The following is a 57,671-nucleotide window of genomic DNA, read 5'->3' on the forward strand; positions in this document are numbered from 1 at the left end:
CAAAAAGTTGATGTGGAACTTGTACCATGTTTTACAACACATCTTTAAGGAAGAATAGGTGTAGTTGATTCTGCCAAATAAGAGCTTAAAACATCCCTTTAGTTATAGAGAGATGCAAAGTTATATCCGATAGCAGCAGGTGTTAAATGCATCTATGCTTTATCCAAATGATACCTGAGCGCCATCCGTATGCAAATCATTAGTTCTTTTTGGGGTAGAGGTTGGTCAACAGGCAGCATAATTGCGCGCTTGCCATCAAAGTTTAGTTCATTACCAAAACGTGACCGGTACGAATCTAACAGGGAAGTATTGCAGCTTACATACATTCCAATAGAATCCGGGTTTTTGGCTTTCCAGTCTATGCGTATGGTGGTGCCGCTTTTGGTTTTTGAAGGGAGGTAAGCCGGCTCGCTCCATTTCAGGGTTTCCTCCAGATCTCCGACGCCTTCTGTACTTGCAGCCACTTCATAAATAAGCTCACGCAGCTGCTCCATCTTTGGTTTGATGTGATCGGGGTAGGAATCAAATTTTTGCTGGACGGAGGGAGACATGAGATATAATTTGAGTCAATTGTTCTTAGCCGGTTGGCCGAATGATCGCGAAGCAGTGGTCTTATCAAAGTAAATCAATACATCAAAATAATCGGCAAGGGATATATTTTTGTAAGGATCATCTCTTGCTACGGAACCAATACTTTTCACAGGCTTTTCTTCTTCTAACCAGCTTCCCAAAGCATTTTCCTTAATCTGCCTAAGGTTCAATGCGAAGGCGGGTAGTTCCAAAGTTCTTAGCGCATATTCGACAGATCCCTTCTTTGGCGATGGGGCCGGATAGGAAGCTACTGGTTGACCGGGTCCCAGAACGGCTGAATAGTGTCCATCCCCGAATGAAAAGACTACAGGAACATAACTCTTGCCATACTTCTCAGACAGTTCTCCCCCAAACCAATAGGGAGAACGTGCAATATGATCATTATGAGCCCAGAGCAATAATGGTGTATTTCTATCAATGCTTTTATTGAAATAGATCCAGTTTATATTTTCAGCCATGCTTTCATCTCTTGTTTTACCACCGGGAGTAAATCTGCCCATCGCTTGCTCCACAATTCTCGCATATTGTATAGCCCATTCCACCGTTTCCGGATTAACGTATTGAATATATTTGATACGGTTTTCAGAAAGAGTTTTATATACGTCCTGAGTTAACTGGTGTATCTCAATGATATTTTCATCATCTATTCTATTAAGTTCGGAAGGATTTGCGGGGAATTGATAATCCTGTTGCAGCGTATCAAATAAAACCGGATCAACCTGTTCCAAAAAGGTAAGAACACTGTCGGCTGCCCGCGATGGAAAGGCCATATCAAATCCATAAACCTCAATTTTACCTTTTCCGGAGGTGTTGTAATTTTTCATCCATTCCATAAAAGCAAGCATTTCTTCCGTATTCCAGACCCAGTAGCCAAGATCAGCCAGAGCTTCTTTTGCATCTCCTTTCCCTGTTAGAATATAGTTGTTGATTTCCCTTACTTCGGGCATGTTGGCTTCAATGGCAACCAATAACGTGTCGTGTTCTTGAGCGAACCATTTTACAAACCGGTGTTTCATCCTAAAAAACTCTCTGGTACCGTGGGTAGCTTCTCCCAAACCAATAATGCTTGCGTTTTGAAACAGTGGGGTTAAGTGATCTAAGTCTGAAAAATCATTTTCAGGTTCAACAGAATGAAGAGCTATCGCTTGATTGCTAAGAAAAGTGAGCTCAGCTGGATCTAAGCTCCAGAAAATTTGATTGCCCGGATCATATTTCTCACCTTCTGTAAATAACTCTATGTCATCAAACCAAACACTTCCTTTTCCATTATGAAAGAGGTCCAGGTAGATCAATTGGGCCTGCTTATCAATGGAAACAGAAGCGGAATATTGCTGCCATCTATCAGTTTCAGGTAATCCCTTTTCAGGGCCTCTTGTGGATGAAAGAACTTCAGACTCATCGTCAAAGGCAATCAATCTAAAAAAAGCAGTGCCGTTTTGTATCTGATCACTACGCATCCAAAGTTTGACTTCCAGGTTTTTCCCAGCAGCAATATCCGCAGGGATACTTTGACGGCTTATTGCATAACCGGAATCATGGCCTGGCAAGGCTGTACTTTTAAGACTATATTTTCCCGACTTAGCCACCAGAGAATCAAGAGAGAGTTCAAACCCATCCCAACGGGTAGACCAGCCTGTGGGTTGGTTCGGGTGTACTATGCCAGCTTTTTCGAAATTTAGATTTTGGATGTGTTGGCTATAAGCTAAATCAAAACCATCCAGCAATAGAGCAAGAATAAATATTAATAGTCTTTTCATTTGTACCCCTTTTAGTCGATCAAAATTACTGATGACTATCTCAAAAAAATTTGCACCAAAAATCAATTGAACCAATTTATACCATTTAGATTTTCAGGACAAGTCAACTCCTCTACAACTTCAAATACGAGCTCAGCAGTTCTCCCCATTCACCGATAAAAGCGGTGTAATCCTCAGTAGTAAAATCCTTAATAAACGCTTTTCCTTTTTCACTGAGAGCAATGTACTCATAGGTTACTTCTACTTTGGTATCCGATTCTGACAGTGAGGTGCAATGCACTTTTATGAAACCCACCTTTTCTTCTGGCTCTACTTTGTAGAACTCAACAAGATAATCCTCCGGTTGATAGTTTTTCACAATCCATATGGCTGATGTTGCCGCGTGGTCATGGTTCGTAGTCAGGAAGACGTAATTTTCACGTAACTCCGTAGTGCCCATGATATTTTCATAATCCCAACCCGGCACCCATAGTTTTTCGCCCTCGGCACTAAACAGGGGAAAGAGTTTGTCGGCCGGGTATTTTATTCGAAAATCTGCTGTGTGAGCTATACGATTCATTAAAGTCACCGATTATAAAAAGAGTATAGAATAATTTTTAAAAGAAATACCGGAATTAATGGTATTAACACAAATAAAATCTCCATTTCCCGACCTCAACTAAATCCTTTCCTTGGCAAGAAGAGGACTTTTAGGGGGGCTTTTAATTTTACTTTATGATTGAATGCTTTTCAGGGAGCTTTTCTCCTTGCTGAAGTAGTAGACAGAGGAGGTCAAAATCGTGGTGTCAAGGACAAAACTATTTACCTAAAGCAGGAACCTTGTATCTCTACAGGTTCCCTAAAAATTATAACTAACACCAACCCGGATAGATGATTCAATAATTTGCTGCTGGTATGAACCATCCTGGGAGAAAGTCAGAAGCGAATGGGTTTTGATATATGGATTTATGAATAAGCTACCTCCAAAGTCAAAATCATATTTGGCTCCAATTCCTGTTATCCCGCCGAAGCCCGTTTGATCATCTATGGAATTAGAACCACTAATATCTATATCAAACAAAAGTCCGGCATGGGCATATAAATACTTCAGGAAACTGGCCCGAAGCTGAACCGGAATCTCTAACAATTGTACATGGGTAGTGTAAGAAGGGTAATCAATATTCGGATTAGGAGAAGGACGTTCCTTGAATTTGAAGTCTGAATACTCAATACCTGTTTCCAGTTCCAGCCAATTGTTTAATGGAGAAATGTAGTTGATGCCTATAGAATAGAAAGATTGGCCAATAAAGCTTGATGCACCAACTATATCTTCAGAATAAATAATATCGGATTCTCCGATGGTGGAGATATGGAATCCGATTTTATGAGCTGGTGAATCTTGATATTGAGATTGTCCGTGGGCCGAAGAAAAGGCACACAGGATTAAAGTAATAGAGGCAAAAAATATATTTTTCATTTTTCCCGGGTAAGATATCTTGACATTTTTATCTCTTACCCGGAAATCTATCATTTTAATTATTAATTCGCTCAGCAATCATCGAGGAAAAATAGCTAACGCCTACTCTTATAGCTTCCTCATCCACTGCAAAATTTGGAGCATGGGGCATAGAGATGATTCCTTTCTCAAAATTTGATCCTCCTAACAGAAAATAGACTCCTGGTACTTTTTGCTGAAAGTATGCAAAATCATCACCACGGCCATCGGGAATAGCGCCATAGAGAGGTAGTGCACTGGGCGCTTCGTAGATCTCTGAAATGGTTTGAATGGTCTGCTGGGCCAGTTGCTTATCATTATCGATATTGCCTCTGTCCGGTGAGTAAGTCAGTTGATTTGAAGCAAAGGAAAGATCAAGGAACAGGTTTGCATAAGGAGATTGCTTGATCTGACGTGTGATGCGCTGGGGGATGGACTTCATGAGTTGCTGGTTGCTGGTGCTTAAAATAGCACGGATGGTTAATCGGCCCTCATTTTCTTCCACCCTAAATTGATCACTTACCGTGATGTAATCCTGAAAAATGGTGTTTGGGTTACCAATGCCAATTTGCGGGTCCATTAGGTTGCGGGTATCCCAAAACTTACTATCCTTTGCCACTGTCTGCAGGTTATATACGATGCGCTTTGAAAAAGCAATGATGGAATCACTTTGAGCATTTTCTTTAAAAGTGATATTGAGTTGTTTGTAATCGGCATACAGGTAGCCCGGTTTGGTGGCTACCAGTCCGGCAGGCATAGGAGAGATATGCACGGCATACATTTCATCAGGGGTGATAAGCTCAAAAACGCCATCTGAAATCATGGCTTTAGCGCCCTTGAAGTCCTCTTCTGAAGGTTGAAAAACAAAATAGACCGTTCCCTTAAGATCCTCTTTTTGCAAGCTCAGTACCGATGCCATCCCAAGGGCAATGGCGGTATGCACATCGTGCCCGCAAATATGACGTACGCCTTCATGCTTGGAAGCAAATTCCACATTTTCGGTGTGATGAGTAGGCAAGGCATCAATATCAGCCCGCCAGGCTATTCTCTTACCGGGTTTATCGCCGTTCAAAATGCCAACCACTCCATACCCGCCAATGTTAGTATGAACTTCCAAACCGAGTCCTTCCAGGTATTCTTCAATCAAAGCGGAGGTCCGTTTTTCCTCTCCGCCAATTTCAGGGTACTGATGCAGGTCACGTCGTATCTTTACCAATTCCTCAAATAGTTCATCTGTATCTTGCTGAATGGTTTTATGCAGGGGAGAGGCATCCTCTTTCACCTGTGCCCAGCCGAACTGCCAAGATACCAGCAGAGCGCTAAAGCAAAGGATTCTAATGATTGCAGGAAGGGTAATTTTTGTCAGGTAATTCATCTTATCGTAGTAAGTACATTTCTGTTGTTATTTATCCTGTTGCCAACTTAGGTGAAATGCATTCCATCTCCTGTCACATATGTGACAAAATCATCGTTGGGCTATTCTTTTCCGAATACGGCTCAGGGATTGCCGTTCAATTCCCAGAAAAGAAGACAAGTGCGTTAAGCTGATCCGGTTCATCAGATCCTCGTTTTCCTCAAGAAATTGCAAATATCTCTCTTCGGCCGTATTGAATAAAAAACCTTCCACGCGATCACTTAAAATGGTTAATACTTTTTCGGCGATAAGCCGTCCCTGCATCTCGCTGTTTTTGAATTTTCTGTAGCTTTCCTGAATACTTTCGTACGACTGATTTACCAGTATGCAAGGTTCCAGGCACTGTATGTAATACTTGGTGGGTTTTTGCCGGATGAAAGCCGGGTAGTCGGTCACGAATTCCCGCTCTTTGGTGAAGCCCGTTGTTATCTCACTGCCTTTCTCATTGATATAGAAGCGCCTTAACAGACCGGAACAGACAAAACTCATATGGGTTTGAACTCCGCCGCTTTCCAGATAATAATCTCCTTTATCCATTTCCTGCAGGCTTAGCTTGGTACGAATAAACGCCAGTTCTTCCGGAGTTGAATGCTGAAACTGTTTTAGATAGGCTTGATAGTAGGCTTCCTGCTTATTCTTCATCTTTATGGATCTATGCCCCGATACCATAAAGGACCGGAAATGTTTAATTACAAACGGCTTGGATTTTAAAAAAAGTAAGCTTGTCAACCAAGCAAAGTTTCAGTCCCGGGGACTTCATCCATAAATTAAAAATTAGAGGTAGTATATATAATACGTTAAAATAATGGCTGACATGTTATAAATGCCATGCGCAACTATGGATGCCGTTAGTCTTTTGGTGTACAGGAAAAGGGCCGTGTAAGCAATAGTTGGCACTAAGATATCGAACCAGCCTAATGCATCAGACGGCAAATGCCCGGCAGCAAAAAAGACGATGGATAAAACAGCTGCCACCCAAACTCCGGTGTTAGGGTTCTCGAAAAGATCTTTCAGCACATTGATGAAGTAGCCCCTATTGAAATTTTCTTCCGTAATCCCTCCGCCAATCACCCCTAAAGCAATAAAAGAGAAGAGACCTAAAAAGGAACCATCATACATGGAAACCATCTGAGTAATATCAGCACGTTCGGCACCTCCGGTATTTGGAATGATTACTCCGAATTGCAAAGCCGTCCAGCCCAAGCCGGTGATTATCCCCAACAGACTGTCTGCCTGCCAGTGCTTCTTCGAAAGTCCGATATACAGGAAATCTTTATTTAAAATTTTGAGAGAATAATACAGCAGGATTCCAACAGTGGTGAGCTGAACCAGAGCAATGATTAATAGATTTATTCCTGTAAGGCCTCCGTTAATTTTCGTAATGCCAAAAAACAGATTGGGCAGTGCAAATAAGATAAATCCAGCTATTATTGTTGGTATAAAAACCAGAAGAGTTTTCTTCTTGCTAACGCCGTTTTTGCCTTTGTGTGTCATATGTTGGAGGATTAAGTGAAGGATGGAAACAAGGCAACTACGGAAGAATAGCTTAAGTTGTTACTTAGTTTTATGCACTCGCTTCTATAAAAGTCAGGCGATCCATACATGCTCATTCTACCTTTATTAAGTTATCCATCCTTACCAGGTCGGGTCGGGTTCCATAAGGATCAATGCTCACAAACTGTGGCAAGCTGTCAACTTTAAAGGATAGCTGCTGCTTGCCATCTCGAATGGTTCTGGACTCCAATAAGATAATCTGCTCCCTGGAAGCCTCTGAAGGATGTTCGGTAAACAGTCCAATCGGTATTGGCTCCTGCATAGAAACCGGTAATTCAACTCCGTTCACCGCTTCAAATTTTGCGGCATTAATGGTGATTTGTAACTTATAGCGGCCATCAGCAAGTTGCTCGTACTCCACATTATTCACCGAAAGATCGTAAGTAATGATTTTCTTAAACCAGTCATCAACCAGGGAATGATGCTTTTCAGGGGTTATCTTGTACAATTCATCCAGGAATTCCCGGGAAGTCACCGTGGCATCGGTTTCGTGTTGATGATGTGTTACCAACGTTTTTAATACTTGATTTAGGGACTTTTCGCCTATCAATTCTTTGAGGGCGAGCATCACCATATAGCTTTTGCCATACAGCATGTAATGCTCGCCTTGCTCCAGGTACAGCGGTTGCTCCGGCGTTGAGGCGTAAGAGCGTCCGTTGAAATAGGTGTGATTGGCAGATTTACCCAGCTGGAATAATGAAGACATTCCGTAGTGTTTTTCCATCACCACGGCTTCGGTGTACTTGGCAAATCCTTCCACAAAAATAGCTCCTCCACTGATGCTTTGGGTACTCAGCATATGTCCCCACCACTGATGTGCCACTTCATGGATAGTCCGTTTTGTCACCAGGTTGAAGACCTCCGGTGCCCGTTCATCCACCAGGTAAAAATTATCTTCTACCATGCTGATGGTACCGGCGGCAGCATATCCCCCAAATCTCCAATACGAAGGAATTTCTACAACGCGCAGGTGATCGAGCCGATATTTTCCAAACTCCTGTTGTGCATAATCCAGGGTTTGCCTCATGCTTTCCATAGTGGTTTGATTATTGAATGTATGCTTGGCATGGTAATAATGCTCTAAGTTGATGCCTTTGTAATTTTCATGCTCTATGGCATACTCAGCGGAGTGATAGGTGATAGCAGGGGCAACCGGTTTTTGGGCTTTATAGTGATAGTAATGGCGGCCGTTTTCAGTCCATTGCTCTTCAAGATGGCCGATTGAGATGCCGGTTTGGGAGTCAGGGACTGACAAGATGGTTTCAAAATCAACCCGGCCAAAACCGGATTCCATCACATCAAAGTCAGCTGCCGAAGGTTGCTCAAAGGCACGTTTTGGGAGTCCTCGTTTTTCACGTTCGGTATTATCGCTGATTTCCAGATCGTCGGTGTAGCCCAAATAGGGACTGAAATCGCGCATATGCACAAAGCTTCCGTTATCCACCAGGTCTCTTCCGGATTGCAGGCCTTTATGGCTACCATCCGCGGTAAACGCAAGCGTAACCGTATCACCAGGCAAAACCGGGCTCTCAAATCTAAACTCAAAAAGCCCAAGGTCGGAGTTCTGTGCAATTAGTTGGGCCTTTTCAAGCCTAAGATTGGTCATAGGTTTTTTTTGGATGATGAGCGCCCTGGAAACCACGGAGTCACTTTTATTTTTAAGTACATAAGTGGCATCCACAGCATAGCTTCTTTCTTCGGGATAAAGTGCCACATCGGTTTTGATGGAAACGGGGTAAAGCCACGGTTCCTCGTCATAATGTTTATACTTTTTCTCATAGTCCGCCCACCGGTCCAGCCTTTCTTCAGAATACAGATACTCGGTTTCAATGTTGGTTTTGTAGAAGATCATCCCGGAGGTGCCAAGAAATCCCAATCCAAGTACTACAAGCACTGTTGTTTTCTTTACCGTCCAGCCTCTGAAAAGCTGTTTAAGATGAATGCCAAAGCTTTCCGTAATCCCTCTTCGCCAGACGTGTAATGCAAGCAGAGAAAGTATCAACCCTAAAAAGAGCCAGTGAGTGGATAAAAGGTAAAAACTGGATGCGCTGTTGCTTACGCCCGACATATCAGAAAAAGTAACCGATGGCATTGCCCCAATTTGCAGCAATTGGTGTTCAATACCGAGTTTACCCGAGAGAGGCGTCCCAAATACCGCGACCACTAATCCGGTGATTGCCATCCCCAGGTACTTACCGGACGACAGGGATTGTATGAACAATCCAAGCAAGAGATAGAAAACGAGCGGAATTCCCTGGAAGTAATACAGGGAAAGATAGGTTCCCGGATCAATTCGGGGATAGTCCAACAGCATCTGGAAGGCTATGGCGATGATAATCTCCAGACTGATAAACAAAAAAGGGATACATAAAAGTACCGACACTTTGGACCAGAAGAAGGAGGCATTGGAAGAAGGAGTAGCATCTAAAATCAGATGAAATTGCTCACTGCGTTCTTTCCATGCCCATTCGCCGCTGTAAAATACAATCAGCAACAACCCGAAGATAAAGATAGCGGTGTTATTCATTCCTGCTAAAAGGGAGGTGACCGGGTAGAGGCTTTCCGAATAACTACCTCCACCCATAAGCGTTGTGTAAAACTCTGAGCTGATGATAAAAGCCACCAACACCATCATCGCCTGAAAGGGCAAACTTTTTAGCAGTTGCTTGAGGCCCATGTTAGTTTGTGAGAGAAATCCCTGCCAAAAAATTCTACCGGAATGTGTAGATGGAACTACGGGTTGATAGGCTGCATTGGGCGATACGTCTTTCCTCAGAGTTTCTTTATCTGAAAAAGATTTTTGGTTCCTTTGCTGTAAGGCTCGGAATGAAAATAATCGGTAGGCAATTCCGAGCATAACAAACGACAGAGTGATCCAAAGCAGGCGATTAAGCAGGAAATTACCGGTGAGTGATACCAGTACTTCGTTTTTTTGAAGAGGCTTGAGGTACTGGCTTTGCTCCATAAAGGCTGAGATTCCAAAAGGATCACCCAGGGCCGCCAGCCTCATATTGTCCGTATGAGTGGGAGCTGAATCAGCCAGGATGGGGGAGTTGAAGAAAAAGGAACACACGAAATAGAGCACATACACCATCACCGCGGAGGAATAAACCGCCATCCTGTTTTTGGTGAGCAATCCCACGGAAAAGATAAAGGCCGAACAGATCAGGACATTAGGAAATACGAATACCAGCCAGTTCCAGAAGTAGGGAAAGAGGCTGAATGTAGCCAGGCGTTCGGGGTCCAAATCGAAAAGAAGGTGCCCGGCCATCATCCCCAAAACCAACGGACTTACGGCCAGCAGGCTAAACAAAAATACGCCGCCAAAACGGCTGATAAAGAACTGATGCTTTTGAACGCCGGTGCTGAATACAATTTCCTCCATGTGGTGATCCCGGTCCCGCAAAATCCCGTTGATCACAAAAAACATGATGGCAAACACATCGCCCAGCGTAAAAATGGAGATGTAATAGCTGATCTGATAAGGGGCGTTAAAGTCGACCATATCAGGCGCAAAAGCCTGTCCGCCTACCTGCAAACCAGTCAGGAAAAACAGGATCATTGCGGCGGGTAAGGCCCAAAGTTTTCGCTGGTACTGGATTTCGAATTTGAGTAAGGCAGTAATCATGATACCCCCATAGTTTGTGGTTCGGAAGTAGAGACCATGGAGAAATAGAAGTCTTCCAGGTTGGGAGTTACGGCTTCAAAATCGTTGCCTGGTGCGTGATCTGCTTTAATGTGGATTTGTGTGTTGCCCGCGGCAAGCCGGGTGGAAATGACCTGGTGATTTTCACGGTAATGATTCAATTCATCGGTGGATATAGTCTTCTTCCACACCTTACCATCCAGTGTTTTAACGAGATCGGAGGGATTGCCGTGAACCAGAATCCTGCCCCGGTCAAGGATGGCCATATTGGAACAGAGATTATACACATCCGCCACAATATGGGTGGAAAGAATGACGATGATATCTTCCCCGATTTTGCTAAGCAGGTTCAGGAAGCGATGCCGTTCTTCCGGGTCAAGTCCGGCTGTAGGTTCATCCACAATAATGATGCGGGGATTTCCAAGCAGCGCCTGGGCAATGCCAAACCGCCGGCGCATGCCCCCTGAATAGGTTTGAACATGTTTCTTCCGGTGCTCCCACAAATTAGTTTGATGGAGCAGGTTTTCAATTTGACGTTCCCGTTCTTTCTTGTCTAAAAGTCCCTTTAATACGGCAATATGATGTAGCAGCTCAATGGCGGAAGTTTTGGGATATACACCAAACTCCTGCGGCAGGTAGCCAAGTCCGTTGCGCACCACATTGGGTTTGGTCTGTATATCTTCCCCGTTGAAAAGAATCCTTCCTGAAGAAGGCGACTGCAGCGTGGCAATGGTTCGCATCAGGGTTGATTTGCCGGCGCCGTTGGCTCCCAGCAATCCATACATGCCGTTTTGTATGGTGAGGGATACTTGGTCCAGGGCTTGTACTCCGTTGGGATAGGTTTTCGAAAGTTGTTGTATGTCCAGCGTGTTCATAAAGGCGCATTTTAAGTTGAATTTGAGCGAAACTACGAGCACTTGATTACGTTGTTTAGAGCGGATGACAGACAAACCTCTTTTTAATACAGACCCCATGAAATTGCATATGAAGCTTATTGATACGGAAAAGCACTGGGTTCATCCCAAAAATGATAGTGTTCGTCCAGGGGCAGAGAATGAAAGCCTGATTTCCTCTATTTTTGCGTCATGAAAAATGCTTTAATGAAATATCGAGCCTTTGGGATTGGACCGGCTGTCACTTTCGGGATGATCCTCTTGATGGAGTTTATCGACCTGATCCGGATTCCTGAAGATGAATGGATTACCAATACTATTCTATTCAGCTTTTATGCTTTTTTCACATCCCTGGCCATCCATAAATACCTCCAAAAGGGAGGCACAGTGATTAGGGTTGTGGCCGGTTTTATCATGCTGGCTATAGTGATTTTCAGTATTGGCTATTTTACCGGTCACCTGGTGGATAATCCCCTGATGATTTTGCTGATGATCTCCTTTTGGCTGATCCTCTTTTACTTTATTCTGCCTGATTTTTTCAGCAAGTACCGGTTGCTCATTATGGGTTTATACGGGGGATCAGCGCTTTTCTTTTTATATGCCCGTTTGTTTACCGGCAGCTTTGAACTATACGAAAGCACTTACAAGTTTTGGGCCTTAAGCCTGTTCTTACTCCCTGTTCCCATCCTGATGGGGCTTTGGTTTTATGAACAATGGAAATGGTTCCGTACTCTGAAAGCAGAGAAAGCCCGGGCAGAACTGGCCCTCTTGCGAAGCCAGATCAACCCGCATTTTTTCTTCAATACCCTGAACAATCTCTATTCGCTGGTGGTCAATCAATCCGATCAGGCCCCGGATGTCATTCTGAAACTGTCGGATATAATGCGGTATACTATTTACGATGGGAAAAAAGATCAGGTATCACTGAAAGAGGAAGTGGATTACCTGCAGCGATATATCGATCTACATAAAATACGATATCAAAAAGAGGTGGACATTCGCTTTGAAAAACCGGAGGATGAGGAGGTGAAAGTCGCACCGCTGTTGTTCATTATACCGCTGGAAAATGCTTTTAAGCATGGAGTGGAAAGTCTGCGGAAGGGAGCGTATATCCATGCTTCCTTACAAGAAGAGCCTGAAACGGGGGAGGTGGTCTTCCAAATTCAGAATAATTATGAGAAGCAGGATGGTTCTGAAGCTAACGATGGTATTGGCCTGCGAAACCTGAAGCAGCGATTGGAACTTCTGTATCCCAACCGTCATACGCTGAATATTGAGAACAAAGAAGGCGTATTTTCTTTAACTCTACAGCTCAACACGCTATGATCAAATGCATCATTGTAGATGACGAACCCCTGGCACACGACTTGCTCAAGACATTCTGCGAGCGATTGCCTCACCTGAAAGTTACCGCCCAGTGTTATGATGCCCTGGAGGCGATGGAGTGGCTCAATTCAAACACGGCAGATCTTATGTTTTTGGATTTACAGATGCCCAAGCTCAAAGGCTTTGATTTTCTTCGAACCCTTCGGCACCCGCCAAAGGTCATTGTGACTACCGCGTATAAAGAACATGCGCTCGAGGGCTTTGAACTGGCGGTAGAAGATTACCTGGTGAAACCCTTTAGTTTTGAACGGTTTTTGAAGGCGGTTAATAAGGCCGTTGCGGAATTTCCATCAACCGGGAAAAATCAGGAAAGACAAAATAGGGAGGAAGCATTGACTTCCAGTTTCTTTGTGAAAGGAGATCAGCAGTATCACCAGGTGAAAGCAGAGAAGATTTTGTACGCCGAAGCCCGCGGGAATTACTCCGCTTTGTTTTTGGAGGGAGATCAAGAACTGCAGGTGCATGAAAAGATCTCGGACCTGGAAGAAATGCTTCCGGCTCCGTCATTTATGCGGGTACACCGGTCCTTCATTGTTTCGGTAGATAAGATCAAAAGCATCCAGGGAAATACGATAACGATAGGAAAATCAGAAGTGCCTATCGGACAGACTTACAGTAAGATTGTCCGGGATATTATTTTGAAGATGTAGCTGGGACTGTGATAGTACCTATAAGTCAGGTAGCAAGATCAAGGAGTTCTTCACCTATAGAGGAAGAGAAAAGAGGGCAGAAGTGAGTGGGGAGCATACTCGCTTTATGAAGATTCTTGAGCTGAAAACCAGCAAGTATGTACGGAATATAAGGTTTGACTCGTTGGGAATGTGATTTATAGCACTTCTAAAACTCCAGCTTATCGTAATTTAATAAATGAACTAGGGCATCTCCCAGTTCTTTTGTGCCGACAAAAGAACCAAAAACTCTCGCCATCGAAAAAAGAGCTAAAGTTGACTCCATTACGCTAAAAGAAATCAATGCTCCATCACAGGACTTGCAGGAAAGTCATGAGCCATGCGGTATGATTTCTTTCTTCACGCTGCATTTCATCATCTTCTTCACGCTCTTTTTTCAAAAGGCAAATTATGAAGATAATTTTCTGTGTCTCCGAAATGATATTTTTAATTATGAGCTTGGTAGCAGGTTCAAAGTGTCCTTCTCCTTCTGAAGGCTAAGCCTTCAGGTACTTTTGCTTTTGAGGTACAACCTCAAAAGATCCCTTGGTAACGATCCCTCGGTATAATTATCTCCAATTTCATAAAGAGATCTTTTCAAGTTGCACTTGAAAAGTACAAGCATGAGGAGGCTTCGCCTCCGTTAATCTGATTTAAGATTGGGTGTAAATTTTGAATTTTGGATTTTGAATGCTGAATTTGCATTGGTCATTGGTCATTGGTCATTGGTCATTGGTCATTGGTCATTGGTCATTGGTCATTGGTCATTGGTCATTGGTCATTTAGTTCTGACTCCTGAATTCTTGTCAACGAACGTAACAATGAAAAAACTTAAATCTGATAAAAAGAAAAAGGCGCCTTGGCCTACCAAGGATGCTATGGCACAGGTTTACGAAATGAATCTTTGGGGCGGGGAAGGGGATGATTTTTATTCAGGCTCCGGCTCGCATCACCCTGATATCGTTGATCCTTATATAGAGAAAGTACGTTCATTCTTGAAATCCTTTGAAGAACCATTGGTGGTATGTGATTTGGGCTGCGGGGATTTCAACGTTGGCAGGCAGTTGATTGACCATGCTAAAAAGTATATTGCGGTGGATATCGTTGAAGAGCTCATCAATCGTAATAAAGAAAAATACCAGGAGGAAAAGCTGGAATTCCGTTGCCTGGATTTAGCTATGGAAAAATGGCCCTCCGGAGATTGTGCAATCCTGCGAAATGTACTTCAGCATTTGTCCAATGCGGAGATACAAGCCATCGTGAGAAAGCTGCCCGGTTTTAAATATGTGATTCTAACAGAACATGTGCCTGACGGGGATTTTATTCCAAACAAAGATATCATTTCGGGGCAGGGAATCAGGCTGAAAAAGAAAAGCGGGGTAGACTTGTTGGCTTCACCTTTTAACCTGGAAGTCGAAGAAGCAACGCAATGGCTTTCGATTCCTTCCAAAGAATGGGGTGGAAGGGTGGTTACGACCTTGTATGAAATGGGAGATTTTGAATGTTGAATTATGGATTCTAAACTGAGTTCTGAGTTCTGAGTTCTGAGTTCGAGATTCTTTATCTATTTTCTTTGCCATTGCATTTGCCCAAAAGTTGTAGAAGATCTTCATCTAAAGATAGCCTCTAGAATTGGTGAAATGTGCAATTAGGACTTTGTACAAGACCAATTCAAAGTAGCAGAGTCAGTTAAAACTGCTGGCTATTCCCGAACTTCTTCAATAATGGATTCACCGCTGCTTTGGTCCTCTCCAGTCCATTGCCACTTTTCGTGAAGTCGAAGCCTGCCATCGGGAAGTAATTTCGGGCTTGAGTGACATTTCCCGGTCTTGAGTTCTCCGTCTGTGTTTACGTGAGAGTATCGCATTTCCAAATGATTGTCAGCTCCAACCTTCGCTGTTAAGGTGCCAAAGTGAATGTTGCCGCCCTCATAAGTGGCCCAAACGGCATCACCTTTTTGGCGATAGTGAAAGAGGGTTTCACCGCTGACATCGCCATTGCTGGTATTTTCCACAGATCGGAATTTACGGTTGTTGTAGTTGATAGTGGTCATAGGAGATATTGCTGTGATGGCATTACACATTTGGTTCGTTAAGAGATAATGGACAGATTGTGCAATCCACTCTACTTACCCTGATCAAAAAAGAAAGTGATCCAGAAATAATTGTGCAAATGGCGAACCTTGAACTTCAGCAGCATCCAGGGGATTTCCCCACCACATTCCCTCACTATTGGCCAGCAGAATCAGAGTCAGGTTTTGTTCTGGCACTTTCAGGTAGAGTGCACTAAAGCCGGCTTTTTCATCCCAGCCGGAATGCCAAATTAGCTTCTCACCTTTATAATCCTGTACATACCAACCGAAGGCGTAGGGAAGATCCGTCCCATCCGGAGTAACCGCAGGGGTGAAAAGTTTTTCCATGGTAGATTCAGATGCAAGCTGATCCGTATCAAGGGCGATGTCAAATTTGGCCAGATCATTGACGGTAGAAACGATGCCTGCACCGCCGGCCAGATGGCGTTCGATATGTTTTTTCCGATTATATCCATTTTCGGAATATTCAAATCCCTGCGCCATATCAAAAAATACCAGGGCTTTCTCACGCTGCCACATGCTGGACATGGTTCGGTCCATGCCGGCAGGTCCAAGAATATTCTTCTGAATGAGTTCTGCCATGGTATTCTGACGACCTTCGGCAGCTGAAATAGGATTGCCGTACACATATTCAATGTACCGCGAAAGCCGTGAATACATGATGGGATTATACATAAAGCTGGATCCGGGCTCTCCGTTTACCGTATGGTTCAGGACGTTTTGTATGGTGATGGGCTTATCACAATGAAGATCCCGGCCAAAAACAATTTCTGAGTTTGCAAGCCAGCCGCAGAAATTATCCCAGCCGGGCATATCGTTGATGTTATTATTCAGGTCAATTTCGCCCTGTTCTTCAAGCTGGAGAAACAGAAGTCCAAGAAAAGGTTTGGTGACCGATGCAATCCAAAAGGGGGTATCCGGGCTTACATCTTTAAACGAAGAGCCATCCCCCGTGTCAAAGTGTGAGCTGCCAAACCCCTGAGACCATGCAAGCTGTTGATCTTTTATCACAGCCGCAGCAAGGCCGGGAATATGATTCGTTTTTCGCAAGGAATCTAATTTTTCAGAGAATATTCTAAAAGATGCTTCGGTTTGTTTGGGTTGATTTTCGGATTGAGAGACGGCCACTGAAGGGAATAGGAATAGTATAGCAAGAAGAAAATAGCGCAAATGGATCATCGGTTGGTTTAGGTTCTGGCTTAGTTACGCAGAGCAAAAGATATTGATGCAGTTTTTTTGGTGACAGGTATCAGGATAGCGCGTGGTCTGCCGGGGCGTTGGGAACGAGAGGAATCATTTGCAAAATAAACATGCAGGATTAGTCTGCCAAAAATATAGATCGAGCCCCAATCAGTCAGAATTTTATCCCAATATCTAAACCTATGATAGGCACCAGTTTTGTTTTTGACTCACTGAGTGAAATACCCGGGCCAACTTCGAAGTTGAAGTACCAGTTTTTGCCCAGGTTCCGCTGCAAACCCCAGGTTGGGCCAAAAACAAATTGATTTGATTCAGGGTTATTATCAAAAGGCTCATTTAAATAGGCCATTGAAACAAATGAAAAGTAGTTGCCGGAAAAATCCCTGATGCTTTTATTTTCCTCAAGGCGCTTCTCTAAATTGTAATAGTAACGAGGACCTATTTTAGCAAATAACCCGTATTGAAAAACCCAGTCCATTCCATCGTGTCCAACATTGAAGGCAAATCCCGTTTCTGAGTGGAATGTCATTTTGGGATGTATGGGCGTTTCATATTCTAAATTGGGCCAGAAAAGTCCAAGCCTGAAACTGCCGTTCTGATCCTCGAAATTAGCCTGCTGAGCAAATCCTGATGAAGCCATTAACAATAAGATAGCAAACGATAAGATTCCCCTTTTCATAACGAAGATATGTTTATGCTTCTCTTTAGTCCCCGAAGTTGAATGTATTACTCATTATATATTTGATGTTTAGGGTGCAACAGGAATTAGAGAATGATTGATATTTGCAGACCGAAAACCATACTATTATCATGATCCATCTTTCAAGAATCCTTACGTTTACAGATAAATAATATTGCAGGCTTTTTTGTATCTAATCATGTTTTTGGGAATGTCCGTGAGATGATAATGGATTTTGAGTGGATAACAGTCGACCTAAAGAAGGTGTTTGTGATAATGGGATATATCAAAAGGGTGGTAGTAAAGAGGGGAGAAAAGGTCATACACCCAACTTCTTTTGCCAAAAAACAGCAGAGCCGGCCTCAGGATCTAACTCGTAGCCTGAGAAACCAAATTTTTGGTAGGCAGATTTTGCCACGGTATTGTTGCTTAATACTTCCAGGGTAATCTTACAACAGCCTTTAGAATTGGCGATCTCTTCAACCTTTTGAAGCAGCATTTGACTCAACCCTAAACCCCGAAACTGAGGTATCACACACAAATCATGGATATTAATCAAAGGCAAACAGGCAAAGGTGGAGAAGCCTTCAAAGCAATTGGCTAACCCGGCAGGCTGATCGTTGACGTATGCAATGATGCTAAATGCATGCGGCAGTTTTGCCAGCTCAGAGACTAAATGATCCCGCACATGTTGGGATAAGGGCTCGCCAGCCCCCATGGGATCGGTTGCATATTCATTTAAAAGAAAGGGGATATCCTTCTGATGCTGAGGATTTTGATAATCGGCTTTTACAACTTCTATGTTCATGTCTAAGATATTACAAGGTGGGGGAAAAAGGTGAGGTCTTTAATCAGTCCGGTTTAATATTTCAGTTTAAATACGGGAATTAATTCTATAGCTACAAGCCTATAGCAAAAGAGGTGGGTGGTATTATTTCATAAGCTCTTTAGCGAAGCGGGGACTGAATAATGTAAGCTCAGAAGTCTTCGACGCCCTCAGAGGGGCAGGTTTTTGAACCCTAAATAGAAACTGGCGTTGGTGACAGTTGTTATTACAAACAAGCTGAACAAGCGTGTAATATCTGTTTCACTGTGTCGCTTTTTTCAACCGTTACAGGCACATGATACTTGATAAAACCAGGCCCCATACAACAGATGTCAGCATCTATAAAATAGTCGCCAACATCTACAGTGAAGAAAGCTCTTCCATTTGTATCAGTCACTTTTAGAATACTTTCCGGAGCAAGATAGATTTCAATATCTTTTACTGGAATTTCATTTTGATCAATGACTAAAACAGATACATGCCCTTTCTCACGTTCATTCGGCTCGGTTGAGGTTTTACATGAACTGAAGGAAAAGCTTAAAGAGACTACGAGAATAGTAAATACAAAATGTTTCATATCAGGCCTCTCTTTCTATTATTGACGATTATTTGACCTTTTTAAAGTAAATTTTTCTATCAAAATTACCTAACAACTTGACGTTTAAACGGCGTAGGTATTATGATTTCATTGCGGTAACAATACAATTTTCTCTAATCACTGAACTCCAGCAATGCTGAAAAATGCGGCATCTGCCTTGTCCGACTGAACGAATATGTGATCATGGTAAAAGGCAGCAATAACGTTGGCACTGATGCCTTTAGAAGCAAGCTTATTTGATACTGCCGCGGTTAACCCCACGGCTTCCAGGCTGGAATGAACCGTTAAGGTTATTTGCCGGAAGGTTCCTTCAAATGATAAGCCCGCCTTTAGTGCTTCCGATTTTTCCAACACCAGCGTTAAGCCTTCAGCTTCAGCAAATGAGGCGACAGGACTTAACGATACATACTCTTTTAAATCACCCGATACAGAACAGAATACCATTTCAGGCTCTAACAACCGGGGACTCATCGATTTCAGTAACTCATCTAACTTTGTTATTCCAGCCATTCAATCTATACTTTTATTTTGGTGTGGCACAAAATCACAATGAATTATAGCCATTGTTAGCAACTCTTACTTATTCTCCGCCATATTTTACAGGTATTCCTACACTTTCCGATTCTATAGTCCATAAGAGACTGACTATCCACCACCGGTCGCCATAATACGTCAATTGATAGCTATTTATTCCTCTTTCCTCAGCACCTTCTGAGTCCTTACCATAAAAACTCTGGAATACTTGAGCAATTCCATTGTATTCATCAACAACTTTATGAATTTCTTTTTCAAGATAACCTTGTTCATAGTATGGGTCTTTCAAGAGGGTTAGGAAGTCATCAAGTGATATAGTTTCGGCCTTTTCAGAATCAGCAACAGTGAATATTGCAGACGGGTGAAATAAATTCCTAATGGCTGTAGTATCCATTTTCTCTCCTTTTTCTATGGTTATTTGATCGAGTAATTCATCAATAATTCCGTCAATAGATTTAACAGGAGCATCCGTTTGTTGTTGAGCTAAAGAGCTAATTGAAAGGGTCAAAAAAAGTATTATGCTAAGAAAGTGTTTCATATAGTTTCCCATTATTGTTGCTAACGGCGCCGTGCTTAAGCGGCGAGCCGATTTGTTAAAATTAAGATTCCAAACCCTGAACTAGTGTGCTGTTCATCTTAATGTGTTCGCAGACCTGTCAGGTCTTTACCCGACATTTTAGCTTTGACGTGACACTAGTCCTGTTTAAACGCTTGCTAAACCAATTTGTTTGAGTTAAATAATTATTTAATGCCATGTTACTCAACATGAAATCAAGACACCTATTTATTTTGGTTGAACAAGCTTAAGGGGGGCTTCGGTGAAAAGAGAAAGCTCAGGAAGTCTCCGGCTTTCATTGAGGGCGTTGGGAGGGAGGGTAACTAATGCCGCTGCGCCTTCGCAACTCGCAAACCTCAAATTCGATCTATCGAAAATCTGATGAATTCTACCTTTTGGCCCTCAAGATCGCGTTATCTAATACCTGTATATCAGTACTACATTTTGGTGGTACTCAACCACGGAAAGCTGGAGCTTCCCTGAATGCATTACGAAGGAGGGCCTTTGTAACGAGTACAAAGATACCTATTTAAACTTGCCTCATTCGGTAAGCCCGCGTAGTCTAAGAGGGCTGGATCAGCCTGGTTGATTCCAGCCCGACGCAATTTGATTGGGACTCCGAATGGGTAATCGATGTAAGATCGGGGAGGCTTCTCTTGACAGAGTACAGCCCCGACAACTGCGTTGGGGATAAGCCCGAATGGTGTTGGATGGCTGGTTTACTCCCAGACCATCGAATAGATGGAAAGAAGCTGGTTACCTATTACCCGGTTAAAGTGTCCATGCAGTGAATAACGTATTGTTTTAAAGACGTGCTTAATTGCAGATGGAAAAAGACCATTTACTTGACAAAGTCCTTTTTAATGGTGTTATGCATTGAGTGGCAAGTGTTGACTCCATCCTTCTGCTATGGATGTAGCAACTTTAGAGAAGTCGGTTTTTTTGTTGTTTTCGTTTCTTTCCTGGCAAAATTTTTCATCCCGATTGAACAATGATGAAGCAAAACTTCGCGCAGCCATAACCATTCCACTGGTTTTTTTAAATCGTATGTTTGTGAATTTGACAAAAGCTTTCTGTAAATCGTGCTGATTATCATTTAGGATGTTTGCAAGATGCCAGGCGTCTTCCAGCGCCTGACATGCACCCTGACCAGATGTTGGCAAAGAGGCGTGGGCGGCATCGCCAATTACAATTAGGTTATTTCTATGCCATGTTTGAATTGGGTCATGGTCATGAACATAAATCTTATTGATCCGTTCGACAGGTGTATGGTCAATCATCATTTGAATCGGTTGTGGCCAATCCGAGAAAATGGAACTTAGTTCCGATTTATATTTGGCTTGATTTTTAGGGCCAATGTCAGCACTCTGTATGCCCCCGGCCCAATAAGCTTTATGCTTGGTAATTGTAACAATCCCAAACCGCTCACCAACACCCCAAAAATCTGAAACTGCAATTTCCTTAAAAATCTCTTCTTTAGACTGAAACACTCCGACCCAGTTTATAAAATCCTGATATACAGGTGTGTTGTCTCTGTGTACAAAAAGACGGCTATGCGAGGCCATCCGTCCATCTGCCCCGATCAGTACGTCGGCAGTGATCTTTAATCCATTTTGGAAGTGAACTTCTGCTTGGCTCGGATTCTTCGTTCCTATTCCTGTAACTGAATGATTGTAATGAATGGAAATTCCCAGGGATTCAAGCTTTGATATCAGGATGTTTTGCAAATCACTGCGGAGAATGGAAAGGCTTGAATGTCCCATATGACTGTTAATCGTTTCAATATTAATAGCGCCCAATTCTTCGTTTGCACTCGTTACCCTTCGCATTCTTGCCGGATGCCCGGATACGGCTTCAATTTCACTCAACACACCGAGTTGTTGAAGTACATAGGTCGCATTCGGCCATAAAACAATTCCAGCGCCAATATTCGATGCAAACTGGTGTCTTTCGTAAATACTAACGTCAAACCCTTTCTGTTTGAGAGCAATGGCGCTACTGACACCAGCCACTCCGCCACCAAGTATTGCTACTTTCATATCAGAAAATCTTGTGATTTTTTAAATGCATAACGGCCCTGCGTTTAAACGGCGCGGGGATTATGAGTTTCTTTTGAAATAGCAAAATTAATTCCTGGCGGTCAAGTTTCATCGCACCCCTCCTGCGTGCGATTTGAAACGCTTTGTTAGGCACCGAAGGAATTATATTTTATAATCAGAAAAATCTTGCCGGAAATGACGAACGGTTAAAATTTCGATTATCTCGGGATTAACCTCATAGATTACCCCATAATTCTCATGAACAATTATTTCTCGGATTTTGTCATTATTTGTTGGCGGAAATACTCTTCCTGATTCTGGATTTTGACTTAAATTTTCAACTTTCTCTTCGATCAAATCAATAAGAGCTAAAGCAGCACCTGGATTATCTTCAGCAATGTACTCGAGAATTTCTTTGGTTTTGTTTCTTGCCGTTGGCGACCAAATAATTTTCATGATGAATATTGTGATCTCAGTTCGTTTATGAATTCATCATGACTTATACCTTCTCCATTATCTAATTCCTTTCGGGCAGCAGATAATTCTTCCAATAACTCAATCTTGTCCAACATTTTTTGATAATCTTCTACATCAATTAATACGGCAGAACTTTTGCCATGCTGAGTAAGAATAAGCGGTCGGCGTTTTGATTTGACACGCTCAATATATGATGCAGCATTAGCTCGAAAATCGGAGAGTGACCGAATATCTTGGTCAAGTTGAATGTGAGACATGAGTGAAATTTTTAATTATTGTTCTTTTTAATGTACTAAATTAAGAACAAATTATTGTATTAAATATCTCGGAGAAAAGGTGCCTAACGACCCAGCGCATAACGGGCGCAGAGATTATGAGTTAATTAACGGAGAAAATATTTAAACAAGCAGCCCTGGAAACCAAAGTTACGTCCGCGTCCCCGTTGATGCGTTTGTTAGGTTCCGGGGCATTCAGGCAACGATTTTATATAGATAGCATTCTTTTATTTTATCAACATCATTTTTTTGGTTTGGATGAACTCCCCAGCCTGCAGGCGATAGATATAGAGACCTGAAGAAAGACTTGACGCATCAAATTGGACCTCATGCTGTCCGGCAGATACCCTGCCATTCACCAATGTGGCCACTTCCCGCCCCAACATGTCGAATACTTTCAGTGTTACTCGGCTGGTTACAGGTAGTTGATAGCTTATTACCGTGCTTGGGTTAAATGGATTAGGGTAGTTGTTGGAGAGCGTAAATTGCTGGGGAATCTTTTGTGGATCTTTGGTTTCATCAGTTCCATCATCCGAACCGTGATCCCCGGAATGTTTACCTCCGGCAATTTTGGAAGCTCCGCCCGGTCCGCCGATAGTTATCGTGCCGCTTGCGGCAGCAATGGTTATTGTTCCGCTCTCGGCTTCAATCGTGAGGTTGGAACCGGATTCCAGGGTTGCATCTTCGTACAGCGTTAGGTCATCATACAAGGGCAAGGTTACCTGGCTCATTTCAGTTCCCAAATGCGCACCGTGGTTTTCGATGGTGTAGATGAGAGTTTGGTAAGCATTTACCCGGCCATAGCCCATATGATAACTCCACGTTAAGTCCTGCCGTTCTCCTTCCCCGAGATCGTATTCATAAGTATCATTACTATCGTTAATTTTCTCGGCTGTCGTTTCAATAATTTCGCGTACTTCTTCTTGCGTTAAGTTATCATTAATCGACAAAATGAGGGAAGCAATGCCCGATACATGGGGGGCTGCAGAAGAAGTACCGTTAAACAAAGTATAATCCAGGTCACTGAGATCACTGGAAAGTAGTGTTCCTCCAGACTGTGTATGTAAAAAATTATTTGGATTATATCCATTGGTTCCCTGTCTATCAGTAGTAGGTATCAAAACCCCAGGAGCCATAACATCAAGTCCGTCCCCATAATTGCTTCCCCATTCATCTTCCGTATCACAAGATATATAATTAAGATATGCTTTACGTTCATTACACATGCTAACAGCTCCAACCGCAATCACATTGGCATTATTATAAGGCGGATAGTCTACAATCCATATGTCATCATTACCTGTCGCAAATACGACCACACTTCCCAGCCCGTTTCGTCCAAAAGTAATCGCACTATCAATAGCTACATCAAGAGGAGAATAATGGGAACTCAATCCCCATGAATTATTGATTACATGGGCTCCATTTTTCCAGGCAAAATTAATTCCCTGAGCTTTAGCCATATTAGAGTTTGGAGTTCCTATAAGGCTATTACTAATTGACATAAGTGTTCCATCAGGGGCAATTCCTGCTACCCCTTCATTATTGTCTACATCTGCTCCCGCAATGCCTGCAACGGCTGTTCCGTGACTTCCCCGTATTTGGCTGGGAGAAGTGCCGCTATCCGTATCATAGCTGTTGGGGTGAATATTTGGCAAATCAGGGTGATTTAATTCTATTCCATGGTCTAAGACAGCAAGAGTAATGTTTGAATGGGACTTCGTAATCTTCCATGCATCGGTCATTTGAATATCGCTTCCGGAAACCCCGCTATATTGACCGGTATTCACCAGGTTCCATTGATCATCAAAAAAAGGATCGTTTACTGATTGTACAGCATCCTCCATTAAATCAGGAACGGCATCTCTGAAATATCCTGACTTATAAAATGCATTGGCCATGGCTAATGCATTTCCAGCTGAATGTTGATCACAAGCCAGCGTGTACCATAAATGCATGTATTTATTACTTCCAAGTATTTCTACTTGATACTTTTCGGCGAGTTTTTCCAGCAATTCATAATCGTCTTGCTTTTTTAATTGAACATAGAACAGGTGAGACAACCCTACTTCAGTGCCTCTCGATGTGTAGAAATAGGGAGCCTGGTATATCATTTCCGATACCGATAGGTGATCAGCCATTTGTTGACCTTCTATTACTGTCCAATAGTAATCTGACTGATTGGTGTTATCTTGCCTGAACAAGGCTCCCAATTCAACCTCCCTGATGGGCTGTATGTTTTTCTCTTCAACGTTCAGTTCAGCAGATAAGCGTTTCAAATTCGGTTTCTGTTCAAATAAGAGGAATTGTTTATTCTCCTTTAGCTCAAGAGACTGCTTTTCTCCTTTATACCAGTAATAGTATGGAGAGTCTTGCGCATATACATATATATTTGACAACAATAGAATCAATATTAAAGCGACTGTGTTTTTCATAACTCTTCCTCCCAATAAACATCAAAAACAATCGGGTAACCGAGGTATTCCCGAGATAATACCTTAACAATATAGTTAGCGTTGCCAGGTTGGGCTGCTACGCTTTTAATAATTCCTATTTTATAGCGTAACGTATTTGACGTAAATTTTATGTGTTGCCCAACGACCATTGGAAAACTTGGTTGAGTAATAGTTGTTCCTGCCAAAATAAATTCCTCATCAAAATTCACTGCCACTGAATCCTGGCAGTTGATATAGGTATTAAATTCCGTTTTTGTGGTAATCACAAATTCCCAATTACTAAGTCCTTCTCCCTTTCTAATGGAATCGGGATTGATATTTGAGAAATTAAAATGGCAATCCACAACATCTTTTTCTAATCCTTGGAACTGTCCTAAAATTTCAAAAGGTACCGGCCCTTCCTCAGGACCAGAATCTGTACTACAACCGCTTCCCAGAACAAACGGCATGGTAAATAACAGTACGAGATTAAATAGCGTTGGCTTATTATGTTCCTTTTTAAATCGTTCCCGTTTCATGGGGATTACCTCTCTTCATTTAATTGGGTTTTCAATGCTTTCACCTCCGCCTGCAATTCCTGCACGGCGGCTAGCAGCAACACGGTGAGTTCATCATAGTTGATAGCTTTAGTAGTTACGGTTTGGAAAGGCTCTCCTGTTCGCTCTTCCGGGCTTTGCCCTTCGTCAAGTACATGTACAATGTCCCTCACTATTTCAGGGAAAACATCGGCTACCTGTTGCGCTGAAAGACCCATATGTTCCCCTTCGACGGCATGGGTAGTGGGCAGCCCCCGGCTACGTAAAGTTTCATTATCCAGAAATTCGTACTGCAAAGGCCGCAAAGTCTGGAGTTTGGAAGCAATGTCCGTTCTGTCCATCTCCCGGATGTTGGTTTTAAGCTTTTCGTCAGAAGGCTGGTAAATACCCCCGCTTACATACAACCCGGCCGCTGTTCCCGAAAAATATCCCCCGTACCCTCCACTAGAAGTGGAGTAAACTCCCCAGCTATTAAAGGTTCCGGGTTGAACCGATACCCGGAGGCCATAATTGTAGTCTGCACCTGAGGCCGTGCCATAAAAAGCGTAACTGTCATAACCGTTAGAGGCCTCGCCACGCACCCCATAACGGGCAGCCCCGCTTGAGGTTGACTTGCCATAAATAGCCGTATGTTCGCTGCTGGCAATAACCCTCAATTGATTGCTGGAGATTGGCGAAGTGTTAATGCCAATCTGTCCTCCGCTGTTAAGGTTAATTTGTGCCCAGGCGAATGTAGGCAGCAGCATTAAAGAAAGAAAAAGAAAGGATGTTAACTTGGACATGATGTTCTCCCGTTTGGTTTATTATTGTACCGCACAGTAGAACTGCGAAAAACCCACTGTGCCGTTTATTCATGGACAGTTTTTAGGTCAATTTGCCTTTTATTAAAGGAATTAACTAAAAAAAACTAGAAGGTCAAGTTAGAAATCTGAATGCCCCGGTACCTAACGGATGGCAGATAAGCTGTCCGGCGGATTAATAATTTGATTAAAACTAAAACATGAACTTAATGGCAATATTGGGTAACTGGCACGAGGCCGGTCAGCTTGATTTGCTTGTTATACTGCGAGGTTAATTATGCAACAACCGATAATTGATGGAAGAAATGAAATGAACGGAGTCGAATCAGCGGGCGATAGGATTAAAGAGAAATTTGTCGAAGCCATTGTTGAGATGGTTACAGAGGCGCTGGATGTGAATTACCGAGAGCGAAGAAATTTCCAAGCATTGTTGAAAAACCTGATTAAAGATAAGATCACCGACAGGTCGATCAAAGATAGACCTGGTGGACTTCTTGAACAGTATTTACACAATGAAATGAGAAAAACATTACCAAAGTTTAAAGATACTTTTGGGCTGAATGATGAGGTAGATATTGTAGAGTCTCATGCTTCTCATGCAAAAATGAACAAGGTAGTTGAAGCTATTAAGGAAAAATATGACGGGAAGCAAAAAGCAGTATAACGACCCAGCGCATAACGGGCGCGGAGATTATGAGTTAATAAACAGTGAAAATTTTCAAACAAGCAACTCTGGAAACCAACGGCACGTCCGCGTCCCCAGTTAATGCGCTTGTTATACAACCATATGTTTATTTTGCCTTTAACTAATTCACTTCAAAATATTGACTTGAGTGAAAAGCTTTTCATAATCAGGAAAATTGTTCATTTAAAAATTTATCCAAAGATATTTTTGGAGTTGGTTTTACCCCTACTTGAAAAATTTCTACAAAAACCACTTCTTTATCTTCCTTAGGAAGCTTATCCAAGTCATATTTTTTGAGCATATCTACAATCTTGATTTGGTCGATTGATTTCGACTTTTCAACGAGAAATTTTAGCGCATTTTTTTCTTCGATTCCTTTTTCTTCAAGAATTTTCAAATTGTTATCGCTTTCGACTTGATTTGGATTATTTTCATTATCAAAGAATCTCTGTTTTATTTTTTCAAATATATCATCATGATCTGTGGTGATATTGAAATGTGAATAAGACATTTAATTCCTCCTTTTAAAAGTATTTTTTAAGCAAATTCGTTGTAAAACGGCTCAGCGCATAACAACGGGCAGAGATTATGGGTTAATTAACGGTTAAAATATTTCCAAATATAAATCTGGATGCGTTTCTTTAAACCATAGAATAAACTCATCAGATTTTCCATTAAGCTCATCAAAAAAGAAATCTTCTAATTTAGTTTTCCCAGGCACGCCTGCATCTAAAAATTTTGAAGTACCAGCTCTCTCATGGACTTTCCAAAACTTTTGAAGGTTATCACTATGATAAACAAGGGTTCTTTTTTTATTTAATTTGTAATGAGAAGGATGGTTTAAAACTTTTCTGTCAGTATGATCGATTTTATCACCTAATAATTGAAAACATATTTCGAATAGTGCACGAATCGAATTTACATTTATGTCGTTAATTGATTGTTTACTTCGAAGGGCAAGCTTTATTAATTCGAGTTCTTTTTTAATGTTTTCAACTTGTTCTGGATCATCTTGAATATTTGCTTTAATGTGTTTTTCAAAGCTGTCAAATAACTTAGATAGAGTATTCTTCCATCTAGTTTTATCCCGATTACCAGAAAACCCATGATACCTGTCATTACCGAAAACTCTATTTAGAAATGTCTCAAAACTGGGATCAATATAAATTGAATCACTCATGGTTAACTAATTTATAATTTAAATCTTTAAAAGTTTTTCAGCTTAGTAATTAAGAGAATTTAATCAGGAAATTCAGATTTTGACTATCAATAGGTACGAATAAGATTTCATTTTCTCTCAAATTCAAACATAACTGACATGTGGTTCTCTTTATAGTTTTTACCCTCTAAACTTAGTTTCCCTCCTCTTATGTATCCAAATAGCCTATTTAGTTTTAGATCAATATTTATATTTAAATCATCTAATTCTAAAATAGTACTATAATTTCCAAAACTATCCTTTTGGAGCCTTAGTATTCTATCTTTGAGTTCATTCATATCTAGTTCCAGCTCAATCGCATCAGTATCAGGATAAAATGTTATTAATACATCTTCTTGTTTACATCTGTTTCTTGTAGATCTTGTCTCTTCAAGGTTTATCTCTTCGTTTATATATACAATGCAATCGGATATTTTAAATTCAATAGTTTGAGAGACCACACTCAAAGGAAAAAAACATAATATTAAGATGGCTATATATTGTATATAATATTTCATATAGATATGGTTTGTATAACGGCCCGGCGCATAACGGGCGCGGAGATTGTCAGTGAATAAACGGCAAACATTTTTAAACAAGCAACTCTGAAAGCCGAAACTCCGACCGCGTCCCAGTTGATGCGCTTGTTAGGCGGCATCTTTTGGTTTATATTTTGGATGTATAAAATCATCCACAACCTATACTAATCTTGCTATCAAAAAAAGCTAAATACGCCATTCATGCAATGTTACGATTGGCAAAAGAACGTAACCAAGGGCCTATGGCTATTGGTGAAATAGCAGAGAAAGAAAACATTCCACACAAGTTTTTAGAGGCTATTTTACTTGAACTCAAAAGTTCTGGTTTTATCAGTAGTAAAAAAGGACGTAGTGGTGGGTATTATCTACGGCAGCATCCTGATGAAATTAATCTCGCGGATATCCATCGAACCATAGACGGAGCCATTGCCCTTCTTCCCTGTGTGACCTATAACTATTACGAACGATGTGAGGAATGCAAGGATGAAAAAACCTGTGCCATTCGGAAGGCTATTAAAGAAGTACGGGATGAAACAGTTCATATTTTAAAAAAGTACACGCTCACCAAACTGATGGAACAAGAAGATTTTTTAAAAGAATTATAGTTTTTTTAAAATTAATCCCTATTAATTTGATAGACATTTGGGTTTTTATATATTCACTCCTTCTTGTTTAAAACCTTAACCAAAAATCATGCTATGAAAAATAAGCATCGTGTATTAAAGCTCTTTTCAATTTCACTGCTCGCTGTTGGTGCAATGACATTTACTTCAACAAGAGCAATGGCTCAAGAAAAGAATATTGACCATGAAACCTTTTACTGGCTGCGTTACAGCCCGACTTTTGATCTTGGTAACAGTTGGTCTTTAAAAGGCGAGTTTGAAATCAGACGATGGGCTTTTCCGGATCGGCAGCATCAATTGCTGGTTCCAAGAGTTACCTTTAACAAAAAACTGTCCAATGGCTGGGATGTAGGGATTGGAGGAGTTTATTTTCTGCAATCATTACCCCAGGATGGAGAAGTAGATATAGACTTAACACGCCCAGAAATACGCCCACACCAGGATTTAACCATGCGAGATAAAGTAGGCATCGTGGGAATAACACACCGTTATCGTCTTGAGCAGCGGTTCATCAGAAAAACAGAGGGAACGGAACTTGCCGATGGATATGATTTCAACCTTCGGTTTCGCTATCGCCTTCAATTTAGAATTCCACTGAATGATAAAAGCGGTGCAGGAGCGATGGATTTCAAAGTGGGCGATGAAATTATGCTGAATGCCGGGAAAAATATCGTTCGAAATACTTTTGATCAAAACCGTTTGTATGTCGGATTCCGAAATAAATTTAGCTCTAAAACCAATCTTGAAGTAGATCTGATCAACTGGTTTCAACAGAGAAGCAACGGTGATGATTTCAGAAGCCGCTATATTTTACGTGTGACATTCAATCAATCTTTTTAACTTTAAATCCTATAAAATCTATAGATATTATGAATAATAGATTCTTTTTCTTACCAACCATTCTTTTTTCAAGCCTGATCATAATTGTTATGGGTGGCTGCAGTTCTTCTGATAAACAAGGTCAGCAAACAGAAGGTGAAACCGTTAGGGTGGCCATATCTGGTGCATTTGCTCTCTATCCGTTGGTTACCGTCTGGGCCGAGGAGTTTAATAAAACACATCCGAATATTCAGTTCGACATTCAGGCAGGCGGAGCTGGAAAAGGCATGGCGGATGTGCTTTCAGGAGCCACCGATGTAGGCATGTTTTCCAGAACAATTGCGCAGGCTGAAAAAGATCAAGGAGTCTGGTGGGTAGCAGTCACCAAAGATGCGGTTCTGCCTACCATTAGCTCAGAAAATCCTTACCTGCCTGAGCTGCATCGGCAAGGAGTTACCCACCAAGAACTTTCTTCGATATGGTTGAGTGAAAACGAACCCTCGTGGAATGAAATTGTAGATTTGGGAAGTTCAGGGAATGAAACCATCACCGTGTTTACCCGGTCTGATGCAAGCGGAGCTGCTGAAGTTTTTGCTACTTATTTAGGAGCGCATCAGGAAGATCTGAATGGCGTTGGAGTGATGGGAGATCCTGGGCTTGCAGAAGCTGTTCGTAAAGATCAGCTCAGTGTAGGATACAACAATACCATTTATGTATATGATGTAGAAACTGGCGAAAAGAACCCCGGTATAGACGTCATCCCGCTTGATTTGAATGCCAATGGCGTGATTGATGAAGACGAAGCTTTCTACGACAACTTCGATAGCATATTAAAAGCGGTAGGTTCCGGCAAATATCCTTCTCCACCGGCTCGTGAATTGTATCTGATCACCAATGGAGAACCTGAAAAACAAGCCGTCATTTCCTTTATCGAGTGGGTTTTGACTGATGGGCAGGAGTTTGTTCGCCCGTCCGGTTATGTACCCTTGGATGAATCCTATGTACAGGATCAGCTTACCAAACTTCAGGATTAAATACCTATGATCTCGGCTTTAAAAATCAAACAGACCGGCAGTCGTTTTTGGGTGGATCGCATATCCACAACATGGATGCTTGCCGGCTTGTTCTTCATCCTTGTCGTTCCTTTTGCCATTTTTCTTGGCCTGCTGATAAAAGCCCTGCCTTTATTGTACGATCAAAGTTTGTGGGCCATTTTAAGTGGCACTGAATGGTCGCCAATGAGAGGGAATTTTGGCTTTCTTCCATTTATCGTAGGCTCGGTGTTGGTAACGGTGTTGGCAGTCTGTTTTTCTGCCCCTACAAGTCTGATGGCTGCAATCTACATCACACAATTTGCCCCCAAACGATTTTTGAAATTGGTCCATCCGGTTATTGATATACTGGCCGGAATCCCATCCGTCATTTACGGAGTTTGGGGGGTATTAACGATTATACCGCTGGTGGCTGGATTAGCTTCATGGTTCGGCATCAGCTCTACTGGTTACAGCATTTTGGCCGGTGGCATTGTTCTGGCTGTCATGTCCACGCCCTATGTACTCAATATGCTGATTGAAGTTTTCCGAAGTATGCCTATTGGTTTGAAAGAAGCCTCTCTATCGCTGGGTTCCACATATTGGGAATGTATCAAACACGTCTTGCTTAGAAAAGGATTGTCGGGCATTCTGGCCGCTTTTGCACTTGGGGTTTCCAATGCGCTGGGAAATACCATTGCGGTGTTGATGGTGGTAGGAAATCGGGTGCAGTTTCCATCCAACGTATTTGAAGCAGGATATCCAATTCCCGCACTCATTGCCAATAATTACGGCGAAATGATGTCCATTCCACTCTACGATTCGGCCTTGATGTTCGCCGCATTACTTCTATTTGTGATGGTTACATTTTTCAATTTTGCATCCCGCTATTTCATTCAAAAATATGAGGTATGATGAATAGAAAATCTCTTGAAGAACAATTTTTCCGACGCCTTACACAATTGACCACCGTTCTTTTGTTTGTAGTATTGACCTGGATTATTGCAACCATTCTGTACCGGGGAATTCCGGCCATGTCGTGGGACATGATTACCAAGGTACCGCAAGGCGGATTTTACTTTGGTAAAGAGGGTGGCGTTTTAAATGCCATTATAGGCTCATTTTACCTGGCAGGCGGGGCTACACTTTGTGCCATTTTTGTAAGCCTTCCGGTAGCGCTCTTTATGAATATTCATTTGGTCAAGTATCAAAGCTTCCTCACAAGAATAAGGCTTCTATTAGATATCTTGTGGGGCGTTCCAGCCATCGTGTACGGAGCTTTCGGATTTACATTGATGTTGTATTTCGGACTTCGTGCATCACTGCTCGCTGGTATTATAACTGTGGCTATTATGATTTGCCCGATTATGATTCGGGCCATGGATGAGGTACTTCGAACCATTCCGCGCGGGTTGATGGAAGCTTCGTATTCGCTCGGTTCTACCCGTACGGAAACGGCCTTCAAAATTTATGCAAGAAAAGCATTGCCGGGATTAACAACCGCTGTTTTACTTGCTTTGGGTAAAGGAATAGGGGATGCAGCCGCTGTTCTCTTTACAGCCGGTTTTACCGATTATATTCCTGAAAATTTATTGCAACCCACGGCTACACTTCCTCTATCCATTTTCTTTCAGCTTAGCTCACCTATCGAAGCGGTCAGGGAACGAGCGTATGCGGCTGCCATCATTTTAACTGTCATCATTCTGCTGTTCAGCCTGACCGGACGCGGAATCTCAACCCTTTATAAAAAATATTCTGCAAATGGTAATGACTGAAACACCGATTATCCGAATCCGGGATCTTAATGTTCATGCTCCGGACAATCATATTCTTAAAAATATTCACCTCGACATCCCTAAAAATAAAATTACCGTTCTGCTTGGGCCTTCGGGATGCGGGAAAACCACTCTGCTTAAAAGTTTAAACCGGCTTACCGATTTGTATCCTGAATTGAAGATAAAAGGGAATATTTACATTGATGATGATGATATTCTACACCCTGAACGGGACGTAAGCCAAATCCGCCAGAAAATGGGACTATTATCTCAGCGTCCGTATCCGCTGCCGATGTCCATTTTTAAAAATGTGGCCTATGGGTTAAAGCTAAAAGGCATCACAAAAAAAGATGAAGTAGAACGCCGTGTTCAGGAATACCTGAAAAAAGCAGCACTGTGGGATGAGGTAAAAGATCGCCTGCACAGTTCTGCTGAACAACTATCCATTGGACAGCAGCAGAGGTTATGTCTTGCGCGTGGCCTGGCGGTGAACCCAGAAGTGATTCTTGCCGATGAACCGACCTCCGCTCTTGATCCTGTTTCAACCCAAATGATTGAACATCAATTCCAGGAATTGAAAGAAGAATACACGATAGTTCTGGTCACTCATATGCTTCGGCAAGCTCGCCGTTTAGCAGATTATGTAGTATTTATTTATTACGGAAAAATCATTGAGCATGGCCCCGTTAATGAGGTATTAGATAATCCAAAAGAAGAACTTACGAAGAAATACGTGAGTGCTGGAGTGTAATATTTCGACATTTGTGAATGCCGCCTAACGACCCAGCGTTTAAACGGCGCGGGGATTATGATTTCTTTGAAGTAGCGAAATTAACTCCATGCAATCAAGTTTCCATCGAAGCTCGTCCGCGTCCGATTTAAAACGCCTTGTTAGCACCATGTACTTAATTAAAATGCATTATGGAATTTATAGTTTACCGCGGATACTTCTTTGACTTCTTTAGAGATTAATTCCAAATAATCACTTCTGAAAAACACGATATTTTTTTCCTTACCAAGACTGCTTTTATGAATAATGGCATTAAAACCATTTTTCTTAAAAAACTCAGCTAAAATTTGAGTTGGAACGTATTCAGCGGATGTTTCAGAATTCACGATTGGTTTAGAAAAGCTATAATTGATATCGCCCCAAACAAAATTTTCTTTCTTTTCATCTGAATCATCCTCAGGAATATCTTTGGGTGAATCGAGCGTTAAATCAAGTACTGTTAGATCACGCTTTGTTCGAAATGTACCAACCGTAATTTTTGATTTTACCCAAGGTCGAAGTTCTGACATTGCTGTTTCTTTAGACATAGAAGCATAGAAAACTAAAATACCTTTGGGGTTTAATCTTCCTTCAACGGCGTATTCTTTTTTTGGGAATAATCTTTGGTCTTCGGAGGGAAGGATTTCCATGCTTTCAATAATACCTTCATCATCTCTTGTAAACTTTTCTATATGATCTATCTGAGCTCTAAAAACCTCAGTACCTGTCGGTAGATTGATCTTACGCTTATCCCATGTCTCTTTTAGAGCATTTAAAAAGTTAAGCTCGGATTTGCTATGAATATACCTTCCATTCGATTCCACTTCGTAAGAAAACATTGAATATGAAAAGGGTGAGTCAAAAGGCATATAATTTGAATTTTGGAAATGGTGCTAACGACCCAGCGTGTAAGCGGCGAGCCCGATTGTTAAAATTAAAGTCCCGAACCCTAAACGAGTCCGCTTAACACGCCTTGTTATGCGTGAATTTAATGCCCATTAGCAATTGCTTTTTTAATTATTGGTGCAACAGAATTTGGTGTAATTCCACGTTCTTTACAGTAGTCTGATTTTAGCCAAACAGAAAGCTTTTTCTGACCTTTACTTGAATTACAAGCACGACAACAAAGAGCTATATTTTCTCTTGTGATTATGCTCGCATCATTGATTATATGTTCCCAACTTGGTGCAGTTTTAGCTGAAACTTTTGGTGAAGTAAATTTTTTACCACAATAAACACAAGCTTTATCTCTTTGCCTGACTTCTTGTTCTAACCAATCGGGTATGTTCCAGTTATTTGCCATAAGGTTTAATTATTTACGCATAACGGTTTGGCAAATAAGCGGCTTGTACTTACCGCTTAAGAATTAGTTAATAACTATATTTTATTACAAGCAAGCAATAAAGCAACGTACAGACAGCGTACAAGTCCGCTTAATTTGCTTGTTATACTGCGCTTTATTAATGGCTTAATCCAGTCCCAACATTTTATTCGCAACCTTCATGGGGCGGGAAACATCAAAATAGTATTGATATTCAGCACCATCAGAACACTCAACCCCAATTACTCTGATTCTTGGTGTTTTTGATTCCTCATTTTTCAGAAAAAACTCAATAGTTCGATTCCAATCTTTTTCAAACTCCCCATGCTTTTCAGAAATGAACCTATTCATTAACCGATTGGCGGTTCCCATACTTGCACAGTTTATAACCGCTGCATTTTCTTCGGTTTTTCCATCACCACCATAAATTGGTGGTTTATCGTCTAACGGATTTTTGTTTGATTTTGGACTTCCAAAAAATTTATTGAACAATCCCATTTTTCAACTCTGTTTTAGGTTATTTAATTAAAAATCTAACTACTCATGATTGTAAAAACTGGCCTATTTGCATAAATCCACAGATAGAAGTTGAAATTAGAGGCCTATTGTATAATTCAATCCATTGAGTTTTTCACCTTGTTGTCTACAAGCCTCGGCCGTTTTACTATATTCTTTTTCAATCTCGCTAAACTCATGAAAAGAAAAATTCTTTCCCCTGCTTTTCAGAAAGAGTTTATGCTGTCTTTCTTTTAGTAAATAAACGGTTTTACACAAGAACATGTAGAAATTACTAAGCTGGTTAAGATATTTTCTTTGCGTTGGGGTTAAATCTCTATCAAGGCTTATATCATTTAGGTTATGTTTTTCTTCGTCTAAACGCTCCATAAGTTTTTTTGTTCGATCGTACATCTCTTCGTAATCAATTGGACTAAATAAATTTTTCAAAAAACTTGAAAAAGATCCGGCATCTTTAATGATCGAATTATGAATTTCAATGTATTTTGTTTGTAGATTATTAATCCTGATGGCTTCATTTTTCAAAGCTGTATTATTGTCCATGTTGTTAAATTGTAATACTAAGAATTAATCTATAAATCGCGAGCTTCGTTGGTGTTATGGTTCGCTACTTTCCAATATTCTAGATCACCTGATCTCATTATTAATTAGAGAAAAAAATAACACCAATTAAAATTAGCTGATAGGTCATTTTAAAAGCATTTTGGTATAAACTTTGATAAAGCCTGATACTCTTTTTGCCAATTTGGGAAAGTATCTGAGAAAAGAGAAAAGTATTCTATTAAAACCCAAGCTTTACCATTTGTTTTTTTCTCTTCTAACATAAAGCCGTCTTGGTCAAGTGCTTTTTCCAAATCGTAAATAGCATTCTGCAAATTTTGTGCTCTTGATTTCTCTGAGGAAAACAGACCCTGATTTTTAACGTATTTAGCCGCATAATTCAAAACATGTTGGGCTTTCTTAAAAGAATTGGGTGTTCTTTTTCGTATTTGTTCTGCTTTACTATAATCTGTAGTTCTGGTACCCGGTTGATAGACTCTTATTTCATTCATTTCTGAATTTTTTTGTTATGAATTTTAATTTTCAATATTGGTTCATAAAAACAAGAGAATTAGCGACTTGTTTAAAAAGGGGGAAATATTTTTCAAATCTTGAATCAAGATTTTCATCATCAACGCTTGAAACGGTACATTGTAAGAGTATCATTTTATTGTCAATGATTGTGGAATATTCTACTGCTTTAGTTTTTACTAAAATGTCTAACCGCTGAATATTTTGTTCAAAAATGATTTGCCCACCTGAATTATTATCAAGCACTATTTTTTTAGCCTCAATAAATTTGCTTTCATCGGGCAACATCTCTTTCATCATTTCTCCCGAATAAAATTCATCAATATCCGACTTTGTAAATTGGTAATCGTTTGTCGGTATTTCTTTTACAATGATTTGAATTATCTCTTTTCCAGTTCCATTTTTACTTATAAATTTTTGAACAATATTAGGCCGATCAGCTTCCTCGTTTTTCCAACTTTCAGGTATTTTAATTCTTATATCAAGTCCCTTTGATTTTTGATGGTTCTGTGTACTGTAGGTAATTGCATAACCATCATTAAATTCAGATACAGGAAAATCTGAATATTGATAGATTAACAGCGTCTCCAAAACAGGTGATTCTATCTCACCATCTGACCTTCTTTTTACTTTATTAATAAAGTCTATTGCAAGCTCTTCTGTAATTTCTTGTGAGCTCAACATATTTTCAGTCTGTTCGAGTAAATTTGATTTATATTCTTCAAATTGATCACCTAATAAATCCTTTAAATTGTTTTCAATATTCTTTTCTGCATTCCCGAAAGATAAACCAAATTCGATTTTAGCCAATTTTATATCATTCCCAAGACTTGGAAACTCTTTTTCTATTTTGGCCAATGTGATTTCTTGCCCATTCAAGTAACCGAAAGCTTGACCTAAATCCTGATATTCTCGATTTTGATTTTGAGCAAAACAAAAAACGGGAATAATGTAATAGATGAGTATTATAAACAGTAAAGTCTTTTTCATTTATAAGCTAACCGAACTGAAATTCAGTCTTAATTTTTTTGTATAGATTTTTTGTTCCACCAAAAATACCTGACCATCCGAGCATTTTTTTATCCGCAAAAAACGCTGTTTTAAGCTCTTTATCATCAGACAGATATTCAATTTTCACCCAATTATTTACAAAATCACGCCCCTGTTTACCATAGGAAATACTTTGAAAGTTTTTTATATAAATATTTTCATTCTTTCCTTCAAATTTAAGCCCATCCTTTTCAAAAGTTAATAGGCCACTATCTTTCATTGCCAATAGGTTTAGATCCCGTATTCTATTTTCAGAAGGTAAATACCATACTTTAAATTGATTCTCCATATCCAATGATGTTTTTATGATTAAGCAGTATAACGACCCAGCGTTTAAACGGCGCGGGGATTATAATTTCTTTGAAGTAGCGAAATTAATTCCTGGCAATCAAGTTCCATCGAACTCCGTCCGCGTCCGATTTGAAACGCCTTGTTATGTGAAAACTGAGGGCGCTTGAACTACCGCTAAATGTGGAAAAAGCAACCGATTACTGCAAATTAAAAATGCCCATTGTTTCCCGGACAGGCTAACCGGAAATGTGGAACAGGAGTTTGTAACAACGCCCCGGGCGCTCCCGAAACCTGAAAACATTTTTGAGTGACTTTTCCAGCAAAACATTCATTAAAACTACGGGCGCAGATTCGAGACTTTTTAGGGGCAAACCACCAACAACGCACCGGATGAAATTAAAAGCCACAAACCGCAAAAAAGCCCCGATCAACCCACACAAAACCTGAAAGCCTGGCCGGGCACATAACGACCCAGCGTTTAAACGGCGCGGGGATTATAATTTCTTTGAAGTAGCGAAATTAATTCCTGGCAATCAAGTTCCATCGAACTCCGTCCGCGTCCGATTTGAAACGCCTTGTTATGTGAAAACTGAGGGCGCTTGAACTACCGCTAAATGTGGAAAAAGCAACCGATTACTGCAAATTAAAAATGCCCATTGTTTCCCGGACAGGCTAACCGGAAATGTGGAACAGGAGTTTGTAACAACGCCCCGGGCGCTCCCGAAACCTGAAAACATTTTTGAGTGACTTTTCCAGCAAAACATTCATTAAAACTACGGGCGCAGATTCGAGACTTTTTAGGGGCAAACCACCAACAACGCACCGGATGAAATTAAAAGCCACAAACCGCAAAAAAGCCCCGATCAACCCACACAAAACCTGAAAGCCTGGCCGGGCACATAACGACCTGCGGTTTAACCGGCTTGGCCTTATTGGCTGGTAATGTAGTTAAAACTGGAAATTTCTATAAACCAACAAATTTTGAACCGGCAAACAGCGGGCAAGTCCGCGTTGAAACCGTTGTTAGGCCAACTTTTTCGATGTTTAATTCAATCCTTTTCTCCAATCAAAGAAGAAGTACCCTCATCCAATTCCACCTCGATAGTGCTATGGCTGAAATTGTAAGGTTTTAGAATGTCACGGATTTTCTTTTTGGCTTTCAGAATGTCTGAATAGCTTTTTACGTTTTTTAGAATGAGGTGAGCAGTAAACACATGCTTTTCTCCATCCAGTGACCATAAGTGAAGGTGATTGGTATCGGCCACCATATCTTGCTCAAGAAATTTTTCTCGCAGTTCATCTAAGCTTACATCATCCGGGGTTCCTTGTAAGAAAATATGCAAGGTTTCTTTTAACCGTTTCACCACATTCCAAAGCACGTACGCAGTAATAAATAAGGACAGAGCGGGATCTAAGTAATGAAGATCCTTGAAAAGTAATACAATAGAAACCACAAGAACGGCAGTCCAACCCAATACATCTTCCAACAGGTGCCAGGAAATCACCCGTTCGTTTAGCGTTTTACCGTGACTCACCTTCCATGCAGCATACCCATTCACAGCCACACCCACGATGGCAAAGAGAAGCATTCCCTGGGCATCGGTATGTTCGGGTGATAAAATTCTGGCAGCCGCTTCATTGATCACGAAAATTGATCCTGCGATTAGTACGAGGCTATTAATCAAAGCTCCAAGCAGTGAAAACCGGGTATAACCAAAGGTGAAGGATGAATTGGCTCCTTCTTTAGATTTATGATCCAGAAACCAAGAGAGTCCAAGTGAAAGGCTGTCTCCTAAATCATGTAAAGCATCGGAGATAATGGCTACACTGTTGACATATAACCCTCCAAAAATTTCGAAAATGGTGAACCCAAAGTTGAGAAAAAATGCGAGTTTTATATTTCCTTGCTCATGTTCATGAGAATGATCGTGTGCCATATGTTTCGGGCTTTATTTCTTTGAAATTAGAATTTAAGGATTATCCTCTTGGCCAGTACATCATGATGATAACTCCCACCATGGCAAATCCCGCTCCAATCAGATCAAATTTATCCGGCTGGATATCATCTATTTTCCATCCCCACAAAAGCGAGAGTACAATAAAGACCCCTCCATAGGCTGCAAACACACGTCCAAAATGTGCTGGCTGTAAGGTAGGGAGAAAGCCATAGAGTGCCAGTAGAATCATTCCGGAGATTCCATACACCCAGCTTTTACTTTCGCGAAGCCAAATCCATACCAGATACCCTCCGCCGATTTCCAGTAGTCCTGCTACAATGAAGTAGAATTTTGATTTTAGATAGATCATAGTTTTTTATTTTAAAATTAAGATTTCTTGTCCATCTATGATTATCTGATTACATCTTCGTCGATTTCCCCTGTTCGGATTCTTATCGCTTTATCTACATCGGATACAAAGATTTTACCGTCACCCGAATTGCCTGTTTTTCCTTTTTGAATGATCACATTGATAATTTCAGCAACCCGTTCGTCGGGAACCACCGTCTCCAGCTTTATACGATTGGTGAGCCTTGCTTCAGCTTCGGCTTTAACATGTCCCCATCCACGTACATCCGACAAGGTTATACCTGGCGGTTCGGGTAATGCTTCAAGTCCATCAATAACGTAATCAATCATGTTGGTGCGAATAAATGCTTTGATCTCTTTCATAATATCAAGTCTTTAGAATTAAGACCTGTCAGGTTTTTGAAGCCTGACAGGTCTATTTTAAAATTACAGTTCAACGTGTTCTACCGGCTCAGCAAACCATTTGTAGATAGTAGGTAATACCACGAGTGTAAGCAGGGTCGAGGTTACCAGGCCGCCAACCACTACAGCTGCCAGCGGTCGCTGCACATTGGAGCCAATATCGTTGGCCAGTAGCAGCGGAATGAGTCCGAGTCCGGTTGTAAGGGCTGTCATTAAAACGGGGCGAAGACGTAATAACGCTGCTTTAACAACTGCCTTGTGCGTTTCAAGTCCTTCTTCCCGGAGTTGATTGATGTATGAAACCAGCACCACGCCATTAAGCACCGCTATTCCGAAAATGGCGATAAAGCCCACGGCTGCCGGTACCGACAAGTATAAGCCGGACACCCAAAGCGCCACAATGCCACCGATGGTTGCAAAGGGAATATTCAGGAAGATGAGGACGGCATATTTCCAGCTGCTGAAGGTGGAAAACAGCATAAAGAAAATGAGTCCCAGCGTGATGGGGACCACCACATACAACCGTGCCATGGCCCGCTGCTGATTTTCAAACTGTCCGCCGTATTCGGTGAAATATCCGGCTGGCAGATCTACCTCTTCGGCTACCTTTTGCTGGATTTCGCTGACGACACTTCCCATGTCTCGTCCCCGTACGTTAAGCTGCACATACGTCCTGCGACTGGCTTTATTCCGGGAGATTTGCTTGGGGCCGGTAAATACCTCCACATCAGCGATTTGCGAGAGCGGAACCAGTGCTCCTTTGGCTGTACGAATGGGGAGGTCACGAACCTGGTCGATGTGGGTTCGCTGAGATTCCTGCAGACGAACAAAAATATCGAACCGGCGGATGCCTTCGAATACCTGTCCGGCTACCGAACCTCCGATGCCGGTTTCCACCGTATTCAGAAAGTCATTCATGCTAATGCCCAACCGTGCCAATTGCTCGCGATCGGGTCGGACCAGGATCTGGGGTTTGCCACCCTGTTGTTGCGCACGTACATCCACGGCACCTTCCACTTCTTCAGCAATAGCCTGGATTTCTCCGGCTTTTTCGGCCAGCACGTCCAGGTCATCACCATATAAGCTTACCACGACCTGCGCCCGAACGCCACTCAGCAGCTCATCGGTGCGAAGCTGAATCGGCTGGGAGAAGTTGGATGAAACTCCGGGCAGATCTTCGGATAATTTTTCTGCCATTGCAGTTTGGAGCTCTTCGTAATCACGTCCCCATTCCCAGGCATCCAGTGGTTTAAGATTTACTACGTTGAATACCACGTTAACCGGCTCGGGATCGCCACCAACTTCAGCCCGACCGACTCGTGAATACACACTTTCCACTTCCGGGAAGGTGAGCATGGATTCCTGAAGTCGCTTGGAATATTCGGTGGTTGTTGGAAGATTCGCTCCCGGAGGCAACACCGACCGTACCGCAAAGGTACCCTCTCTTAGCGTGGGCTGAAATTCGGTTCCCAAAAACGGAAAGATAGCCATGCTTCCGGCAAACAAAACAAGAGCGGCTCCAAATACCATTTTGGGATATTTGGAGGTTTTCTCGATCAGCGGCTCACTCCATTTTTTTAGTGTACGAACCAACCAGGGTTCTTTATCCATGCCTTTTTCGGGAAGGATGAAGCTGGAAATAATCGGAATATAGGTCAGTGCTAAAAAGATAGCTCCGAATAGCGCAAACGTAATGGTATAGGCCAGCGGTTTGAACATCTTTCCTTCCACACCTTCCAGCGAAAAGAGAGGCAGGAATACAATGATGATAATACTGGTTGCAAAAAATACGGGGCGAATCACCTCTCGGGCGGCTTCACTTACAACCCGCGTAAGTGACACATTTCCTTCTTTCCGTTCTTCAAGTAGTCGGTATGTGTTTTCTACAATCACCGTGGCGCTGTCGCCGATCATCCCGATACTGATGGCCAGTCCGCCAAGACTCATGAGGTTGGCCGATATGCCCAGCCATTTCATCCCAATGAAAGCGATCAAAAAGGCTATAGGAACCGTGGAAATAATGATCAGTGTGGATCGGATATCTCCCATGAAAAAGTACAGAACCACCAACACCAAAATAGCGCCTATGTATAGCGCATTGGTGACGGTGCCCACCGCTTTTTCAACCAGTTCGCCCTGTGAATAGAAGGTTTCCATGATCATGCCTTCCGGGAGCGCCTGGTTGATGGCGTCTACTTTTTGATCCATTTCGGCCAGCAATTCCTGCGTGTTGGTTCCGATCAGCTTCAACACAAATCCACCTACCGATTCATCCCCGTTCGCAATCAGCGTTCCCCGCTTAATCTCAGAACCAAATTCAACCGTTGCCAGGTCTTTGACATAGACCGGCGTACCATTTTCGTTAGATACGATCACATTTTTGATATCTTCGATGCCGGCAGAATCGGGCTGAATCCAGCCGTATCCCCGCACCAGGTATTCTTCTCCTCCGCGCTCCAGAAAAGACGCACCAACGGTCCGGTTATTTTTGTTGAGGGCGCTTTCGAGGTCAGCCAGCGTCAGTCCGCGGGATACCAGGGCATTCATATCGGCATTGACCTGAAACTGCCGGACATCTCCGCCAATAGACAGTACACCGGTTACACCGGGTACGGTTCTGAGTTGTGGTTTTACGATCCAATCCTGGGCGGTTCGGATATCCATCAGGGAGTGGTCATAGCCCTCTTTATTCTTCACCTCGTACATCAGCACTGTTCCCAATCCCGTGGTGATGGGGCCAAGCTGGGGTTCGCCCAAACCATTTGGAATTTCGCTTTTGGCCTGCGCCAGCCGTTCGTTCACCAGCCGACGGGCGAAGTAGATATCGGTTCCTTCCTCAAAGTAAATATTTACCCTGGAAAGGCCGAAAATGGAGGTGCTTTGTACCCGCTCCAGCTTGGGCAATCCATACATGGATATCTCAATGGGGTAACTGATCTGGGTTTCCACATCCACCGGAGAAAGGCCGGGACTGGATGTGAACACCTGCACAAGAGGTGGCGATACGTCGGGAAATGAATCTATGGGAACATCCCGAAAGGAAAAGTAGCCATATAGCGCTACCGCGGCCACCAATATGAACATGGTTAGCCAGTTTTTTAAAACTTTATCAATAATTTGTTCAAGCATAAGTCAAATTTTCAGGGTGATAATTTTTTTTGATCCGGTCAGCTTTAGTGTCCATGGGAGGCGCTCCGTGTGGCCGCTGTAAGGGCAGATTTCAAATCAAAGGCACCGGATAAAACCGCAGTTTGTCCCGGTTCCAGGCCGGCGAGCACTTCCACATAACCATCCCTTTCATTTCCCAGCCTAACCGCTACCGGACGAAAACTTCCGGGCTCTTCACCAGGCACAAATACCCGATTAGAACCTTCAATTTGCTGAATGGCATCCACAGGAATGAGGGCAGCGGTTTCCTTTGAATTGGTGTAGATACGAGCCGTCCCGAACATACCGGCACGAAGCTGGCCATCCGGATTATCAAAAAGCGCTCTCACAGGCATGGTTCGGGTCTCTTTATCCAGCTCGTAGGAGATCCAGTCGGTGGTTCCTGTAAAGGTACTGCCCGGCATGCTTCTCACGGAAAGCTCGACTTTTTGCCCGGTACTCAGGTTGCGGATATCCTGCTCATAGCCGTCTATCATCACCCATACTTTGGACAGATCTGCTACGTGAACCGGCGTTTCATTCGGCCCGATGGTTTGTCCGGGCGAAAGATTCCGTTCCTGTATGGTACCACTCAGCGGACTGCTCAGGTAGAAATAGGAAAGCGGTGTATCGCTTCCGGCTTTAATATTTTGGATGTCATTTTGGGATAATCCATACAAACGCAACGCTTCCGAGGCCGCATCGAGCTCTGCTTTGGCTTGCTCATATTCCAATTCGGCCTGCAACAACTCAGCCTGACTGGAAATATCCTGCTCATACAAATTTTGCTCACGCTTAAAATGCGCTTCTTCTTTTTTTATAGCCGCTCTGAGGCGAATGTAATCGGCTTTGATCTTGCCCAGTCCAACGCTGCTCATTTGGACAATTGGCTCGCCTTCCTCCACATAATCCCCCAAATCTTTAAGCACTTTCACTACTTTGGCTTCGATTCTCGGACCTACTTTCGCAATGCGATCCATGTCATACATCACGCTTGCAGGACGTTCGATGACCGAGCTTGCACTTCCGGCTCTCAGCGTATCTACGCTGATATTGAGCGAAGCCATTTGATCCTGAGAAAGATGGACTTCACCGGAGTGTTCACTCTCTTCCTCCAAATGGTCACCTTCTGCTTCCGTATGTTGGGCTTCCTCTGAGCCGTGTTCATCAGCATTAGCATGGTTTTCGGTTTGGGGAGTGGATTCATTTTGAGAACTACAGCCGGTTATTACGACTCCGCTCAAAAGCAATATCCACACGGGAAATATTAGTCTGGTTATCTTCATGGTTTTAAATATCTGTTTCATGGGGTTCAAATAATTAATTGGTAGAAATTTCATTCAAGGGCGTGCCGATCAGTCGCTCAACCTCTGCGATGGCACGGTTCAGTTCAGCCAATGCCTGCACGTAGCGGGTTCGGCTGGTAAATAGCGTTCGTTGTGCATCCAGTACTTCAAGGAAATCGAACTTACCCTGACGATAGCCGATTTGTGCCGCTTCATAAGCTGTCTCGGCCCCGGGCAGCACTTCCGCATTCAGTTGTTCAACCTCATAAAGAGCCGCTTGCAGGTTGTTATAGGTATTTTGAAGGGCTTTTTGAGCCTCAATCAGGGCTGACTCCCGCTGAGTTTCCGCACGATTGAGCTCATAGCGAGCCGCCTTTACGTTTCCCTGATTCCGGTCAAAAAATGGAATGGGAATAGATACTCCGACCAAAGCCGCCTCAGCATCCAGATCCTCCATTCGCCGGTAACCGGCACTGATTTTTATGTCAGGAATGGCTTTGGATCGCTGTAAAGAAAGAGAGGCTTCGCGCTGCTGGATTTCTGTAGTCCAGCGGGCTATATCCGGGTTTCGCTCTATAAATTCGGCCACTGACTGATAGTTGGGGATGGACTCAGGTATTTCCAGTTCGCCATTCAACGCTTTAAATAACACCCGGTCACTACCCCAAAAAGAGGCCAGGGTCGTGAAAGCAGACTCCATCGAATTGCGCCTGTTTTCCAGCTCTATGCGTGCTCTTGAGAGTTCCACCTGGGCTTTGGTTTGCTCCAGTTTTGAAACTTTACCGGCTGTGACTTGCGCCGACACACTTTCATAAAATTGCCGGGCAACATCCAGTAACTCTTTCTGTTGCTCCCATTGCAGCTGGGCTTCCAGTGCAGAAGTATAGGCCTGAGTGAGTCCGGTAAGCGTATTTAAGCGCTGGGTTTCGTAATCCCAGTTTGCGAGTTCTGTTGTTAAACCGGCCAGTCGTTTTCGTTTCATGCGGTCAGCCCCTAAAAGAACTTTTTGGCTGAGCCTTATCGTGGTTTCCCTGGAGTCATAGCCTTCAAAAGGGCCTGTTCCTCCAAAGTTTTCCATTTCAGCTTCCAATTCCGGATTGGGGAGCAGAGCGGCCTGAATGCGCTCGGCTTCTTTAACCCGAACCTGCCAGGCATAACTTTGTAGCTGCGGATTTTCGAGCAGCGTTTTGGCCAGAGCCGTTTGATATGTTAGCGTGTCGCCAACAGCAATCAAATCGGTTGAAGAGTTTAAATTTCTGTTTAAAATCCCTGAAGAATAGTCGTTGGATTCATGTTCTATAAGTGTGCTTTCAGTGGGTACTTGAAGTACTTTTCGTTCGCTGGCGCAACCGGCCACAAGTACGAGTGTACCGATGAGCAGCATCGTTTTGATAAATTTTGACATGTAGTAATTCAGCCTTTTTAGCTGTTTTAGATTGATGAGAAATGTGTAAGGGACACAATTATCCTGTGAAGTGTAAAGCACATTCTCAATTTTGAATTAGGTATAAGAAGGGCTGTATGGCCTAATTCAGAAGTACTACGGTCTTTAGATTGGTGGTGACAGAGTTCTCTATAACCGGTGGTAAGAAAATGGTTTGCTGGAGAGAACGGGACGCCGGGGTAATTTCGCTTTTTTGATAAACAGCTCGTTTAAGATCAGCAACTGTCTTTTGTTGGTCAAAGCGATTCAGCTTGTCTTCTTTTGCACAGAGTAAGGAAATGGGAACATCTATGTGGTGATCGCTGTCTTGGTGAAAAACGGTTTGCTGTTCGTGATCATGGCCATCATTTTCGTGGACTTCGGCTTCACTACTAAAGAAAATTCCAACCGCGGCCTTTGACTCAACATTTACATCACCATTATTTTCAAAACAATATACCAATGACTCTGCGAGACTATGCACACTTAACACGTGCATAGCAAATATGATCAGCAGCAGACGGGCTGATAATTTATAAGTAGTTTTAAAGAGCTTACTTTTTTTGAACAAGTGTATGCTTTTTGAATAAAGCTGCTTTGAAATTGAACATAAAAATACGGAATCACGTATCAAAATGAAATTATCATGTGGATAGCCTTTGTGACACTGAATTAAACTTTGTGCTTTGTTGGCCTAACGACCCAGCGTTTAAACGGCGCGGGGATTATGATTTAGATGAAGTAGCAAAATTAATTCCTGGCGGTCAAGTTTCCATCGCACCCCGTCCGCGTCCGATTTAAAACGCATTGTTAGTGGTATTTTTCCTCGAATTCAGTTCCTTATGAGCTTCACGATACAAGAAACCGATATTGCCATTAGGAGTTTTTTGGTTAAAATCTTTAGAATGGAAATCTTTTAACTTTCTTTTGAAAGAACCCTTCTTATCAAGTTCTAAGATTTTATTCCAAAGACCATAAGCTTTAAATGCAGCTTCTATATAGAGCCAATGTTTAGAGTAGTTGTCAATTGCATTATTTGCAAATGCAACCCAATGACCAGGATTCACTTCTGGATTGTAATTAAATCCAATAATTCTATTTTCTCTTATAGATTCAAGAATATAAAACAGTGTTTCATTCTCGAAAATCATATGAACGATTCTAGGAGGAGATTTTGAAGATAAATTACCCAGCGTAATTAATTTTTCTGCGTCATGTTCATTAGTTATCACTTCTGAAATAACTTTTTTGTCAGATTCTATGAACTCATATCCTCTTCTAAATAAATATTTAACTAACCGTTTCTTAATACCAAAGGTGAGATTATTGTTGTAAATAATTTCTTGAAATGCTGTTACGCCTTGATTATCCAATTCATTTACTTGAATATTTAAAACTTCACACTTCAAAAGGAATTGAATAAAAGATGGTTCATTAGCTTGATTTATATAATAATTTAATGCTGGCTTCCCACTTTTGGTTGTTCGTTGTTGAAGTTTTAGGTGGTCATTAAGAATGTCAATTTCTTCAGAATCCAGACCGTAAATTTTTTCATGGATAGAATTATAATCACTGTAATTCTTCTTGCGTTTCTCTTTTATTTCTAATCTAATTTTTTCAGCCTTAGACTTCAGTTCTGCTTTGCTGATATCATAAAAAAAACATTGATAATTTTTTTCATTGAAATTCAATTGATCTAAAGAAATGCTTTTTTCTCTCCATTTTTTAAATACATCAAGATCATTTGTAACATTTATTACTTCTTTAAATTTACAATTCAATTTCAGTTCTTCTGAGAAATTTTTATCTAACTTGAAGAAATTTTCATGGGGTGTTGCATACTTTAAATCCTTTCTCATCTTAGCATTCTTCTTTGAATCAAAATTTTCAAGAATCCAAATCAAATAAATTTTTTGATTTCTATAAAAATCTGTTCTTTCCAAAATATACCGTTGAGTAAGAGTAGATAGTTGTATTTCAAATGCTAAAGCTTTATTTCTGTATGTACAGTAAATGTCAGGTTTACGTCTTTCCCCTTCATCATTAACTAAAAATTCACTGTCAATTACGACTGAATTCTTATCAACCCCGTTAGTTTTTTTTAATAGATTGCCGATTTTATTCTTTAGGTATTTGTGCTCTGGACTTTCTTTAGAAGCATATATTTCTTCAGTTTTGTCTCTTTCTGATTTTGAATAATTATTGTCTTTCAGTACACAATAACCAGAATTAGGCTTGTGACTAAGAAAGACTCGGTTACTGCTACTGGATTTAACGGAAAGATACTGTTTACATACAACGCATTTAGGAACGAACTTACCTATATCGTATGCCTTGCGGAATTTTTCGTGGGTTTCTCTATCGGCATTAAATATTTTGTCCGCATATACTACATCCCCTGAAATTTCATCAATCGCTTTTTTAATAGATCTTTCAGAGCTCATGAGTTGACTTATTAATTAATACCACTAACGGCCTTGCGCATAAGCTGCAGGCGCCAATGTGTTCAGTTAATTACAAAATGAAATGTTAACTAATAAATGGGAAGCGAGCAAGATCAGGCGAGGCCTGTCCGCTTAATGCGCTGGTTATACTGCGAACGGATTTAGATAATTGTTTCTAACCGAAATATTTGCCAAACCCTTTTATAAATTCCTCAACTTTGTTGTCCAAGTAATTTGTTATTTCTTCTTTTCTTACATTCGGATCGCGCTTTAAAACGAGGTTTGCAGAACTTTCATATACTTTTTGAAGCCGTTGAGGACCTTCACCTTCAATTCTTTGGAGTCGCATAAAACCATCCATTAATGTTGTAGAAATATTTGGTTGGTCGTGGTTTCGATAGATCCCTTGCACTAAGTTTTCTGTCATGAAATCACCGTCTGCCCAGTCATAATTTTTCCCCCATTTGGACCACACAACAAACGCTAAAGCATTCATTTTTTGAATCATAACTTCTGTATATAACCATGCGGCTCCCTCCTCGGTAGTGCAAATTTCATTACATTCTACAGCTGAATCCTCATCGGTAACAATATCTTTTGTTGCTGATTTGATTCCGTTTGCTACATTTTCTTTTAGGTTTGGAGTTTCACTAGTTGATGATTGTTTTGGTGTTTCTGAAAAGCACTTAGGTATAAATTTATTCAAAGCTTTATACTCATTTTGCCAATTCGGAAAAGTATCTGAAAAAAGAGAAAAATATTCTATCAAAACCCATGCTTTTCCATTTATTTTCTTTTCCTCAAGCAGAAAGCCGTCTTGATCAAGAGCTTTTTCCAAATCATAAATAGCATTTTGTAATTTTTTTGCTCTTGATTTTTCTGTTGAGAAGAGGCCTCGATTCTTGACGTATTTGGCAGCATAATTTAAAACATGCTGTGCTTTTTTAAATGCTTTTGGTGTTCTTTTTTGAATTTGCTCTGCTTTGCTATAGTCTGTTGTTCGAGTACCAGGTTGGTGAATTTTAATTTCATTCATATTGCGAATCTATTTGATCTATTTATCAGGTTGCCATTTAAATAGTGGCTGATTATTGGTTGAAAAAACTGCTCTCATTACATTTGAAACATCATCTTCTTTAATATCCTCAAGTATTAAATCATCAAACAATGCATTACGGGGATCTTCATAATCTTTATTTTTGATTCGATCTTCAATTGTACTCACAAATGTTTTTACCAAAGAATTATTTTTCAACTTGTCTGAAATTGAAGAAGGATTTCCCTCTATAAAAATAAGGAATCCGCTAATGTGTCCTTTCTCTAAAACAATTTCAATTTTAGCTTCTTTGGCTAAATTTGAGCCCTCTTCTTTTGGTTTTTCCTTCTTGAAAAGATTAAACATGAGTAAAATGTGTTGTGATTTAAAAAATTGCTCAAAGCAGTATAACGTTCTGGCGCATAAGGGGCAAAGAGATTATGAATTTGAACAACGTTAAATAACTAAAACATTAACTACAAGCGTGGGCAAAGTTGAGGCTTTGTCCCTTTAATGCGCTTGTTATAGGCACAGATAATTTATGAAAGAGCATAAACCGTTTAGCGAGCACTGGTGGTGGCAAATTCTTTTAGACCATGTTTATTATTGCAAATGGAAATACCGTGATTTGGAGGAAATGAAAAGAGATAGCGTGCTGACAGACTTTATTATCAACAGGATTAAAATTGCTACTCTTAGAGAGCTAAAAGAAAAAGTAACTGGACTAAAATGTGAGAATGATGTTAGATATAATCTTGGTGTAACTGAGGCAAAGCAATTAATAGATGAATGCGAAAAGAGTGTTTATGTTGATTAGTGCCTATAACGGGTTAGGCGTAAGCGGTCAGGCAGATTATGATTTTTTAAAAGCAATAAATATTAAACAGGAAAAAAGCAGGGCAAACTTGAAGCCTGTCCGCTTGACGCCATTGTTAATTGCATGATGAATTTATTTGACACAGAAAAAACCCAAAGCTTGCATATTCGAAACAAAGAAGATTACACGGATATTTGGCTTACACCACCTGAGATTATTCAGGCTTTAGGGCAATTTGATTTAGATCCATGCGCCCATATTGAACAACCTTGGGAAACAGCAAAAACCATGTACACTATAAAAGATGATGGATACAGTAAAGAATGGTTTGGGCGCGTGTGGATGAACCCTCCATACTCTGAAATTGATAGGTGGATGCAGAAGCTATCAATTTATGGGAATGGTATTGCCCTAACATTTGCCCGGACGGAGACTCAATACTTCCATAACTATGTTTGGGGAAAAGCAAAAGGAATATTCTTCTTTGACGGGAGACTAAATTTTCATCGGGCAAATGGTGTGAAAGCAAAAATGAATGCAGGAGCACCAAGCGTACTTATTGCTTATGGACGTGAAAATGCTGAGGTATTAAAAACGTGTAAGCTAAGAGGATTTTATACAGAGCTATGAATGCAATTAACGTTCTGGCGCATAAGGGGCAAAGAGATTATGAATTTGAACAACGTTAAATAACTAAAACATTAACTACAAGCGTGGGCAAAGTTGAGGCTTTGTCCCTTTAATGCGCTTGTTATAGGCACAGATAATTTATGAAAGAGCATAAACCGTTTAGCGAGCACTGGTGGTGGCAAATTCTTTTAGACCATGTTTATTATTGCAAATGGAAATACCGTGATTTGGAGGAAATGAAAAGAGATAGCGTGCTGACAGACTTTATTATCAACAGGATTAAAATTGCTACTCTTAGAGAGCTAAAAGAAAAAGTAACTGGACTAAAATGTGAGAATGATGTTAGATATAATCTTGGTGTAACTGAGGCAAAGCAATTAATAGATGAATGCGAAAAGAGTGTTTATGTTGATTAGTGCCTATAACGGCCCAGCGTTTAAACGGCGCGGGGATTATAATTTAGTTGAAGTAGCAAAATTAATTCCTTAGAAACAAGTGTGACCGAACTTCGTCCGCGTCCGCTTTGAAACGCATTGTTAGGGCGAGGCAGGTAAAACCAACGACGAAAACTGAACAACCACCGCCGGCTTATAAGCCAAAAATGCTGGAACTAAGCGACAGGCGCACGGGAAAGAGCCCGCGAAGGATGGCCGAGAAGGCAAAGCGCCACACCTTTAAAAGAGAAAAAATTCAGAATCGATTACGTGGCGCCCCGACGCTTGGGAAAACCTACGAAGAGGCAAACCAAACCAACGACTAGAACCGATTACCTGCCCAAAAAATTACCACCTCCTGGAAGGCACATTTTTTTACCAGAAAGTGATGCGCCTGACGCGCCCTAACGACCCAGCGTTTAAACGGCGCGGGGATTATGATTTTATTTTGAAATAGCGAAATTAAATCCTGGCAATCAAGTTTCCATCGCACCCCGTCCGCGTCCGATTTAAAACGCCTTGTTAGGCATTACTCAGACATTTTACAGATAAGCTAATATATGTCTGAATAAAAAATTGGGGAGAAGAGCACTCTCCCCAATAACTATTACATTTGGATTTCTATCTCAGTGGCCAGATCAAGCCCATCAGCTACTATATCAAATATATCACTATTACTGGTTTCACTAATGACGATTACACCATTATTATTTTTGGTTGCCTCTTCTAACATATCGATGCTAACACCAGCAAACCAAACGATAGGGTCAAAGGTGACTTCGGCAATAACGTTCATGCCGGAATCGAAAGTAACCGTTCCTTCCCGCTCAACTTCGAAGGTTTCCCCGGAATTGAACTCAAATCGAATGGGATGGGATTGGTTATTACTGTCCTCAAAGGTACCCTCAATAACCACCGAAGGTGTATTATCTTCATCACGCAATTCAAGTTCCACTCTGCTTTCGACAAAGGTTCCAACAGGTAATTCGAGATCACTTAAATCGGGAGAGGTTTCTCCAGTTGCAAAATCAATGTTCACGATTTGCTCAATGTTTACTTCTACTGAGTCACCTCCATCGTTCTCAACTTCAAACTGTATTTGGGTGAGTGTAATTGTTCCACTTGAGAATGTGAGGGAATTTGCCAGGCTTTGGGACGAAGCTTTTGAAAGGCTTGATGTACTAGTGTTTGTGCTGAAATTTATATCAATGGTAGGGGAATCACCACTGTCGCTCGAACTTGAACAAGCAGAAAAAATAGTCAAAGTTCCAACTAACAAACATAACAACATGCTTTTTGAAATTTTCATAGTAAATATATTTAGTATTAATTTTTTATTTGAACGTTCTACAAAGAGGTTTGTTCCTTAAAGTTGTTACTAAATTGGAGGCATTTATATGATACCACCTGTTTAGAGGAGTGCCTAACGGCCCAGCGTTTAAACGGCGCGGGGATTATAATTTAGTTGAAGTAGCAAAATTAATTCCTTAGAAACAAGTGTGACCGAACTTCGTCCGCGTCCGCTTTGAAACGCATTGTTAGGGCGAGGCAGGTAAAACCAACGACGAAAACTGAACAACCACCGCCGGCTTATAAGCCAAAAATGCTGGAACTAAGCGACAGGCGCACGGGAAAGAGCCCGCGAAGGATGGCCGAGAAGGCAAAGCGCCACACCTTTAAAAGAGAAAAAATTCAGAATCGATTACGTGGCGCCCCGACGCTTGGGAAAACCTACGAAGAGGCAAACCAAACCAACGACTAGAACCGATTACCTGCCCAAAAAATTACCACCTCCTGGAAGGCACATTTTTTTACCAGAAAGTGATGCGCCTGACGCGCCCTAACATATTAATATGCGGCAGGGGGTATCTTATGAGACGTCGTATAAGATCCGGAAATCATCCATTTAAAGGCCCTGACACATCTTTTAATTTCTTATGCGAAGAGAATGTCGCATAACCCCGTCAAATAAAATCTATTTTTTTTGTAAGGACTTGCCTTTTCATCGCTCTCACAATATAGCAACATTAACAACTTTTGCAATAGCGTTATGGGCAAATCTAAATTATTACAGCGTGTTAGAGAAGAAATAAGAAGACGAAACTACAGCTATCGAACGGAACAGGCTTATACTAACTGGATTATCAGGTATATTCGCTTTCACGGAACGGTACACCCTAAAAAAATGGGGGACAAAGAGGTTGAACAGTTCCTAAATGATCTTGCAAATAACAAAAATGTAGCAGCAAGCACCCAAAATCAAGCACTTTCAGCCTTACTCTTCTTATACAAAAATGTGCTGGGTCGGGATGGATTAGAGCTTGATAACCTGAAACGAGCAAAGAAACCCCGAAAATTACCCGTGGTACTTTCTCATAAAGAAGCGATGATGATTTTACAACACCTCAGCGGTCGCACTCTCCTGATATGCGAACTTCTCTACGGCAGTGGTATTCGGATTTCGGAATGCTTGCGGCTAAGAGTGCAGGATGTAGACTTCGAAAACGGGCAGCTATGGGTTCGATCAGGAAAAGGAAATAAAGACCGGGTAAGTTTATTGCCACAGAAATGTATTCCAAAACTTCGTCGTCAAATAGAAAAAGTGAAAGCTCTTCACAAAAAAGATCTGGCTGAAGGATATGGAAAAGCACTGCTGCCAAAAGCCCTGGCTCGGAAATATCCCGGTGAGCAAATGAGCCTGGGTTGGCAATACCTGTTTCCCTCATCGGTACTCTCAAAAGATCCCCGAACTAAATTAGAACATCGACATCACATCTCAAGCCGACAGGTACAGAGAAAATTGAAGAATGCCCTGGCCAAAACCAATATTGAGAAAAAAGTGACCTGCCATACCTTCAGGCATTCTTTTGCAACCCAATTACTCAAAAGTGGCTACGACATCCGCACCGTCCAGGAACTCCTCGGCCACAAAAACCTCAAAACTACTATGATCTACACCCACGTCATAAACAAAGGCGGCAACTATATCAAAAGCCCGGTGGATGTCTTATAGATCGCCGCTCGCTAGTCGCAACTCGATCTATCGAATATCTGTTAAAAACAGTTTATCAGCCGTAAAGGCCTGTCCAACAATTACCAGCACTAATTATAAAGTTTACAGAAAGCCACTTCCAACAGGTTAGCGAGTGATCGATTAGCGATTTGCGATTTGCGATTTGCGAAGCTACCAATGTAGTCACCAAAGCGTCCCCTTGCCCTGCGGCGCTGCCAAAGAGTTGATTATCAAAAAGGGGAGCCGGAGGGAAAGGGACAGGGTTAGGGTCTTGATACGAACAGGCATAAAGTTCATCATTTACAGTAAAACTCCTATCATTTTGAACCATGATTCACGGGATTAAAGGATGAACAGGATTTTAAATCTTCCAATCCTGCCAAATCCAGTTCAAAAGAAAAACACTTCAAAATTCAATATTGAATGTTCACTATTCAATATTCTATTGCGGCGGTTGCAGGTCAATGTAGGTGGGTTCGTTCCGGTCTAATACAATCCGGCCATCCTCATACTTTAGCTCCACAACCTGTATCGAGCTTCGGCGTTCCTGGTAGGGATCATTTCCAGAGGCGGATTCCGTCCGACCCGGATGGGTGAAGTAAAACAAGTAGGCCCGGCCATTATTAATAAGCACATCGGGATGCTGCCCGGCAACCTGGTCATCCTCACCGGTTCCCGGTTCCTGAAGAAGGTTTCCGGGGATACGCTCCCAAGAAAGCAGGTCATCTGACTTATACAAAGCCAAGCCGTCCCACACATCCGTCACCATCCAATATTGATCTTTCCATTGAAATACATTGGGTCCCTCGCCGGCCTGGTCGCCTACGGCTTTGCCTTTGTCTTCCCATTCATAAAGATCTTCGCTGTCGGCATAATAGATGGCTTTGTTATCCACTTCATTGTTATACCACATGCGCCAGCTTCCGTCGGGTAACTGCATCACGTTGGCGTCAATCACCCGGTTCGAGGCCAGGTCCAGCGTAGACTGGTATTCCCAGTCTATGAGGTTTTCACTGGTCAGGTGAATGATGTCCCTAGGATGACTCCAGTTATCAAAAACCCCGGGCACGTAAGTCAGGTACATGTGGTATAGCCCTTCATGTTCGATCACGTCGGGCGCCCAATGCGTTTCGGTATAAGGGGAGGGGATGTTGCTGGTGCCCCGGTATTCCCAGGTAGCACCGCCATCGGTGGATTCGGAAATCCCAATGCGCGTTCCATGCACCCAGGTTACCCCGTCAAGCCCTTCGGTGTTGGCCCTGCGATTGGTGTACACCATAAACCACTTTTTCTCCTCCTGATTCCATATCACCACGGGATCGGCAGCTCCGTCATAGACAGGGTCACGGAACAGTGGCTTGTCGGCGGGCTCGTCTGCTTTTTCTGTTTCCTGCGTGCAGGCGGTAAAGGGGATCAAAAACAGGAAGAATACAATCAGGTAACGGGACATTGAATTATTCTTTATTTAAAATGGAATGGAGGTTTTTATTATGAGCTTACTATTTGCTGCTATCTAAAACAAATAAGAATAAAAAACTTTGGCATAGTTTACGAACCAAAATATGAGGATTGAGAAAAGACTACTGTCATCGTATAGAAAACATTCTTCTAAAATTCATCCTTGCTTAAGTGTGGCGGACACACTTTATTAGTATCTACCTTAACGTAATGGCTTGTAAGTGATTGGAGTCAGATAGCCTTGCCATTCTGCGGAAATATATCAACCACCTAAGTTAGGATATTATGAAAAAGATAGTACTGTTTGTCCTGTTTGCATTGCTCACCTTTCAATTACAAGCTCAACAAGAGGAACAGGAGGCGCCGCCGGCACTCAGGCTGGATCAGGGGATGACAGAGCTGGAGACACCGGGCTTCAATCTAAAGCTGGTAAAGGCCTCGCAAACTATTGCCGCACTGCAGCCCAAAGGTGAGGAGGGGTTTGACTTCACCCCGGCAGGAGAACTGCAGAACCGCGCTGAAAATGAATATTACCACCTGGGCGATCTGACCCTGAGATTACGAATGGAAGGCTCCAAACAATGGCAACAGTTTTCTACTGCTGAGAACCGGGTTCCGGTTACATCTTTAGAGGTTTCGGGGGATATGCTTGCGGCGGCAGATATTTCAAACACTTTGGGGGCCGGATTCCCTATACAAGCCAAACGCTATTGGGAAACGGAGGCGGGAACATTAGTGCTTCGGTTTGAAATCAAAAACACCACCGGTCAGCAGATCGAGATCGGGGCTCTTGGCATTCCCATGGTCTTTAATAATATCCTCACCGGCAAAGACCTGGACACTGCCCATGCTTTGTGTTCTTTTTATGATCCTTATATCGGGCAGGATGCCGGCTATCTGCAGGTAACACGTCTCAATGGGCATGGACCAGCCTTGCTGGTAACACCTGGCGAAAACACACCTTTTGAAGCCTATAAGCCCCTCAATGAAGATAAAACCCAACGGCAGATTACCTTCGAGGGCTTTTATGAATGGATGGTGCACAGCAAAGCCTACGTTGAAAATGAGTGGAGTGCCGCCGAGCCGTGGAATCCACCAACTTCCGAAATATTGAATCCCGGCGAAACCAGGAATTA

Annotated in this window: 59 protein-coding genes (1 of these 59 only partly in view); 15 read left to right on the forward strand and 44 right to left on the reverse strand. The window is 41.8% G+C overall.

The window, feature by feature from the left end; all coding sequences use genetic code 11:
- Window positions 1–152 precede the first annotated feature (152 nt).
- The 9 genes from FN815_RS14645 to FN815_RS14685 form a co-directional block, all read right to left on the reverse strand.
- A complete protein-coding gene (locus tag FN815_RS14645; protein WP_142455394.1) occupies window positions 153–551 on the reverse strand; it encodes a DUF1801 domain-containing protein in 399 nt (132 codons plus the stop codon).
- A 15-nt stretch (window positions 552–566) separates the two neighbouring features.
- Window positions 567–2,423 (reverse strand): erythromycin esterase family protein, encoded by a 1,857-nt coding sequence (locus FN815_RS14650; RefSeq protein ID WP_142455395.1) that lies wholly within the window; start codon window positions 2,421–2,423, stop codon window positions 567–569.
- A gap of 37 nt (window positions 2,424–2,460) precedes the next feature.
- Complete coding sequence (locus tag FN815_RS14655; protein ID WP_142455396.1) at window positions 2,461–2,907, reverse strand: hypothetical protein; 447 nt, start codon at window positions 2,905–2,907, stop codon at window positions 2,461–2,463.
- A gap of 279 nt (window positions 2,908–3,186) precedes the next feature.
- Window positions 3,187–3,804 (reverse strand): outer membrane beta-barrel protein, encoded by a 618-nt coding sequence (locus FN815_RS14660; protein ID WP_142455397.1) that lies wholly within the window; start codon window positions 3,802–3,804, stop codon window positions 3,187–3,189.
- A gap of 55 nt (window positions 3,805–3,859) precedes the next feature.
- On the reverse strand, window positions 3,860–5,197 hold the full coding sequence (locus FN815_RS14665) for a M20 metallopeptidase family protein (protein WP_142455398.1): 1,338 nt from the start codon (window positions 5,195–5,197) through the stop codon (window positions 3,860–3,862).
- Between the two features lie 90 nt (window positions 5,198–5,287).
- A complete protein-coding gene (locus tag FN815_RS14670) occupies window positions 5,288–5,878 on the reverse strand; it encodes a Crp/Fnr family transcriptional regulator (RefSeq protein ID WP_142455399.1) in 591 nt (196 codons plus the stop codon).
- 132 nt (window positions 5,879–6,010) lie between these two features.
- Window positions 6,011–6,730, reverse strand: a complete 720-nt coding sequence (locus FN815_RS14675; protein WP_142455400.1) for a CPBP family intramembrane glutamic endopeptidase — start codon at window positions 6,728–6,730, stop codon at window positions 6,011–6,013.
- A 112-nt stretch (window positions 6,731–6,842) separates the two neighbouring features.
- Entirely contained in the window at window positions 6,843–10,418 is a 3,576-nt protein-coding gene (locus tag FN815_RS14680; RefSeq protein WP_142455401.1) for an ABC transporter permease/M1 family aminopeptidase, read from the reverse strand.
- Window positions 10,415–11,311, reverse strand: a complete 897-nt coding sequence (locus tag FN815_RS14685) for an ABC transporter ATP-binding protein (RefSeq protein WP_142455402.1) — start codon at window positions 11,309–11,311, stop codon at window positions 10,415–10,417. The genes FN815_RS14680 and FN815_RS14685 overlap by 4 nt, the downstream gene beginning before the upstream one ends.
- Window positions 11,312–11,536: 225 nt before the next feature.
- Between FN815_RS14685 and FN815_RS14690 the strand changes: the two genes are divergently transcribed.
- From FN815_RS14690 to FN815_RS14700, 3 genes are all read left to right on the forward strand, one after another.
- The gene (locus FN815_RS14690) at window positions 11,537–12,655 is read left to right on the forward strand and encodes a sensor histidine kinase (RefSeq protein ID WP_185957316.1); all 1,119 of its coding nucleotides are present in this window, start codon (window positions 11,537–11,539) and stop codon (window positions 12,653–12,655) included.
- The gene (locus FN815_RS14695) at window positions 12,652–13,365 is read left to right on the forward strand and encodes a LytR/AlgR family response regulator transcription factor (RefSeq protein ID WP_142455404.1); all 714 of its coding nucleotides are present in this window, start codon (window positions 12,652–12,654) and stop codon (window positions 13,363–13,365) included. Before FN815_RS14690 ends, FN815_RS14695 begins: the two co-directional genes overlap by 4 nt.
- Before the next feature lie 839 nt (window positions 13,366–14,204).
- A complete protein-coding gene (locus tag FN815_RS14700) occupies window positions 14,205–14,891 on the forward strand; it encodes a class I SAM-dependent methyltransferase (protein ID WP_142455405.1) in 687 nt (228 codons plus the stop codon).
- A 194-nt stretch (window positions 14,892–15,085) separates the two neighbouring features.
- Here FN815_RS14700 and FN815_RS14705 read toward each other — a convergent pair whose 3' ends face one another.
- The 13 genes from FN815_RS14705 to FN815_RS14765 form a co-directional block, all read right to left on the reverse strand.
- Entirely contained in the window at window positions 15,086–15,436 is a 351-nt protein-coding gene (locus FN815_RS14705) for an avidin-fold protein (protein WP_142455406.1), read from the reverse strand.
- A gap of 84 nt (window positions 15,437–15,520) precedes the next feature.
- The gene (locus tag FN815_RS14710; RefSeq protein ID WP_185957317.1) at window positions 15,521–16,525 is read right to left on the reverse strand and encodes a serine hydrolase domain-containing protein; all 1,005 of its coding nucleotides are present in this window, start codon (window positions 16,523–16,525) and stop codon (window positions 15,521–15,523) included.
- Window positions 16,526–16,829: 304 nt separating this feature from the next.
- The gene (locus FN815_RS14715; protein WP_142455408.1) at window positions 16,830–17,315 is read right to left on the reverse strand and encodes a hypothetical protein; all 486 of its coding nucleotides are present in this window, start codon (window positions 17,313–17,315) and stop codon (window positions 16,830–16,832) included.
- Window positions 17,316–17,673: 358 nt separating this feature from the next.
- A complete protein-coding gene (locus tag FN815_RS14720) occupies window positions 17,674–18,162 on the reverse strand; it encodes a GNAT family N-acetyltransferase (RefSeq protein WP_142455409.1) in 489 nt (162 codons plus the stop codon).
- 244 nt (window positions 18,163–18,406) lie between these two features.
- Window positions 18,407–18,757, reverse strand: coding sequence for a hypothetical protein (locus FN815_RS14725; RefSeq protein ID WP_142455410.1), 351 nt, complete (start codon window positions 18,755–18,757; stop codon window positions 18,407–18,409).
- A gap of 138 nt (window positions 18,758–18,895) precedes the next feature.
- On the reverse strand, window positions 18,896–19,288 hold the full coding sequence (locus FN815_RS14730; protein ID WP_142455411.1) for an ACT domain-containing protein: 393 nt from the start codon (window positions 19,286–19,288) through the stop codon (window positions 18,896–18,898).
- 70 nt (window positions 19,289–19,358) lie between these two features.
- The gene (locus FN815_RS14735; RefSeq protein ID WP_142455412.1) at window positions 19,359–19,850 is read right to left on the reverse strand and encodes a hypothetical protein; all 492 of its coding nucleotides are present in this window, start codon (window positions 19,848–19,850) and stop codon (window positions 19,359–19,361) included.
- Window positions 19,851–20,737: 887 nt separating this feature from the next.
- Window positions 20,738–21,907 (reverse strand): FAD-dependent oxidoreductase, encoded by a 1,170-nt coding sequence (locus tag FN815_RS14740; RefSeq protein WP_142455413.1) that lies wholly within the window; start codon window positions 21,905–21,907, stop codon window positions 20,738–20,740.
- A 162-nt stretch (window positions 21,908–22,069) separates the two neighbouring features.
- Window positions 22,070–22,363: a type II toxin-antitoxin system RelE/ParE family toxin gene (locus FN815_RS14745; protein ID WP_142455414.1), complete on the reverse strand. Its 294-nt coding sequence runs from the start codon at window positions 22,361–22,363 to the stop codon at window positions 22,070–22,072.
- Window positions 22,360–22,641, reverse strand: coding sequence for a type II toxin-antitoxin system Phd/YefM family antitoxin (locus FN815_RS14750; RefSeq protein ID WP_142455415.1), 282 nt, complete (start codon window positions 22,639–22,641; stop codon window positions 22,360–22,362). The genes FN815_RS14745 and FN815_RS14750 overlap by 4 nt, the downstream gene beginning before the upstream one ends.
- 245 nt (window positions 22,642–22,886) lie before the next feature.
- On the reverse strand, window positions 22,887–25,094 hold the full coding sequence (locus FN815_RS14755) for a S8/S53 family peptidase (protein WP_142455416.1): 2,208 nt from the start codon (window positions 25,092–25,094) through the stop codon (window positions 22,887–22,889).
- Window positions 25,091–25,633 carry a hypothetical protein gene (locus FN815_RS14760; protein ID WP_142455417.1) on the reverse strand — a complete coding sequence of 181 codons (543 nt, stop codon included), beginning with the start codon at window positions 25,631–25,633 and terminating at the stop codon, window positions 25,091–25,093. The genes FN815_RS14755 and FN815_RS14760 overlap by 4 nt, the downstream gene beginning before the upstream one ends.
- 5 nt (window positions 25,634–25,638) lie before the next feature.
- Complete coding sequence (locus tag FN815_RS14765) at window positions 25,639–26,433, reverse strand: tail fiber domain-containing protein (protein WP_142455418.1); 795 nt, start codon at window positions 26,431–26,433, stop codon at window positions 25,639–25,641.
- Window positions 26,434–26,728: 295 nt separating this feature from the next.
- Between FN815_RS14765 and FN815_RS14770 the strand changes: the two genes are divergently transcribed.
- Window positions 26,729–27,115, forward strand: a complete 387-nt coding sequence (locus FN815_RS14770) for a hypothetical protein (protein WP_142455419.1) — start codon at window positions 26,729–26,731, stop codon at window positions 27,113–27,115.
- Between the two features lie 187 nt (window positions 27,116–27,302).
- Here FN815_RS14770 and FN815_RS14775 read toward each other — a convergent pair whose 3' ends face one another.
- The 3 genes from FN815_RS14775 to FN815_RS14785 all read right to left on the reverse strand — a co-directional run bounded on the left by FN815_RS14775 (window position 27,303) and on the right by FN815_RS14785 (window position 28,852).
- Window positions 27,303–27,647, reverse strand: a complete 345-nt coding sequence (locus tag FN815_RS14775) for a hypothetical protein (RefSeq protein ID WP_142455420.1) — start codon at window positions 27,645–27,647, stop codon at window positions 27,303–27,305.
- 93 nt (window positions 27,648–27,740) lie between these two features.
- Entirely contained in the window at window positions 27,741–28,316 is a 576-nt protein-coding gene (locus FN815_RS14780; RefSeq protein ID WP_142455421.1) for a hypothetical protein, read from the reverse strand.
- A 107-nt stretch (window positions 28,317–28,423) separates the two neighbouring features.
- Window positions 28,424–28,852, reverse strand: coding sequence for a hypothetical protein (locus FN815_RS14785; RefSeq protein WP_142455422.1), 429 nt, complete (start codon window positions 28,850–28,852; stop codon window positions 28,424–28,426).
- Between the two features lie 191 nt (window positions 28,853–29,043).
- On the opposite strand from FN815_RS14785, the gene FN815_RS14790 reads away from it, so the two are divergent.
- The 6 genes from FN815_RS14790 to FN815_RS14815 all read left to right on the forward strand — a co-directional run bounded on the left by FN815_RS14790 (window position 29,044) and on the right by FN815_RS14815 (window position 33,872).
- Window positions 29,044–29,478, forward strand: a complete 435-nt coding sequence (locus FN815_RS14790; protein WP_142455423.1) for an RrF2 family transcriptional regulator — start codon at window positions 29,044–29,046, stop codon at window positions 29,476–29,478.
- Between the two features lie 93 nt (window positions 29,479–29,571).
- Window positions 29,572–30,336, forward strand: a complete 765-nt coding sequence (locus FN815_RS14795; RefSeq protein ID WP_142455424.1) for a DUF2490 domain-containing protein — start codon at window positions 29,572–29,574, stop codon at window positions 30,334–30,336.
- 29 nt (window positions 30,337–30,365) lie between these two features.
- A complete protein-coding gene (locus FN815_RS14800; RefSeq protein WP_142455425.1) occupies window positions 30,366–31,349 on the forward strand; it encodes a PstS family phosphate ABC transporter substrate-binding protein in 984 nt (327 codons plus the stop codon).
- Window positions 31,350–31,355: 6 nt separating this feature from the next.
- Window positions 31,356–32,261: a phosphate ABC transporter permease subunit PstC gene (pstC, locus tag FN815_RS14805; RefSeq protein WP_142455426.1), complete on the forward strand. Its 906-nt coding sequence runs from the start codon at window positions 31,356–31,358 to the stop codon at window positions 32,259–32,261.
- Window positions 32,258–33,121, forward strand: coding sequence for a phosphate ABC transporter permease PstA (pstA, locus tag FN815_RS14810; RefSeq protein WP_142455427.1), 864 nt, complete (start codon window positions 32,258–32,260; stop codon window positions 33,119–33,121). The genes pstC and pstA overlap by 4 nt, the downstream gene beginning before the upstream one ends.
- Window positions 33,114–33,872, forward strand: coding sequence for a phosphate ABC transporter ATP-binding protein (locus FN815_RS14815; protein ID WP_142455428.1), 759 nt, complete (start codon window positions 33,114–33,116; stop codon window positions 33,870–33,872). Before pstA ends, FN815_RS14815 begins: the two co-directional genes overlap by 8 nt.
- A gap of 158 nt (window positions 33,873–34,030) precedes the next feature.
- Here the strand turns inward: FN815_RS14815 and FN815_RS14820 are convergent, their stop codons facing one another.
- The 17 genes from FN815_RS14820 to FN815_RS14900 form a co-directional block, all read right to left on the reverse strand.
- Entirely contained in the window at window positions 34,031–34,759 is a 729-nt protein-coding gene (locus FN815_RS14820; protein WP_142455429.1) for an RES family NAD+ phosphorylase, read from the reverse strand.
- 119 nt (window positions 34,760–34,878) lie between these two features.
- On the reverse strand, window positions 34,879–35,193 hold the full coding sequence (locus tag FN815_RS14825) for an HNH endonuclease (RefSeq protein ID WP_142455430.1): 315 nt from the start codon (window positions 35,191–35,193) through the stop codon (window positions 34,879–34,881).
- Between the two features lie 165 nt (window positions 35,194–35,358).
- The gene (locus tag FN815_RS14830) at window positions 35,359–35,709 is read right to left on the reverse strand and encodes a hypothetical protein (protein ID WP_142455431.1); all 351 of its coding nucleotides are present in this window, start codon (window positions 35,707–35,709) and stop codon (window positions 35,359–35,361) included.
- A gap of 96 nt (window positions 35,710–35,805) precedes the next feature.
- On the reverse strand, window positions 35,806–36,270 hold the full coding sequence (locus tag FN815_RS14835; protein ID WP_142455432.1) for a hypothetical protein: 465 nt from the start codon (window positions 36,268–36,270) through the stop codon (window positions 35,806–35,808).
- A 149-nt stretch (window positions 36,271–36,419) separates the two neighbouring features.
- Window positions 36,420–36,779 carry a hypothetical protein gene (locus tag FN815_RS14840; protein ID WP_142455433.1) on the reverse strand — a complete coding sequence of 120 codons (360 nt, stop codon included), beginning with the start codon at window positions 36,777–36,779 and terminating at the stop codon, window positions 36,420–36,422.
- A gap of 31 nt (window positions 36,780–36,810) precedes the next feature.
- Entirely contained in the window at window positions 36,811–37,788 is a 978-nt protein-coding gene (locus tag FN815_RS14845) for a hypothetical protein (protein ID WP_142455434.1), read from the reverse strand.
- A gap of 7 nt (window positions 37,789–37,795) precedes the next feature.
- Entirely contained in the window at window positions 37,796–38,137 is a 342-nt protein-coding gene (locus FN815_RS14850; RefSeq protein WP_142455435.1) for a hypothetical protein, read from the reverse strand.
- Window positions 38,138–39,188: 1,051 nt separating this feature from the next.
- On the reverse strand, window positions 39,189–40,076 hold the full coding sequence (locus FN815_RS14855; RefSeq protein WP_142455436.1) for a cation diffusion facilitator family transporter: 888 nt from the start codon (window positions 40,074–40,076) through the stop codon (window positions 39,189–39,191).
- 40 nt (window positions 40,077–40,116) lie between these two features.
- Window positions 40,117–40,446 (reverse strand): YnfA family protein, encoded by a 330-nt coding sequence (locus FN815_RS14860; RefSeq protein ID WP_142455437.1) that lies wholly within the window; start codon window positions 40,444–40,446, stop codon window positions 40,117–40,119.
- Between the two features lie 41 nt (window positions 40,447–40,487).
- Window positions 40,488–40,808, reverse strand: a complete 321-nt coding sequence (locus FN815_RS14865; RefSeq protein WP_142455438.1) for a P-II family nitrogen regulator — start codon at window positions 40,806–40,808, stop codon at window positions 40,488–40,490.
- Window positions 40,809–40,871: 63 nt separating this feature from the next.
- Entirely contained in the window at window positions 40,872–43,976 is a 3,105-nt protein-coding gene (locus tag FN815_RS14870; RefSeq protein WP_142455439.1) for an efflux RND transporter permease subunit, read from the reverse strand.
- Between the two features lie 44 nt (window positions 43,977–44,020).
- Window positions 44,021–45,280 carry an efflux RND transporter periplasmic adaptor subunit gene (locus FN815_RS14875; protein WP_142455440.1) on the reverse strand — a complete coding sequence of 420 codons (1,260 nt, stop codon included), beginning with the start codon at window positions 45,278–45,280 and terminating at the stop codon, window positions 44,021–44,023.
- 34 nt (window positions 45,281–45,314) lie between these two features.
- Window positions 45,315–46,685, reverse strand: a complete 1,371-nt coding sequence (locus FN815_RS14880) for a TolC family protein (RefSeq protein WP_142455441.1) — start codon at window positions 46,683–46,685, stop codon at window positions 45,315–45,317.
- Between the two features lie 121 nt (window positions 46,686–46,806).
- Window positions 46,807–47,274 carry a hypothetical protein gene (locus tag FN815_RS14885; protein ID WP_142455442.1) on the reverse strand — a complete coding sequence of 156 codons (468 nt, stop codon included), beginning with the start codon at window positions 47,272–47,274 and terminating at the stop codon, window positions 46,807–46,809.
- A 226-nt stretch (window positions 47,275–47,500) separates the two neighbouring features.
- Window positions 47,501–49,147: a DUF6035 family protein gene (locus FN815_RS14890; protein WP_142455443.1), complete on the reverse strand. Its 1,647-nt coding sequence runs from the start codon at window positions 49,145–49,147 to the stop codon at window positions 47,501–47,503.
- Window positions 49,148–49,322: 175 nt separating this feature from the next.
- On the reverse strand, window positions 49,323–50,183 hold the full coding sequence (locus FN815_RS14895) for a hypothetical protein (RefSeq protein ID WP_142455444.1): 861 nt from the start codon (window positions 50,181–50,183) through the stop codon (window positions 49,323–49,325).
- 18 nt (window positions 50,184–50,201) lie between these two features.
- A complete protein-coding gene (locus FN815_RS14900) occupies window positions 50,202–50,549 on the reverse strand; it encodes a hypothetical protein (protein ID WP_142455445.1) in 348 nt (115 codons plus the stop codon).
- A gap of 175 nt (window positions 50,550–50,724) precedes the next feature.
- On the opposite strand from FN815_RS14900, the gene FN815_RS14905 reads away from it, so the two are divergent.
- From FN815_RS14905 to FN815_RS14915, 3 genes are all read left to right on the forward strand, one after another.
- Complete coding sequence (locus FN815_RS14905) at window positions 50,725–51,000, forward strand: hypothetical protein (protein ID WP_142455446.1); 276 nt, start codon at window positions 50,725–50,727, stop codon at window positions 50,998–51,000.
- 123 nt (window positions 51,001–51,123) lie between these two features.
- Window positions 51,124–51,630, forward strand: a complete 507-nt coding sequence (locus FN815_RS14910; RefSeq protein WP_221930331.1) for a phage N-6-adenine-methyltransferase — start codon at window positions 51,124–51,126, stop codon at window positions 51,628–51,630.
- Between the two features lie 140 nt (window positions 51,631–51,770).
- On the forward strand, window positions 51,771–52,046 hold the full coding sequence (locus FN815_RS14915) for a hypothetical protein (protein WP_142455446.1): 276 nt from the start codon (window positions 51,771–51,773) through the stop codon (window positions 52,044–52,046).
- A 625-nt stretch (window positions 52,047–52,671) separates the two neighbouring features.
- On the opposite strand, the gene FN815_RS14920 is transcribed toward FN815_RS14915, so the two are convergent.
- Window positions 52,672–53,373 carry a hypothetical protein gene (locus tag FN815_RS14920; RefSeq protein WP_142455447.1) on the reverse strand — a complete coding sequence of 234 codons (702 nt, stop codon included), beginning with the start codon at window positions 53,371–53,373 and terminating at the stop codon, window positions 52,672–52,674.
- Between the two features lie 741 nt (window positions 53,374–54,114).
- On the opposite strand from FN815_RS14920, the gene FN815_RS14925 reads away from it, so the two are divergent.
- A complete protein-coding gene (locus FN815_RS14925) occupies window positions 54,115–55,077 on the forward strand; it encodes an integron integrase (RefSeq protein ID WP_142455448.1) in 963 nt (320 codons plus the stop codon).
- Between the two features lie 442 nt (window positions 55,078–55,519).
- On the opposite strand, the gene FN815_RS14930 is transcribed toward FN815_RS14925, so the two are convergent.
- Window positions 55,520–56,527 carry a glycoside hydrolase family protein gene (locus tag FN815_RS14930; protein ID WP_142455449.1) on the reverse strand — a complete coding sequence of 336 codons (1,008 nt, stop codon included), beginning with the start codon at window positions 56,525–56,527 and terminating at the stop codon, window positions 55,520–55,522.
- A 293-nt stretch (window positions 56,528–56,820) separates the two neighbouring features.
- On the opposite strand from FN815_RS14930, the gene FN815_RS14935 reads away from it, so the two are divergent.
- Window positions 56,821–57,671, forward strand: partial view of a DUF5695 domain-containing protein gene (locus FN815_RS14935; protein ID WP_142455450.1) — the 5' end (the start) only. The gene runs 1,858 nt beyond the window's last position; only the first 851 of its 2,709 coding nucleotides appear in the window; it begins with the start codon at window positions 56,821–56,823; the stop codon falls past the right edge of the window.

Origin of the sequence: Gracilimonas mengyeensis (assembly GCF_900182705.1) — a bacterium.
Lineage (GTDB): Bacteria > Bacteroidota > Rhodothermia > Balneolales > Balneolaceae > Gracilimonas > Gracilimonas mengyeensis.

Coding starts and splice junctions, on each gene's coding strand:
- FN815_RS14645 (WP_142455394.1), bottom strand. CDS start 551: ATGTCTCCCTCCGTCCAGCAAAAATTTGATTCCTACCCCGATCACATC.
- FN815_RS14655 (WP_142455396.1), bottom strand. CDS start 2,907: ATGAATCGTATAGCTCACACAGCAGATTTTCGAATAAAATACCCGGCC.
- FN815_RS14660 (WP_142455397.1), bottom strand. CDS start 3,804: ATGAAAAATATATTTTTTGCCTCTATTACTTTAATCCTGTGTGCCTTT.
- FN815_RS14665 (WP_142455398.1), bottom strand. CDS start 5,197: ATGAATTACCTGACAAAAATTACCCTTCCTGCAATCATTAGAATCCTT.
- FN815_RS14670 (WP_142455399.1), bottom strand. CDS start 5,878: ATGAAGAATAAGCAGGAAGCCTACTATCAAGCCTATCTAAAACAGTTT.
- FN815_RS14675 (WP_142455400.1), bottom strand. CDS start 6,730: ATGACACACAAAGGCAAAAACGGCGTTAGCAAGAAGAAAACTCTTCTG.
- FN815_RS14680 (WP_142455401.1), bottom strand. CDS start 10,418: ATGATTACTGCCTTACTCAAATTCGAAATCCAGTACCAGCGAAAACTT.
- FN815_RS14685 (WP_142455402.1), bottom strand. CDS start 11,311: ATGAACACGCTGGACATACAACAACTTTCGAAAACCTATCCCAACGGA.
- FN815_RS14690 (WP_185957316.1), top strand. CDS start 11,537: ATGAAATATCGAGCCTTTGGGATTGGACCGGCTGTCACTTTCGGGATG.
- FN815_RS14695 (WP_142455404.1), top strand. CDS start 12,652: ATGATCAAATGCATCATTGTAGATGACGAACCCCTGGCACACGACTTG.
- FN815_RS14700 (WP_142455405.1), top strand. CDS start 14,205: ATGAAAAAACTTAAATCTGATAAAAAGAAAAAGGCGCCTTGGCCTACC.
- FN815_RS14705 (WP_142455406.1), bottom strand. CDS start 15,436: ATGACCACTATCAACTACAACAACCGTAAATTCCGATCTGTGGAAAAT.
- FN815_RS14715 (WP_142455408.1), bottom strand. CDS start 17,315: ATGGCTTCATCAGGATTTGCTCAGCAGGCTAATTTCGAGGATCAGAAC.
- FN815_RS14720 (WP_142455409.1), bottom strand. CDS start 18,162: ATGAACATAGAAGTTGTAAAAGCCGATTATCAAAATCCTCAGCATCAG.
- FN815_RS14725 (WP_142455410.1), bottom strand. CDS start 18,757: ATGAAACATTTTGTATTTACTATTCTCGTAGTCTCTTTAAGCTTTTCC.
- FN815_RS14730 (WP_142455411.1), bottom strand. CDS start 19,288: ATGGCTGGAATAACAAAGTTAGATGAGTTACTGAAATCGATGAGTCCC.
- FN815_RS14735 (WP_142455412.1), bottom strand. CDS start 19,850: ATGAAACACTTTCTTAGCATAATACTTTTTTTGACCCTTTCAATTAGC.
- FN815_RS14740 (WP_142455413.1), bottom strand. CDS start 21,907: ATGAAAGTAGCAATACTTGGTGGCGGAGTGGCTGGTGTCAGTAGCGCC.
- FN815_RS14745 (WP_142455414.1), bottom strand. CDS start 22,363: ATGAAAATTATTTGGTCGCCAACGGCAAGAAACAAAACCAAAGAAATT.
- FN815_RS14750 (WP_142455415.1), bottom strand. CDS start 22,641: ATGTCTCACATTCAACTTGACCAAGATATTCGGTCACTCTCCGATTTT.
- FN815_RS14755 (WP_142455416.1), bottom strand. CDS start 25,094: ATGAAAAACACAGTCGCTTTAATATTGATTCTATTGTTGTCAAATATA.
- FN815_RS14760 (WP_142455417.1), bottom strand. CDS start 25,633: ATGAAACGGGAACGATTTAAAAAGGAACATAATAAGCCAACGCTATTT.
- FN815_RS14765 (WP_142455418.1), bottom strand. CDS start 26,433: ATGTCCAAGTTAACATCCTTTCTTTTTCTTTCTTTAATGCTGCTGCCT.
- FN815_RS14770 (WP_142455419.1), top strand. CDS start 26,729: ATGCAACAACCGATAATTGATGGAAGAAATGAAATGAACGGAGTCGAA.
- FN815_RS14775 (WP_142455420.1), bottom strand. CDS start 27,647: ATGTCTTATTCACATTTCAATATCACCACAGATCATGATGATATATTT.
- FN815_RS14780 (WP_142455421.1), bottom strand. CDS start 28,316: ATGAGTGATTCAATTTATATTGATCCCAGTTTTGAGACATTTCTAAAT.
- FN815_RS14785 (WP_142455422.1), bottom strand. CDS start 28,852: ATGAAATATTATATACAATATATAGCCATCTTAATATTATGTTTTTTT.
- FN815_RS14795 (WP_142455424.1), top strand. CDS start 29,572: ATGAAAAATAAGCATCGTGTATTAAAGCTCTTTTCAATTTCACTGCTC.
- FN815_RS14800 (WP_142455425.1), top strand. CDS start 30,366: ATGAATAATAGATTCTTTTTCTTACCAACCATTCTTTTTTCAAGCCTG.
- pstC (WP_142455426.1), top strand. CDS start 31,356: ATGATCTCGGCTTTAAAAATCAAACAGACCGGCAGTCGTTTTTGGGTG.
- pstA (WP_142455427.1), top strand. CDS start 32,258: ATGATGAATAGAAAATCTCTTGAAGAACAATTTTTCCGACGCCTTACA.
- FN815_RS14815 (WP_142455428.1), top strand. CDS start 33,114: ATGACTGAAACACCGATTATCCGAATCCGGGATCTTAATGTTCATGCT.
- FN815_RS14820 (WP_142455429.1), bottom strand. CDS start 34,759: ATGCCTTTTGACTCACCCTTTTCATATTCAATGTTTTCTTACGAAGTG.
- FN815_RS14825 (WP_142455430.1), bottom strand. CDS start 35,193: ATGGCAAATAACTGGAACATACCCGATTGGTTAGAACAAGAAGTCAGG.
- FN815_RS14830 (WP_142455431.1), bottom strand. CDS start 35,709: ATGGGATTGTTCAATAAATTTTTTGGAAGTCCAAAATCAAACAAAAAT.
- FN815_RS14835 (WP_142455432.1), bottom strand. CDS start 36,270: ATGGACAATAATACAGCTTTGAAAAATGAAGCCATCAGGATTAATAAT.
- FN815_RS14840 (WP_142455433.1), bottom strand. CDS start 36,779: ATGAATGAAATAAGAGTCTATCAACCGGGTACCAGAACTACAGATTAT.
- FN815_RS14845 (WP_142455434.1), bottom strand. CDS start 37,788: ATGAAAAAGACTTTACTGTTTATAATACTCATCTATTACATTATTCCC.
- FN815_RS14850 (WP_142455435.1), bottom strand. CDS start 38,137: ATGGAGAATCAATTTAAAGTATGGTATTTACCTTCTGAAAATAGAATA.
- FN815_RS14855 (WP_142455436.1), bottom strand. CDS start 40,076: ATGGCACACGATCATTCTCATGAACATGAGCAAGGAAATATAAAACTC.
- FN815_RS14860 (WP_142455437.1), bottom strand. CDS start 40,446: ATGATCTATCTAAAATCAAAATTCTACTTCATTGTAGCAGGACTACTG.
- FN815_RS14865 (WP_142455438.1), bottom strand. CDS start 40,808: ATGAAAGAGATCAAAGCATTTATTCGCACCAACATGATTGATTACGTT.
- FN815_RS14870 (WP_142455439.1), bottom strand. CDS start 43,976: ATGCTTGAACAAATTATTGATAAAGTTTTAAAAAACTGGCTAACCATG.
- FN815_RS14875 (WP_142455440.1), bottom strand. CDS start 45,280: ATGAAGATAACCAGACTAATATTTCCCGTGTGGATATTGCTTTTGAGC.
- FN815_RS14880 (WP_142455441.1), bottom strand. CDS start 46,685: ATGTCAAAATTTATCAAAACGATGCTGCTCATCGGTACACTCGTACTT.
- FN815_RS14890 (WP_142455443.1), bottom strand. CDS start 49,147: ATGAGCTCTGAAAGATCTATTAAAAAAGCGATTGATGAAATTTCAGGG.
- FN815_RS14895 (WP_142455444.1), bottom strand. CDS start 50,183: ATGAATGAAATTAAAATTCACCAACCTGGTACTCGAACAACAGACTAT.
- FN815_RS14900 (WP_142455445.1), bottom strand. CDS start 50,549: ATGTTTAATCTTTTCAAGAAGGAAAAACCAAAAGAAGAGGGCTCAAAT.
- FN815_RS14905 (WP_142455446.1), top strand. CDS start 50,725: ATGAAAGAGCATAAACCGTTTAGCGAGCACTGGTGGTGGCAAATTCTT.
- FN815_RS14910 (WP_221930331.1), top strand. CDS start 51,124: ATGATGAATTTATTTGACACAGAAAAAACCCAAAGCTTGCATATTCGA.
- FN815_RS14915 (WP_142455446.1), top strand. CDS start 51,771: ATGAAAGAGCATAAACCGTTTAGCGAGCACTGGTGGTGGCAAATTCTT.
- FN815_RS14920 (WP_142455447.1), bottom strand. CDS start 53,373: ATGAAAATTTCAAAAAGCATGTTGTTATGTTTGTTAGTTGGAACTTTG.
- FN815_RS14925 (WP_142455448.1), top strand. CDS start 54,115: ATGGGCAAATCTAAATTATTACAGCGTGTTAGAGAAGAAATAAGAAGA.
- FN815_RS14930 (WP_142455449.1), bottom strand. CDS start 56,527: ATGTCCCGTTACCTGATTGTATTCTTCCTGTTTTTGATCCCCTTTACC.